Origin of the sequence: Flavobacterium proteolyticum, from assembly GCF_015223105.1 — a bacterium.
In the GTDB taxonomy this organism is placed as follows: domain Bacteria; phylum Bacteroidota; class Bacteroidia; order Flavobacteriales; family Flavobacteriaceae; genus Flavobacterium; species Flavobacterium proteolyticum.
On sequence record NZ_JADFTZ010000001.1, the window covers coordinates 1 to 57,671 of the forward strand.

A 57,671-nucleotide genomic window follows, 5' to 3' on the forward strand; every position below is an offset into this window, starting at 1 on the left:
AAGAAAAATGTTTTTTAAAATTTTTAGTAATCGATGAAATACATCTTTTTATTAAAAAGGGAGATAATCTTTCGACTATCTCCCTTACAAGTAATTACGCCCAAGTAATTTACTTATGAATATGACATAAAGAAAACAACTTTAATTCGTTTTTATTTAACAATGTAAAAATTGACACATAGTATGTAACAAACGGATTTTAAATCTTTAAATCAATTTTAATGCATTTAAAAATTTTATTTTAAATTTTAACAAAAACTGCAGAAATTCTACAGCAATATTTTTCTGAGTTCAAAGTAAATTTGAAAAAACAAAAAGAATATGAAAAATATTAATATAACTAAGAGAAAAAATCACATTTCTATTGAACTTAAAAAAGAATCATTTGATGTTAGTTTGAAGACTAAAATTAAACACCTCAACAATGTTAAAATATTTAATGTAATTATTTTATCTGATAAATTGAAATTATCAGTACATCCATACAAGCATAATGATTTAGATAGTTTAAAAATTGAATTGGAAAAAAAAATAATGAAAAACTAAATTTTTAAAATGCAAATCTATTTTTTAAATTTCCTTTGCTTAGTGTTTTAGAAAGATTTCTAACAATATTATGTCGTAAATTTAAATCAACATATTTTATATGAAATGTATTTTCTAAATAATTTAAAATATTATGGTTTTTAGTTGCTATTATTAAATTTTCAATATTTATTTTTTTTTCAAATAGTATATAAAAATCTTCCGGATCATATACAATAAAAAACAAATAATGTTTTTTAGATTTAATTTGAAAGTCTTTTGATTTTTTTAAATCATGAAAATTTAAATTAAAACAATAATTATCAGCCATTTCCTCAATACTATCAAAATATAAATCATATTTATCATAAACAAGGATTTTTGCGTTTTCCATATTTCAAATAATTTCTTTGTTAGTAATCTTTAAGTAATAGAGTAATTTTTGTTTCAAATTCATCATAGACATCGGTTTTAATTCTATTTAAATCTACTGTTATTAAATCTAAATTACCACACAAAAGATTTAATAAACTAATATTTTCTGAAGCAACAATAAGAGGCCTATCTGTTGAGAGCATATCAAATAAGTAGATAAGATCTAAATCTTCATAAACAACAAAAATTATTAAGGCTATATTTTGTGTTCTTAAATCTTTTATAAATCGACTTTTAGAATATTTAATAAAATTATAATCGAATCTAAATTTAAATTTTAAAAACCTAGACATATAATTTTTGCTATCACAAACCAAAATTGTTTTCAATACTATTAAATTTGATTATTCAACTAAATCATTAATGTTGTAATTCTGCCTTTAAACTATAAAAATCATTAACTGTTTTTCTTTAAAAACAAGTTAACTCAATTTTACATTCCTTAATTTCATCTTCTTTACAAATAATTATATTTTTTAAAGCATTCTTGTGAAATCTACTTATTGTTTTAATATTGTATATTTCATTACAAGTTACTACACCAAAATCAAATCTTCCAGTTCTATCAGTAAAAACAGTTTTTAATAATTTGTTATTTTCATTATAAAGATTAACCTGAACTTTACCAATTGGAGTTTGTGTAACTCCTTCTATGATTGCCCCAGATAATAAATGATTACATTTATGACCTGATTTAAAGTAATTAGCATAAAAATTACTCAAAGAAATGAAACAGAATATTTGATATAAAACTGAAAATAAAGTTGTATAAAATCTCATAAAATAATTATTATAAAAAATTTATATTTTAAGAATTATAAATTCACTTCTTCTATTTTTTTGATGTTGTTCTTCCGTACAATTAGATTGGTTAGTTGGTTCACAACCACAATCGTTTACTAATTCTGATTCACCGTAACCTTTACCTGTTAACCTATCTTTTGAGATACCATTTTTCACTAACCATGCGATGGTTGATTTAGCTCTTCTGTCTGATAATGCTTCGTTGTATTTAGCGGTTTGACGGCAATCGGTATGAGAACGAACATCGATGTGCATGTTTGGATATTGTTTCATTACTTCCACGATTTTTGCTAATTCTACCGCTGCATCTGGTCGAATATTTGATTTGTCTAAATCGAAGTAAATAATATCAATTCCTAAAGCATTTCTTAAATCGTCACCTGGTTTCATTGGTTTTTCGGTAAGTTCTAAGATGATTTTAGATTCTGTGATTCCTGGATTGTTTGGAATGATAGCGGTTATCTCATTTGTGTTGTAATTTGGTTTTTCTACCCTAATTTTTAATTTGGCATCACATTCTACGGTTCCAAAATCGTACTTTCCAATAGCATCAGAAGTAACAGTTTTAAGTTTATGTCCTCTAATGTCAAATAAAGTTACAGTTGCTGATACAATAGGTTCTTGAGAATCAAAATCTACAACAATTCCTTTTAAGAGTTGTTCACAATCTTTAGGGATTGCCGCAGTTTCTAAAAATTTGTAAATATCATCATAACCTAAATTATCATCTTTTCTGTTAGAGGATACAAACCCTCTTTTAGATTTAGTATCAATAATAAAAGCAAAATCATCCATCGAACTATTTACAGGTTCTCCAATATTTTTAATGCTTCCAACAGTTCCGTCATCTTTCAATTCGGTAACAAATACATCTAATCCGCCAAGCCCAGGATGTCCGTCTGAAGCAAAGTATAATTCGTTATTTTTTGAGATAAAAGGGAAGGTTTCTCTAGCTTCGGTATTGATTTTGTTTCCTAAATTCTCTGGTGTTCCAAAACTACCATCTGTATTAATACTTACTTTAAAAATATCAGAAGCGCCGAGAGTTCCTGGCATATCTGAAGCAAAGTATAACGTTTTTTCATCATCACTTAAAGCAGGATGTGCTACACTGTAGTTGTTATTGTTAAATGGAAGTTCTTCAATATTTGTCCATTTATCTCCTTCTCTTTTAGCTCGGTAAATTTTTAAAAGAATGGTTTGTTCTGCGTTTTTACCTTTTTTTCCATTAAGATAATTGTTTCGGGTAAAATACATAATATTGCCATCTTTTGTAAAAGCGGGAGTAGATTCATGATATTTTGAAGCTACACTTTTAGAAAATTTTTCAGGAGTTCCTAAATTGTTTTCTTCCGATTTAGAAGCGCTGTATAAATTAGTAAACGATTGATTGTTCCAATTGTGTTTTTTACTGACAATCCCTCCTGTATCTTTAGCAGATGTAAAAACAATTTCATTTTTATAAAAAGCTGCTCCATAATCCGAAAACTGTGAGTTAATACCTGCATTTTCGATTTCATAGCGTCCTGAATTTTTCTTTATCTCTTCTAAATAGTAAGTTTGCGATTTGGCTAATTTCCCTCTTAAATCGGTTCCGTTTTTGGCATTAAATTGCGCCATCATTTGATCTGCTTTTTTGTAATCGCCCACTGCTTTTAAAGTTTGTGCATATCTAAAATAGTATTCGGCATCTACAGGTTGATTCATTGCAAAAAGCTCTGTGTACCATTTGTTAGCATCTTCTAATTTTCCCTGAAAGTAATAGGAATTTCCTAATTTTTGAAAGAGTTCAACTGATTTATATCCTTTTTCAGCTACTTTTTCATAAGTTTCAATTGCATTTACATATGCATATTGTTCATAATTAGTATTTGCCTTTTTGATTTTACTTTCTTGCGCATCTACTAAAAAACCATTTAGTAAGAATGCCACTATAACTATTGCTTGTGTTTTCATATTATGTTTTTTTAGAAGAATCTTGGTGAAACAACTTTCTCTGATTTACCTTTAAACTCGTAACGTAAAAATATTTCATGTGAGCCTGAATTATAATTTACAAGTTTTGTTGTTTCAGCATCATAACTGTATCCTATAAACCAAGCGTCAGATATTTGAAAACCTACTAATCCACTAAAAGATGAATCCCATCTCCATGCTGCACCAAAAACAAACTTTTCATCAAACATAAAATTCCCCGTTAAATCTAATTGAAGTGGAGTTCCGGTTACAATTTTGGAAAGGAAAGCAGGTTTAAATTTAATCGAAGGGGACAAGTCAAAAACATATCCACCAATTAAATAATAATGCATTCTTTCTTTAGCGGAGACAGACGTATTATCATCAAAATGAGCTGTTTCTAAGAAGTTTGGAACCGATAAACCAGCGTATAACTTATCAGAATGAAAGTAAATACCTGCTCCAAAATTTGGAGAAAACTGATTATCTATATTATTTTGAAACTGAGGATCGGTTAAATCATATCGATCTAATTTTGTGTAATCAACATTAAGTAAGTTAGCAGTTCCTTTAATACCAAAGGATAACTTATAATTTTCAGATGTTGGAATAGAATAAGAAACATCCACCGAAATTGCATTTTCATCTGATGGTCCAATCCTATCATTTACAAAAGAAACACCTAACCCAAAGTTAGAACTACTTACAGGACTATTTATTGAAAAAGTATTATTAACTGGTGCCCCATCCAAACCAATCCATTGTGCTCTGTGCAAACCAAAAACACTCATAACTCCTCGGCTACCTGCATAAGCAGGGTTAACGTTTATGGTATTATACATATAATTAGTATACTGGGAATCTTGTTGAGCATTGACTTTTTGATTGTACATAAAAAGCAAGACTGAACAAATGATTATATTTTTAATTGACATTTTCATATTCTATTAATTATTTTGGATATATAGATATCCTGCTTTTTCAATATTTCGTCTTCCATTTATTCCATCGTAACTAAACTCGTATTTCAAAATATAAAAGTAGGTGCCTGTTGGTAATAGTTCGTTTCTTGAAATCGTTGATCTCCCATCTGAGTAACCTTTGAAAACATTATTTAAATTATCATAATTAGATGCTTCAAATACCTTTATCCCCCAACGATTATAAATTTCTACCGTGTTATTTGGATAACAATCCAGACCTTCTATAAAGAAAATATCATTGGAATTATCATTATTTGGTGAAACAGCATTCCATATTACAACATGACATGCTAATGTTAGGGTTTGTGTATGGACAGTAGAATTCCCACAATCATCCGTAGCAGTCCAAGTCCTAATTAATTCATATCTGTTAGAACAATTCCCATCAACTCTTTGCTCGTCAAATGCAACTATAACGCTTCCGCAATTATCAGTAGCTGTTAACATAGGTGCAGTTGAAATATTATCACAATCAGCAAAACCATCTTGTGGTAAATCTCCTGTAAAAACAGGTGGAGTTGTGTCCTGAATAGTAATTGTTTGAATATGAGTAGCTTCATTCCCACAAGTATCAGTAGCCACCCATGTTCTAGTTAATATATAATTACTTGGACATGAACCATTAGTTCTCACTTCATTGTAAACTACAGATGCAGAACTACAATTGTCAGTTGCTGTTAATATTGGAGCTGTTGGAACAACGTCAGAACACTCTAAAATTAAATCTGAAGGAAGGTTTTCCACAAATACTGGATTTGCATCATCAGTAACAGTAATAGTTTGTATTAAATTAGCTACGTTTCCTGCACAATCAGTTAAACTATAAGTTCTAGTAATAATATATGGACTACCTAAACATCCTGTTCCACCATTGTTCGTATCTGCTACCGTTACTGTAACTATCCCTGAACAATTATCAGCTTCATCGGTAATTGCATTTACATCAGCTAATGGTACATTTACAATACATTGGAATGTTAAGTTTGCTGGTGCTGTTGCAGTTGGAGCAATATTATCATCAATCGTATACGTGTAAACCCAATCATGTGTATTGCCTTCGCAATCTGTAAATGTATACGAATATGTTACATTACCCTCACATATTGGCATTGATGAAATTACTGGTGCACTTGGAGTTAATGTGTTTCCACAAGCATCCGTTACTGTTGGAACTGTTGGAGATACAACATCCGCTGGACAGGCAACTGTTGAGCTGGCATTGGCTGGCATTGTAAAATCTGATCTTTCAATCGTATACGTGTAAACCCAATCATGTGTATTACCTTCACAATCTGTAAATGTATACGTATATGTTACATTACCCTCACATGTTGGCATTGATGAAATTACTGGTGCACTTGCCGTTAATGTGTTTCCACAAGCATCCGTTACTGTTGGAACTGTTGGAGATACAACATCCGCTGGACAGGCAACTGTTGAGCTGCCATTGGCTGGCATTGTAAAATCTGATCTTTCAATCGTATACGTGTAAACCCAATCATGTGTATTACCTTCACAATCTGTAAATGAATACGAATATGTTACATTACCCTCACATATTGGCATTGATGAAATTACTGGTGCACTTGGAGTTAATGTGTTTCCACAAGCATCCGTTACTGTTGGAACTGTTGGAGATACAACATCCGCTGGACAGGCAACCGTTGAGCTGGCATTGGCTGGCATTGTAAAATCTAATCTTTCAATCGTATACGTGTAAACCCAATCATGTGTATTACCTTCACAATCTGTAAATGTATACGAATATGTTACATTACCCTCACATATTGGCATTGATGAAATTACTGGTGCACTTGGAGTTAATGTGTTTCCACAAGCATCCGTTACTGTTGGAACTGTTGGAGATACAACATCCGCTGGACAGGCAACCGTTGAGCTGGCATTGGCTGGCATTGTAAAATCTGATCTTTCGATAGTGAAGCTTTGTGTACAATCTTGACTATTTAAAATACTATCTTCACCTAAATCTCTAACATTATTATCATTAGGATCAGCATATTCAGTTATTGTATAAGTTCTTATAACGTTTCCTTCACAACCAGGATCTAATGTATTTGAAGCAATTATTTCGATTACACCACAAGGTGAATCTCCAATTACACCATCTGCATTACCAAGAGCTTCAAATTGCACCTCAGTAAGTAAAGTATCTGTTGGAATATCAGCATAACAGGCAACGATTGTTGCTGGAAATGTTGGACATATAACTTCAAACATACAACATGAAGGCGCTACTGCTGCCAAATTTATAGTGTTACATCCGTTAGTATCCTGAATATTTATATTATAATTCGAACCAGTCGGTATAGTACCTGAAGTCCATGTTGATGTTCCATTTCCATTATCTACCCAAGTTCCTGGCGCACCTGTTCCTGTGGCAACAAAAGGAGTTGCACCATTAAAAGTTGCAGAAACCGTGTATAACGTTCCTAAACTATTACATGAAGTTATTGTTGTGCCAACTTGTGAAATGTTTGGAAATACTTCTATAGTAGCTTGATTATCTAAATATGCTGCAGTACATAGATTACCGCTTACTTGAATTGTAAAAGTATTTGTTCCTATTATTAAATTAGATGCAGGTATTGTAATATTTAAATTACTTCCTGTACCAGTACTAGTTGCTATAATTGTTGCTAAATCAGATGATTCATAAACATTATAAACTGCTCCATTAACCGAATTAACTATTGTAATAACTCCATCAGAATTTATACAAACATCCGAAGTATTTAAAGCATTATTAGTTTGTAATGTTCCTGCAAAAAACAAGATTGTATCTGTGAGAACACCACTACAACCTGGATTACCATTTGAAGTAGTAACGGTATATTCTGTACCAATAGCCGGTAAATTTACTGCAGGAATTGTTAATATTAAATCTCCCCCATTTCCATTTCCTGTGATGGCAGGTACAAAAGAATTCCCATTTTCATCTAGCACTTCATATGTAAAACCTACTTGGGAATTACTGATGGTTACATTTTCAGGATTATTACCATTTAAACATAAATCTACATCAGATACTGCCAATGAAAAATCAGGGTCATCTGTTACTGTAACAGTAACACTACTTGAATAACTTTGTGGATTTACGCAGCCTATTGAAGGAGTTAATGTAGCGGTATAAGTTGTAGTTTGAGTTACTGTGACTGAAAGGGTAGTTCCTGAACCAACGGTGTTCCCAAAATTATCTGTCCAAATAATATTATACAAATTATCAGAAGAAGCAATACCGGTTAAAATAACATTGCTTCCTGGACAAACATAATTTTGGCTTGCCAAAGCTTGTGGCGCTTGTTGTGCCGAATCAATAGTAATATTTGACTCTGAAATGTAACATGATGATGACGTTCTTACAAAATAATCTCCCGATGATAAACCTGTAAATACTTGCTGCAACGCATTTGAATCTGATGCTGTATTTGCAGTAAATGTTTGCAACGGGGAACCAGGGTTTGAAACCTCAAAAATTTGCCAAGTAATTGGATAAACAGGTGTTCCATTTGTAATTTCCGCTAATACTACACCAGAACTTGGATTAGATGAGTCACAATAGGTACTTTCTAAATCTACAGAAATATCTTGATAATTTGAAACTGTTACAGGTATGTAAAATTCTTCGAAAATATCAGGGTCAAGATTACCAGTAGCTCCGTAGCCATTTATGTAATTAGGTGTTTGAAAATTGACAAACCTTAACACATAATTGCCTGATGGAATATTAGGTATTATTTGAGCTTTCCAAATGTTATGATTAGTTGTAGATGGCGGCTCTGTATAAACATCTCGAACAAAAGCTCCTGGCAAACCCAAACCATTATCTAAATGTAAATAAACTTGAGCATGAGTAAAAGTCCCTGAATCATTGGTAATTCCTGGCGAATTTAAATCATACTGAATACTATTAGAATTAGCACAATTTAGCAAAACATTAACCGTAGGATTATAGGTGGCTGACAAAGTAGTTTGTGTTCTGGTAATAGAATAACCACAAGCATCTGTAATTGTAATGGTATAGCTGGTATTACCAGGCAAATCTCTTATTATTTGATTACGATCTACAGAATTAATTATGTTTCTAACAATCGGAAAATTCACTGTAAAAGTACCTGCTAAATTATAAGGGTGAGCTGCTGTATATGTAATACTCGTATTGCCATTCGTAGGCATAATCGAATACGTTAATGGGTACGACAATTGATTTCCCAAGTTACCAAAACACCCAATGCATTGCCTAATTACTAACCCTCCTGTATTTTCTCTTACAGTATTAAATGTAGTAAAACCAACAAGATCTAAAGGTTTAGTCGCAGGCTCTAAAACAGTTACAAAACGTATTGTAGAATGACAACCATCATCATAGGTAACCCTATAATAACCAGCAGAAGGCACTTGTATAACTCTATTATTTGAAAAACCAGATAGAAAAGGTGAACCTACTATCGGGTTAAATGTACCAGACATTAAAGGATCTTCTAATTCAATTGTTATTTGAAAATTAACACACCAATCTTTTATATCCCAAACTGAACGTATGAAATACTGATTCACACAGTCATTTGTTGGTATAGTTACTTGTTGAGCGATCATTTGGTTTACTGGAGTTGGTATTATGCCGTTTGCAGTTGAAAAATCGCAACCGTCAGTAAAAGTAGCACTCCAAGTATCTCCTGCTTGTAATATTGGAGATTCAAAACCAAAACCGACATAACTAACAGGACTAAGAGCCACCACCATAGGTACAGCAGGTGCCCCATTAATAGATATCATGGCTCTATTAGGATCGGGATTATTTTGAATTCTTTCTCTCCAAGTTTGATGATTTGGAATTGTGTTACTAGAAAAAAAATATAGCCTAAGTGTATTACACGTGGTAGGGCATCCTACTTTAATTATTTCGGGCACAGTAGTTGCTGGTAATCTTATTGTAGTATTTGTCGGTATAACCCTTGTTTGTAATACCGTAACCTCACAACCACTAACTCCTGGCTGGTCTGTAACACTAAAATTGTATGAACTAGCCATTAATCCTGTAAAGGTATAAGTTCTAGACATTGTAGGCGCAGATGGCGAATTAGTTGCCCCAGCGCAAGTATATACAAATGGCCCCGTACCTGTGCCTGCCGCAACGTTTACAGTCAAAGTAGCATTGTTCGTATAATTTGCACTAGCTGGATTACAAGTAGTAATGGCATGCGAAGATGTTACAACTGGAGAAACATAACTTGTTGTAATAGAAATAGGATTATTACTAGCCTGCACAGTAGATAAACCATCTGTTAACCTAACACTATAGCTACCTGCTTGCAATGAGTTAAATACAACTGGCCCACCATTTGCAGGTATAGAAAGTTGTTGTTCAGAACCCGATGGAGGTGTTAAAATAGCCACCCAGTTAGTACAATTTACAGCACCAGGAACTTGAACAGAAATACTTGCATTTGCAAAGCAAGTACCATTTGTAGGAGTTGCAGTAAATGAAGCAACGTCACATTGTGCATTAGCTGAATAAGATAATACAAGAAAAAAAAACAAAAATATGTTTTTTATATTCTTAGGAATCATAGGTTTCATTTGTCTTTAAGTTTAGAGGATTAATAAGACTACTTTGTTATAATTTAGATATAGTTTCAAGGATTATTTAAGATGATTAAAACCACTTTTTAGTTTCTGGTTTAAAAAAGTTGGAATAATCGAATCGCTACAAATAAATTAACCAAATCTATTACTGCAACTCCAAAATAGTTATATCCATGATAAATATGACTACAATCATGTAATATGCGTTAACTTTGAGTGATTAAAAATTATAGACAAATAAAAAAGAGAGTTTTTCAACTCTCTTTCTGGAATTAATTGCGCCCAAGCAATTAACTACACTATGAATTTCTTCCAAATTTAATTAGTTCTCAAATCATTAAAACCATAATTGTAATAATTGAGATAAAATGTGTAATATTTGTAATTGGCATAAATATTTTAAAAAATCTCAAAATTGATTCAAATGAAAAATAAATGGTCTCTTTGAAACAATCAAAACGAAAAACTAATGTTAAATACATATATTCCTATTAAAAATTATTTCAATAATAATAACTTATAAAAATAACCAAATCACTCTTTAATAATTTTTTTAATAGTATTTTCTCCTTCATTATCATAAATTTTAATAAAATAAATTCCATTCATTAAATCACCAAGATCAACATTAAAATTATTTAAATTCTCTATAATTTTTAATTGTTTTATAAATTTTCCATTCACATTAAATAACTCTATTTTACTTATCTGATATTCACTCATAATCGTTAAATAATCATTAACTGGATTAGGAAATATTATAACTTCAATTGAATTATCAAAATCTAAACTTGTTAATGTTTCATTTGAAGAACATCTAGTTAATTGATTATTCAAATAGCGTTGCTTACTTTCATTTAAATAATTGTTATAATTTGAAGCATTCCCAATTGGCGGCCAGATTGAATTTGATAAATAATAGGTTAACATATTATTCAAATAATAGGAATTTGGCGTAAGTGCTGTTGTTCCACTTGGTAAAATTGTACCGTTTTTATTATTATTATACTGATAATGACCGGAACCACTTAAAGTGTAATTCCCTAACAAAAAACCTGTATTAGTAATCTCGTTTGATGAAAAATTTTGATTATTACTAGCTGGGTTATTGTTCATAAAAATTCCGTATAACTCAGCTCTATTTCTATGAAATGTATTATAAGGACCATTACTACCGTGAGAATCATCGATAACAACATTTTGCACAATATTACCCTCAAAAAGATTTGCATATGGATAATTTCCGTGTAATACTAAATCTCCTGCGGAGTTAGAAGGCAACGAAACACCTGTCCAATAAGGATCTCTCGAATAATTATAACTAATTACATTACCATTACTACCTGCTTGAAGTAAAACAGAATGCCTTAAATGGGAAAAAATATTGTTGTAGATTAAGCATTCACCTGATGTATTTTGTAAAACTACACCATATGCTTTTCCATCATTTCCATAATCTAATCCATCTTGAAAATAAGAGCCCTCAACTACCACGTTTGTAGCATTATCAACTGAAACATGTGCGAAATTTGTTTTTATACTCTTTACACAACTTACCTTAACATCAAAAGCTCTATTAATATTTATATTAGACGTTTGCGAGGCTGTAGCATCTAATCTCTCTATTGATAAATTTTCCACTCCTACATTTTTAAGCATGTTCAGTTTTGTTACCTTGGGTAAATTTACAATGAGATAATCTCTCCTTAATGGACTTGAAAAAGTAATTTGATTTGAATTAATTGAACTAATCTTTAAAATTTGCCCGGTTGAACCAATTGCCCAAGTGGATGTAACTTTAGCTGTATCATCATCACTTAACTTTACAAAATCACCAACTTGAAATAAAGAGGAATTTGTAACTTGAATTGAATTTGTCGCAATTGATGCGGTTTGCGTTAAACTTGTTTCTGTTGAAGTTTGGGTACCTTGAATTTGAATAGCGTTATTAACACCCCCTAGATCAAATTTTAAAAATGTAGTATTAGCCGACTCACCTCTTAAAATAACATTCGTTTTTAAAATAATTCTTTGATTAAAAAGATAGGTGCCAGCAGGAAAGTAAATAATTGCTCCTGAATTACCGATACTACTTAATATTGTTGACATTGCAGCATCACTATTTGTAGCTCCTGTATTATCACCTCCACTCATTTGAAAATTAATAATAGTTGATGGTTCAACAAAACTCTTGTTACCTGCTAATGTCCAATCTACTCTTCTTGCTGTAGAAATTGTTTGAGCAAAAGATAACTGGATTGCTAAAAGAATGAAAATTACATTTTTATTCATATCTAATAATTTTATTAAAGAGAAAGAAAAAAAAATAAAATTCAACACGCTTTGTAATAAACTTAATTACTCATGTAATATTTGCAAAAAAACAATTAAATTAAAAAGAAACACCATCATAAATATCATGATAAATTTAGATAAGAACGACTGTATTTTTTATGAAATATGTTAAAAAATCATATTTTGAAACTGATAATTATTATTTTTTTAAAATGTTCGCTTTTTAAAAATTATTAACAAACAATCTTTAAAAAAACAAATAAATTATAAACCATCAAGCCATTTTTAAATCATTTATTGCATAATATAAATCGAATATTACTTCTATTGATATTTGAAACTAAAAAAACATTTCTTTGGCGAAATAAAGAAAACACATTTTGGGTTTAGCTTATATAAATTCAAATCAAACTAATTTTAATGAGAAAAGATTTATTACAAATTAATACTTCTAAAGCAATTCATTTTTTTGATGTAAATAAAATTTTCTTTTGTAAATCAAGAGGAAAGGTTACAGAATTTCATTTAAACGAAAGTATTTATTTATCAAACAAAAATCTTGGAGAACATGAAAAAGATTTAGAGATTTTCAACACTTTTGTTAGAATACATCATTCATACATTATTAACATTAATTATTTATTAACCGTCGACAAATCTAAGTTTAATTGTACTTTGATTAACAATGCAAACATACCTATATCAAGAAGAAAATTAAAAAAATTAATTCATTTTTTAAGCAATAATAAATAATTGAAATATTTTTAAAAAATCTCTAAATGAATTAATTGATTTATCAAATTTTTTAAGGTTTTTGATTTACCGAATATTAACTATATTTTACCGAATATTACACCCCTTTTTTGTTGCAGAAATTTTAATTGTAAATTTATATAGTAATTTTTTTTTCATAATCAGTTTGGGGAAACGAATGATTATTCAAAGGTTAGGCGAGAAACATTTCTCGCCTAATTCTTTTAAAATTGATAGCCCTCTAAACATACTAAAAAAGTGATTTCATTTTATTAAAATATTAATATTTATTAAAAAATAAAACTACTTTTGTTCTAAGTAATTATTGTTCTATTCCTGAACACGAAATTGAACACGATTTTATAAAAAACTAGTAAATTTTGGTCTCGGAAGCCCAGTAAACAGGTTAAATTTTACTGATTGCCGAATTCATAACCCTGAGGTCACGGGTTCAACTCCCGTCTTCGCTACGAAAACCCGAAATTTTACTCTATTGTAAATTTCGGGTTTTATTTTTTTAACCTAATCCGTTGATAATGAAATTAAAACAACTTTACATAGCTCTTTTCATACTTTCTAGCGCCTTTGGGTTTTCCCAATTAAAAACTATAACGAACAAAACAACATATCCATTTTGGATTAATGTTCCTGAAAAAGAAAGTACTGAAAAACAACCCGTTTTGATTTTTCTGCATGGAAAAAGTCTTTCTGGAACTGATTTAAATCGTGTGAGACGTTATGGTGTTTTACGAGCAATGGATAAAGGAAGAAAAATCCCCGCTATTGTAGTGGCACCTCAACTAGCAAAAGGAAGTTGGAATCCAGATAATGTATTAGAAGTATTAGAATATGTAAAGAAAAACTACAATGTAGACGAATCTAGAATTTACGTTTGTGGCATGAGTTTAGGCGGTTATGGTACATTACACTTTGCTGGAAAATACGCCGATAAAATCACCGCAGCAGTTGCTATTTGTGGTGGCGGAAATGTTAAAGATGGATGTAAATTAGCCACAATTCCACTATGGATTCAACATGGTGATATAGATTATATTGTACCAATGTCAGAATCAAAAAAAGTGGTAGATGCCATAAAAAAATGCGACGAAAAGGCAGATGTTACTTTAACCATAATCAAAGGTGGAAATCATGGCAATGTGGAACGTCTCTTTCACGAAGACGCAATGTATGATTGGTTATTTAAACAGAAAAGAGAGTAATCCGCTACTTTCGCTTATCTTTGCCGAATGAGTATCACATTATTATCTTCCCCTTTACAAGGATTTACCGATTTTAGATTCCGAAACGCTTTTCACAAACACTTTGGTGGCATTGACACTTTCTATTCGCCTTACATCAAACTGAATGGAAAATTGGTGGTAAAAGGTTCGTACGAACGTGATATTCTTCCCAAAAACAACAACACTTTAGAAGTTATTCCGCAAATTATAACGAATGATGCCGAAGAATTTTTATTCGTTGCAAAATACGTTCAGCAATTTGGATACAAAGAATTGAATTGGAACTTAGGCTGTCCGTATCCAATGGTGGCTAAGTGTGGAATGGGTTCGGGATTAATTAGTAATACTTCGCAAATTGAACATATCTTAAAACGAGTTCACAACGAAACCGACATTATCGTTTCAATGAAAATGCGAATGGGTTATGAAAATCCGACCGAAATTTTAGATGTTTTCCCTATTTTAGAACAATATCCAATTAAAAACATTGCTATTCATGCCCGAATTGGCAAACAACTATACAAAGGTGGCGTTGATTTAGATTCGTTTCAGAAATGTTTAGATACTTCGAAACAGAAGATTTATTACAATGGAGATATTACTTCGGTAGCCAAATTCAAAGAATTACAAGAACGTTTTCCTTCAATTGATCATTTTATGATAGGACGAGGCTTAATTGCCGATCCTTTTTTACCATCTATGATAAAAAACAACTCTACAGAGTATCCAAAAAATAGATTCGAAATTTTCGAAGCTTTTCACGATGAAATTTATCAACAATATGATGCGTATTTACAAGGTCCAACGCCTATTCGCATGAAAATGTTAGGCTTTTGGGAATACTTTTCAGAATCGTTTTCGAATCCACAAAAGACTTTTAAAAAGATTAAAAAAGCAGGAAATAGTAAAAACTATGAAGCTGCTGTGAAAGAGATTTTTAAAAATGGGTAAATAAAAATCCATAATACAAATACAATCAATTTATTACCAGTTATTAAAAAAATAATACCACTTATTACTTCACTCCTATTTCACAAATAGAATTTCCTAACATTTGCTCGATAAATAAAAGCCAAACACCTTGTTTACAGCATTTTATATTTATTGATTGTTTATTTAAAAAACAAATGTGTTATGGAAAGAAAAATTACCCAAAAATTCCATAAAGAATTGATAGTACTATACTGTCTCTTCTTTTTTAGCATTGCAAAGGCTCAAACCCGAATTTCTTATCAAGGATTTGACAGCAAACCAGAAGATACTTGGAGTTATACTTCAACGTTAAATTCTGGAACCATCCAAACCAACACAAGTACTTTTGTTTCTAGTCCAAACTCGTTACGATTTGGAGGTTCAAACAGTTCTACGCCTGATGATCCTAATATTAGTTTTACTAATGTTGACATCAGTAGTTTCTCTAATGTTTATGTATCTCTTCATTTTTCATCTAACGGATCTCCGGATGATAATGATGATTTGTATTTAGATGTTTCATACAACAACGGAGCTTCATATACAACTTCAGTAAAACTAATTGATGGAAAAAACAGTACAACATCAGACGTTTACGCATTTAATCATGTGGCAAGTGCAGGTAATACTGTAGGCTCTCCTTACACTTTTGCTATTCCAAATGGCAATACACAAGTAAAAATCAGAATTCGATTTGATGAATTAAACGGTACAAGTAATACTTCTGATTACTATTTTATAGACAATGTTAGTTTGTATGGAAATCAAGCAGGAAATCATCTAGAAGTTCTTGGATTAAACAATACAAATATTGCTCATAATTCATCTGCTTCCTCAATTAATGGAACTGATTTTGGAGAAACTCAAATTGTTTCAGATCCTGTAATTAGAACGTTCACAATAAAAAATATCGGAACTAACACCATCAACTTAACTGGAACTCCTTTGGTTCAAATCATCGGAAGTTCAGATTTTACAGTTATTCAAAATCCTAGCAGTTCCATCAATACGAATAACTCAAGTACTTTTAAAATAAAATTTAATCCAAGTTCTATTGGAACTAAAACAGCACAAGTATCCGTTGCAAGTAATAGTGATGATGTGAGTCCGTTTTTATTTGACATAACTGGAAAAGGAATTCAAACTTTTTACGATAGTGACAACGATGGAATTTTTGACAATGTAGACATAGACGATGACAATGACGGAATTAGAGATGATATTGAAGAATCTAATTGTAATTCTTTAAACGGAAATAAAGTAAATTATAAATTCCTTAACGAAACTTTTGGTGCTGGGGGTCGTACAACCATCAACACTACCTATGATGCGTATACCTCATATTGTTATGAAGACGGATCTGCAGGTGTAAACACCCCAGAATGTCCCGATTTAAGTACAACCGACTTAAATGACGGGAAATATACCATTGGTCCAACACCTGATGGCACTGCTTCTTGGGTTAATACGTATTGGTACAAGGGTGGTGATCATACTGGAAATCCAAACGGAAGAATGGCAATTTTTAATGCATCTTATACACCAGGTATTTTTTACACTGCTTCTATTACAGGCGCACTTCCAAACATTCCTATTACCTACAGTTTTTGGGTTTTAAATATAGATAGAACAGATGCTGCTGGAATTGCAACTCGATTAAGACCTGATGTGCGAGTAGAATTTCGCGATATGAGTAATAACCTAATTACTTACATTGAAACTGGAGACATTCCTCCTACTTCACCAGCAGGTGATTGGCAACATTTTACTGCAGATATTAACTTAAATGTAAGTGCATTCCAAGTAATTTTTATTAATAATGAAACAGGAGGAATGGGAAATGATTTGGCCTTAGATGACATCTTAATTACTCAAACTTTATGTGATTTAGATGGAGATAATATTGCCGATGTATTTGATTTAGATTCCGATAACGACGGAATTCCAGATGTAGTTGAAGTTGGCTTAGGCAATTTATCAGATGGAAAAGCTTATTTGTACCAATGGGTAGACGTAAACCAAAATGGTATGCATGATGTAGCGGAATCTCACATTGTTCCTGATAATGATGGCGATGGCGCTCCTAATTACTTAGATTTAGACAGTGATAACGATAGTGTTTTTGACGTAGATGAATCTTGGGCTGGAAACATAAATGCTTATGCTGGTTATGAAAATGGAGATGGCGACATTAATGGAGATGGCGCAGGAGATGGTCCAGAATCTGAAACTTTTAGAAATAAAGACACGAATGGAGATGGTAATTTAGAAGGCTTTGGCGACGGAATCTTAGATATTTATGATTATGCTTTTAATATTTATGGAAATGACAACCAAGGTACAAATGTAGCCCCTTTTTCATATTACGTTAAAGATACCGATGGAGATGGAATTCCAGACTATCTAGATGTAATGTCAAACGGTGTAACTTTTGACATTTCGCACACTCTTTACGCTAGTTTGGACGCTAACAACGATGGAATTATTGACGGAACTACCGATTCAGATGGTGACGGAATTTTAGACGCTTTTGATACAAATAACGCTGTTTTTGGTTCTCCAAGAGATTTAGAACGAAAACTATTCATCTCTTTTGATGGCAGAAACGATTATGCAACTGACAACAACATTATAACCAATTGGTCAAATGCTTCTCTGATGGCTTGGATTAATATTAACCCTGCATTTTCTTCTGAAGGAATTGTGGTGGGTCAAGATAAATTTTACATAAAAATTAATAATTCAAAAGAAGTAGAAGTAGTTGCTAACGGAACAACTTTAAGTAACAATTTGGCACTAAATTCGGCACAATGGATACATGTTGGAGCGGTTTATGATGGTTCAAACGAACTACTGAAATTATTCGTAAATGGCGAAATGATTGCAAGTACTTCTGTTTCCGGAACTATTTCGGATACTTCCCTTTTTACCATTGGAAAAAATTCAATTACAAATACCCAGTTTTTCAAAGGAAAAATTGATGAAGTGCGCTTGTTTAATGTTGCGTTAACGGATTCGCAATTCCAAAAAATGGTATATCAAGAAATTCAAGACAATAGTAGCCAAACGCGTGGAGCCATTATTCCAAAGGACATTCCAAGTTTACCATGGATTAATCTTGTTCGCTACTACAGAATGGACAATTATAAAGATGATGTAATTGATAATCACACTACCTCAACAATTGATACAGCTCCAGGAGCTAGAATCTATAATGTAAAAACGATTGCCGTTCAAGAAGCGCCAATGCCATTTGTAACAGAGCAAACTGGCGATTTTCCAACAGCTGTAAACTCAATTCAGAAAGAAATTCGCGGATTAGATATTGCCGATTACGATTGGTCAATTGTTCATGTAAAACATAACATTAATTCAAACATAAATCATATTGATTTAGGAATGATTGTCGATTCAAATGTATTAATTGATGTTGTAAATGACACCAAACTGCAAAATGATTGGTATTTAAAATTAGATGGAAAAATCGATTTACATGATTATTCACAGTTGCTACAAACTACAGACAGTGATTTAGATCCTACAAGTATTGGTACCATAGAAAAAGATCAAAAAGGAACCGGAAATTTATACAATTATAATTATTGGTCATCTCCAGTAAGTTCAGTTGCTAGTTCTACAAATAACAACACTGGTTTTACAGTTGGTAGTGTGCTTCGCGATGGAACAAATGCAGCAAATCCACAAAACATTTCATGGACAACAGGATTAAATGGCGTTGCAAATCCACTCAGATTAGCAAGATATTGGCTGTACAAGTTTACTAATTTAACATCAGAATATGCCAATTGGCAACAAATCAACGAAAACACAGTACTTCAATCTGGGCAAGCTTACACCATGAAAGGAAGCGGAATTGTTGCTCCGCCAAACATTCAACTACAAAATTATGTTTTTACCGGAAAACCAAATAATGGTTTAATCAATCATAACGGAATTCAAATCGGGATTAATAACATTAACTTAGTTGGAAATCCTTATCCATCTGCGTTAGATGCTAATGAATTCATCGGTGATAATTTAAATTCAATTACAGGGACTTTATATTTTTGGGAACATTATGCATCAAACAATACTCATGTTTTATCTGGTTATCAAGGTGGTTACGCAGCTCGCAATTTAGTGGGTGGCGTTCCACCAGTTTCACCAGCATTGATTAGCGGCTTAGGTTCCAGCACTAGAATTCCAGGCAGATATATTCCTGTAGCACAAGGATATTTTGTTAAAGGAAATTCGAATGGAGGACAAATAACTTTTCAAAACAGTCAAAGAAAATTTGTGAAAGAAACCAGTACATCTTCAAATGAAATGTTCAGAAATAATAATGAGAAAACAAATCCACAAAATAGTAACGAAGAAGAAATTCCTGATAATTATACAAGATTGAGATTAGGCTATACAGGAAGTACTAATTTTCATCGCCAACTTTTGATTGGTTTTATGAATGAAAATGCTAATGATGAATACAATTTAGGATATGATGGCGAAATCATAGATCTTCAACCTGATGATGTTTATTTTCAAACTGGAAACTACAAATTAGTGATACAAGGTGTTGGCTACTTTTATTCTAATGCTATTTATCCATTGACTGTAAAATCAAGTCAATCAGGAACCGTAACTTTCATGATTGATGGATTGGAAAATTTTGATTTAAATCAACCTATTTACATTCATGACAATACAAATGATAGCTACAATGACATTCGAACATCAAATTTTACTGTAGTTCTTCCTGCAGGTGAAATTAATGATAGATTTTCATTGCGATTTTCAAATCAAACATTATCAAACAATGAATTTGAAAACAGTCAAAATATGGTATTCTTTAATTCTGAAAGCCATCAATTAGAAATCATAAACCCAAAAAATACTGAAATTGAAGAAGCTACTTTATTTTCAATTTTAGGACAAAAAATCAATAATTGGAAAGTAAATAGTTCAGAAAACAATATCAAATTATCAGTTAAAAATGTTGCTAACGGAATTTATATTGTGAAAATAAAAACTAATGATAATAAATACTTAAGTCAAAAAATTATCATTAGGTAGTGAACAACTACATTTTTTTCTACTCTTAAAACGGGTGCTTTCAAATTTGAAAGTATCCGTTTACTTATTATTATAAACAATTAAACTTTAAAATAATCTCCAAGTTTCTTTCCAATCCAATAAGCCATCCCAATTCCTAAAATCAAAATCCAAAGATTCATAAAAATATAAAACGTGTAAACAATTGGATATTCAGTTGAATTAAAGCAGTAATTATCAATCAAAAAACAAAATTGAGTAGTTTCTTTAGAAAATAACGACAACGCAAAACTCATTAAAAAAGTAATTCCCAAAGCCGACAAAATATAAACCACGTTTTTATTCATCGGTTTTTTGCCTGTTGGAGCAAACACATTTCTTTCCGCTTCAGTACGTTTGTTGTTCTGAAGTGACCAAATTACTTTTTTAGCTTCGTCGTCTACATTCATATTTTATTTAACCGCAAAGTCGCAAAGTTTTTCGCAAGGTTCGCAAAGTTATTTTTAAGATTATTCTAATTTCTCAAATCTGCGTTCCTTATCCAGATTTGAGAAATTTTCTATACAAAGTTCGGTGTTTAATTATTGTAATAACGTAACTAATGTTGCAAAGTCCACTTTTTGTTGTTCACCAGTAACTAAGTTTTTTAAACCAAATTCTTCACGTTCCATTTCCGATTCCCCTACAATTACTGCAAATGGGATTCCCCTTCTATCAGCGTGTTTAAATTGTTTGTCAATTTTTGCTTTATCCGGATATAACTCAACCTTGATTCCTTTTTGACGTAATTTTCCGATGGCTTTCATCGCATACAAGGCTTCTTTATCTCCGAAATTTAAGAACAACGCTTTTGATGTAGCTAAAACAGCTTCTGGAAACAAACCAACTTCTTCCATTACCAAAGCAATTCGGTCTAAACCAAATGAAATTCCTACACCTGACATATTTTTCAATCCAAAAATTCCAGTCAAGTCATCATAACGACCACCGCCACCAATTGAACCCATTGCTACTCCTTTTGGAGCTGCAACTTCAAAAATGGCTCCTGTGTAATAATTTAAACCACGTGCTAACGTCACATCTAAATCCAAAAAAGCGGTTTGCAAACCTAAAGTCGTAACGTTATCACAAATAAATTGCAACTCGTTAACGCCTTTCATTCCTTCTTCAGAATTCGCTAATAATTGTGCTAATTTTTCTATTTTCTCATTAATCGTTCCCGTAAAATTGAACAACGGTTGTACTTTCTCAATAGCCGTTTCCGAAATGCCTTTTTCTAACATTTCTTTTTTCACGCCGTCCTCGCCTATTTTGTCTAATTTATCTAACGCTACCGTAAAATCAATCAATTTATCCGAAGCACCAATTACCTCAGCTATTCCAGATAATATTTTGCGATTGTTAATTTTAATGGTAACGCCACCTAAACCTAACTGACTAAAAACCGAGTCATACAATTGCACCAACTCCACTTCTTGCCAAAGTGAATTCGAACCCACCACATCAGCATCACATTGATAAAACTCTCTAAAACGTCCTTTTTGAGGTCTATCGGCACGCCAAACGGGTTGAATTTGGTAACGCTTAAATGGAAACTCAATTTCATTTTGGTGTTGTACCACATAACGCGCAAAAGGAACAGTTAAATCGTAGCGAAGCGCTTTTTCGGAGATATGACTTGTTAATTTCAAACTATCTCTATTTTCTAATAAAGTAGCATCCGCTTTAGCCAAGTAATCCCCCGAATTCAAAATCTTAAAAATCAGTCGATCGCCTTCTTCACCATATTTCCCCATTAAGGTTTCGGAATTTTCAAACGAAGGCGTTTCAATAGGTTGAAAGCCAAATTTCTCAAAATTGGTTTTTATCGTACTGAAAATATAATTGCGTTTCGCCACTTCTGCTGGTGAAAAATCTCGGGTTCCTTTTGGTATGCTTGGTTTTTGTGCCATTTTTGTAATGTGTCAATTTGAAAATGTGTCAATAAGACGTTTCTAATTTTTGTAGTGCAAATATCGGATATATTCGGCAGTATAAAAAATCTATTTTTGGTTTTAAACACATAGACACATAGTTTAAATTTAAACTAAAAAGGCATTATATTTCACATCAAAACACATAGCCTTTGTGAGCTATGAAAAGTGAAACACCTAAAATTATACACAATCCAAATCTAATGTGTCTATGTGTTTAAAAAAATCACGACAATATTGTAACATTTTACGCTTACTTAAGTCTTATAGTCATGGTAGGATTATTTAAGGAAAATACAAAAATTGCGCTTGATTCCATTAGAAGTCAGGCTTTGCGTACTTCATTAACAGTAATGATTATTGCTATTGGAATTTGGGCTTTAGTGGGTGTATTAACATTGGTAAATGCCCTTGAAAATTCTTTACTAAGCAATTTTGCTTCTATGGGAGCCAATACTTTTTCTATAAGTCAATATGATTATTCGTCTGAGATTAATCAAAATGATGCAGAACAAAAAATCAATCCGATTATCAGTTATCCAGAAGCAAAATCGTTTCAAAACAAATATGATTTTCCGTTTACCAATACTTCATTGTCATTTACTGCAGGTTCCGCTATTGAAGTAAAATATGGCGAAAAGAAAACAGATCCTGAGATTAATGTAGTTGGAATAGATGAAAATTTCTGCCCAATTAAAGGTCTAGAAGTAGTAAAAGGTCGAAATTTTAATTCGTTTGACATTGAAAACAATCATTATGTATGCATTTTAGGTTCAGATTTTGAAAAAGGTCTATTTGCTAATTTAAATCCTATCGACAAAACTATTTCCATCCGTGGGGCAAAATTTAAAGTCATTGGAGTTTTAAAAGAAAAAGGATCTACCTTTGGAAATAGTCAAGATTTGAGAGTTCTAATTCCTATACAAGTGGCGCGCTCCTTATTTTCGGCACCTAACATCAACTATAATTTAGATATTATTGTAGACAATGAAGCCTTATTAGATGAAGCGGTTGATGACGCGATTATCACCATGCGAAGCGTTAGAAAACTAAATCCAATAGAAAAAGAAAACTTTGGAATTGAAAGAAGTGATGATTTAAGACGTACTTTACTTGAAGAAGTAGAATTTTTGAGTTGGATGGCATGGATTATAGGACTTTTAACCGTGTTTGGATCTACAATAGCCTTAACAAATATCATGCTTGTTTCGGTAACAGAACGTACTAGAGAAATTGGGGTTCGAAAATCTTTAGGAGCCAAAAGATCAACAATTGGATGGCAATTCTTAACTGAAACTTTTGTAATCAGTCAAATGGGAGGTTTCTTTGGATTGATTTTAGGAATTGTTACGGGATATATGATCGCTTCGTTTTTTAAATTTCCATTTAGCACTCCTTGGTTAGCTATCATTGCTACTGTAGTAACTACTATTTTGGTGACGATTATATCTGGATTAGTTCCAGCACTTAAAGCTGCTAAATTAGATCCTGTGGAAGCGTTGCGATACGAATAAATTTAAACGCAAAGACGCTAAGTTTTTTCGCAAAGTTCGTTAAGAAAATTGTGTGATTAATGTTAAATCGAACACTTAATCATTCTATTATTTCCATACATATCTTTTTTCAATTCGATATTTTTGAAACCTAGATTTTGTAATAACTCAACCGTTTCTTTTCCTAAATATTGATTGATTTCGAAGAATAACAATCCGTTTGGAGACAAGTTTTTCAAAGCCAATTGTGCAATTTTTCTATAAAAAAGTAAGGCATCGGTATCTTCTACAAATAGCGCTAAATGCGGTTCGTAGTCTAATACGTTTTTCTTGATTTCTTCTTTTTCCAAATTACGAACATAAGGCGGATTGGAAACGATGATATTGTAGGATGATGGGTGATGTATGACGGATGATGGAAGTTGAGATAAATCTTCCACTTCTAAAATGTTAGTTTGAATGAAATTCACCTCAACCTTATTTAATTCCGCATTTCTTTTAGCAACTTCTAACGCTTTTTCGGAAACATCAATAGCTGAAACGTTTGCTTCTGGTAAATTAGTTTTTAATGAAATAGGAATACATCCAGTTCCTGTTCCAATGTCGAGAATATTGATGGGTGATGGATGATGGATGATGGATGAATTTAAAATCCATTCTACTAACTCTTCTGTTTCTGGTCTTGGAATTAAAGTGTTTTCATTGACTTCAAATTGCAAACCGTAAAACCAAGCTTCACCTGTTATGTACTGAATGGGTTTCTCTTGTTGTAAATCCGCTAAAATTGTATTCCACTTTTTAACTTCTTCTTCTGAAAGTTCAAAATTCGGATTTAAAGCTACATCTATGCGTTTTAAATTATGCAAATATTCAGTTAAGATGAAAAAGAAACTTTCGATTTCTTGTTCGTCTTGACTATTTTTTAATGAATCGAAAAAGTGGGTTTTAAAATCTTTTAAAAGCATTACATTCCGTATTTTTTTCTTAGAAGTTGGCGAATATCTTTTTCTAATTGCCATGGTGGTAAACCAACAGCTATTCTTCGCTTATCTAAATTTTCAAAATCGTCTATTTTATCTTCCTTTATATTACTATAAATTCCATATTGAAAAATTCCATTAACTCTCAAATTACTATCTATTAAATTACCATATATATCTGCTGGAGCTCTTCCTCTTTTTATCAAATCGAGAAAAATTGGTTTCCAATATTCTGATCTTTTAGTATTAATATGGAAAACTAAAACTGATATATCTGGGTCAAACTCATCGACATCATAATTCCCAGATAAATTCAAAGAATAATTAGGATAGCAATCACACTCTGCGACAATTTTTTTCAACTTCTCATTATTAATACTATCAACAATTTTAGCTCCTTCAGCATCAAATCCGTTAGTTCTTACCCTTTGATCTTCCTTCTTCATGAAGTTTAACTCTTTTCGTAAATCAAAATCAACTCTTTTCGTGTAATCTTGAAAATATTTGTTAGCTTTTTCCTTGATTTTCTTCCATCTTTTAAAAGATTTTAATTCGGTCAAATTCTCATTATTTTCAAGGTAAGTAAACTTTGTTCCAAATCCTTTTAAAGTAAACTCAATATAATCAAATGCTTCTTTATGTTTTCCTAATTTAGTAGCACATTCTGCTAAAATTGTTGGTTCATAAATTCCCATTTGATTCAATAATGGACAATTCTTTTCAGCAGTTTTTAATAAATCATAGGCTTTTTGATAATTCTCCTTCAAATATTCATATTGTGCTTGATAAACAAATTGATAATAATTATTGATATAATCATACTCTTCATTGATTTTCTTCTTTTGCGAAAAACCAACTACAGAAACTAATAATAAAAGTAAAATCTTAATTTTCATAAACTTAATCTTGATATTATAACTTCTTCGTCATCCAAACTTCACAACTATTATGACCCGTATTTCCCATTGGACCACAAATATTTTCAAAACCTATTCGTTTGTATAATTTTTGAGCCGCCGTCATGAAAGATAAGGTTTCTAAATAACAGATTTCAAATCCTTGTGCTTTGGCAAATTCCAAACATTTTTCAATGATTTTCTCCGCATAACCAGTTCCTCTGATTTCGGGAGCAAAATACATTTTTTGCAATTCACATACTGATGCAGCCGCATTTTCTAAAGGAGCAATACCGCAACCACCAACCACTTTCCCATCTTTTTCCACAATATAATAAACAGAACGCGGTTCTTGATATACTTCGTATAACGTATCTAAAATTGGATCGGCATATGCTGTTCCGACTTTTGGTGCATCTAATTCATGAAAAATATCACGAATTACTTTAGCAATCGACTCATTATCTTTTTGTTGTATTTCTCTAATTAACATAGCATTTTTATTGTTGGGTAAAATTACATAAATTAACTTGAGATTGTTTTAAACATATAAGTCATTTAAGTTTTTTTTTACATTTTGGAAAGATTTAAAAAGCTCACAAAAGAAAATTAAAAGCTTATACAAACTTGTTAATTAACTTCTTAAACATTTTCAAACTTATATGACTTATATGTTTATTTTTTACTCTTAAAAATACTACTTTTGTATTATGACGACGCACGAATTTTACATGAAACGCTGTATTGAACTCGCCAAAAATGGTTTGGGAACGACGTATCCGAATCCGTTGGTAGGAAGTGTGATTGTGCATGACGGTAAGATTATTGGCGAAGGTTGGCACAAAAAAGCAGGCGAACCTCATGCGGAAGTCAATGCAGTGAATTCGGTAAAAAACAAATCGTTGTTGAAAGAAGCTACTATTTACGTGAGTTTAGAACCGTGTAGTCACTTCGGAAAAACGCCTCCGTGTTGCGATTTAATTATTGCGAATGAAATTCCGAATGTAGTTGTTGGAACCGTTGACCCTTTTGCAAAAGTGGCTGGAAATGGCATCAAAAAACTAGTTGAAAGTGGCAAAAATGTAACCGTTGGTATTTTAGAAGACGAATGCAACGAACTCAACAAACGCTTTTTTACCTTTCATCAAAAACAAAGACCTTATATTATTTTGAAATGGGCGGAAACAGCTGATGGCTTTATTGCTCCAATTTCAAAAGAAGAAAAAAGTCCTGTTTGGATTACAAATCAATACTCAAGACAATTGGTTCACAAATGGCGTACGGAAGAACAAGCGATTTTAGTTGGAACGAATACCGTTTTAGACGATAATCCGAAATTAGATGCCCGAGATTTTTCAGGAAATAATCCAGTTCGAATTGTGTTGGATAAATCAGGAAAAATTTCTGAAAACTATCACGTTAAAAATAATTCCCAAAAAACAATTTTTATTACGGAAAGCGAAAATTTCATTTCAACTGAAAATTGTATCTATGAAAATGCTATCTTTGATATTCACCTAATTTCTTCAATTTGCGATATTTTGTATAAAAACGACATACAATCCGTTATAATTGAAGGAGGAAGTAAAACGCTGCAATCCTTTATAGATGCGAATTTATGGGATGAAGCACGTGTTTTCAAAGGAGACACAACATTTCAAAACGGCATATTAGCCCCAAATATTTCCGGAAATCCGGTTGCTGGTTTTGACATAATGAATGATGAACTTAAAATTTTCAAGAATTATGATTGAAGCAATTATTTTTGATTTTGGCGATGTATTTATCGATTTGAACAAACAAGCAATTGATTCTGAATTTAGAAAACTAGGCTTAACCGCTTGGCATGATGATTTAGACACTTTGAATAAAAAGTACGAAATTGGAAAAATTGACGAACTTGAATTTATACAAGGTTTTCAAAAACATCTACCAAATGCTGATTTAACAGAAATTAGAGCCGCTTGGAATTCTATTTTAGGTGATTTTCCACTAAAACGTTTGGAGTTTTTGCAAATGATTGCTTCTAAATATCGCTTGTTTCTTTTAAGCAATACCGATCATACTCACATTGAGAAATTTGAACATAAAGAAGGACAAACGTTTGCTCGCGATTTTTATAGTTGTTTTGAAAAAGTTTACTTTTCATACGAAATTGGAATTCGCAAACCAGATGAAAATGCGTTTCGATATATTATTAACAACCATAATTTAAACCCAAAAAAAACATTATTCATCGACGACAAAAAAGAAAATACAGATGTTGCTGAAAAATTAGGGTTTAAGATTTGGAACATTCAACCCGGAGTTGAAGATGTCACCCAACTATTCGATAAAAAAATAATTTAAACCATTGTGATTTATTTACTACTTAGCATTTTATTTAACGCTGTCCTATTTGTTATTATTAAGTTATTCGCCAAATTCAATATTGATGTCTTACAAGCTTTAGTAGTAAATTATTTTGTTGCGTTTTTGGTTGGACTTTTCTTTTTAGATTCGAGTATTGTTCCAACAGAAATTATTACCGAAAACTGGTTTAAAGGAAGTATTTTTTTAGGTTTTGTTTTCATTTCAACTTTTTATGCTACCACGCTAACTTCGCAACGCAACGGACTTTCGGTGGCTTCGGTAGCTTCTAAAATGTCGGTTATAATTCCTATTTCGTTAGGTGTTATTTTATATAATGAAAATCTCAGTTTTATTAAAATTATTGGAATTTTATTAGCCTTGGTTGCTGTTTATTTTACTTCCAAAAAAGAAACTGGAGAAGTGCAACAAGCTTCTAACCTACTCTATCCTATTCTAGTATTCATTGGTGCCGGTACCATTGATGCGAGTTTAAAGTACCTGCAAACTTTTCATGTTCCTTCAAATAAAATTGGTTTGTTTTCGTCTGTAACTTTTTTTTGCGCTTTTAGTGTGGGAATTCTGACTATTTTATTTTTAACTTTTAGAGGAAAAATCCAATTTTCGGGAAGAAATATTTTGGGAGGAATTGTTTTGGGCTTACCCAATTATTTTTCATTGTACTTTTTAGTCAAAATGTTAGAAGCAAAAGCGTTTGAAAGTGCTACTTTATTCACGATTCACAACATTGCTATTGTAATTGTTTCTACCTTTGCAGGCATCCTTTTCTTTAAAGAAAGAATTTCCATGCGAAATGCTTTCGGAATTGGATTAGCACTATTTGCCTTATTTTTAGTTACCTATTAAAATGGATTTTCCAGAAAAAGACACGTATAAAACCATTGCCTCCGCTTCAGAAGAAGTGCTATATAAAGAAAAGAATAGCAAATTCTTTGGCTACGCTTTTCCTGTAACTACTGAAGAAGAAATCAAAGAAATTTTAGAGCGATTGCGAAAAGAACATTTTTCGGCACGTCACTGGTGTTATGCGTATCAAATTGGAACTGAGAAAATTCAATACCGTGCCAATGACGATGGAGAGCCAAATAATAGTGCCGGAATGCCTATTTACGGCCAAATTCAGTCGTTTGAAGTTACGAATGTATTAGTTGTAGTGGTTCGTTATTTTGGCGGCGTAAAACTAGGCGTTGGTGGATTGATTTCCGCTTACAAGATTGCAGCCCAAATGGCATTGGAAAATTCTGAAATTGTAGAGCGAACCATTGACAAACATTTTATTATTTCTTTTGGATATGCCAACATGAATAAAGTGATGCGCATCATCAAAGAAAAAAATCTGCAAATCGTTTCTCAAAAAATGGAAATGGATTGCGAAATCGAAATTGCTACCCGAAAAAAAAATGTCCAAAATCTATTGGACACTTTTGAAAATTTATACGAAATAAAATTAACTGAAATTTAAACTTCTAGAAACGAATTTATCTTCTCCGAAACATAACTTGGAGGCAGCATTGGACGCCCCGTTTTCATATCTACAAATACTAACATTGAGTAACCCGTTGTTAATAACTCATTTGCTTCATTATAGATTTCGTAGTCAAATTCTATCTTCACAGAGGTCTGACTTTTTAATATTGTCTTAACAGTCAACAAGTCGTCGTAACGAGCTGGTTTTTTGTAATTCATTGTTAATGAAACCACAGGAAGCATAACACCGTTTTCTTCCATCCATTTATAAGAAACCCCCAAGTTTCTGAGCCATTCCACGCGTCCCATCTCAAAATACTGTGCATAATTTCCGTGATAAACGACTCCCATTTGGTCTGTTTCCGCATAACGCACACGAACTTGAAATTGATATTCTCTCATATTAAACTACTATTAAATTAATCTTAAAAAATTACTCACAAGGCTTACAATATTTTTTTTTAAAAATCAAGCCTAAAAAAATTTTTTTTACAAAAAATTGTTCACATATTTGCTAACCCAAATCACAAGAACAAAATATCCTTTTGTTCATTTTTGTAACCTATACAAAACTAAAAACAAACTAGTAATAATTAATTGAATTTATGACAAAAACTGCGCAATCGGTATGGAATAACTGTCTGTCTTTCATAAAAGACAATATTCAAGATCAAGCTTACAAGACTTGGTTTGAACCTATACAGTCAGTTGAGCTAAACGATAATGCGTTGTCTATTCAGGTACCTAGTAAATTCTTCTACGAATGGTTAGAGGAACACTATGTGAAATTATTAAAAGTTGCCTTGACTAAAGAGTTAGGACCAGGCGCAAAGTTATTGTATAAAATTAAAATGGAAAACACTTATGGCAACAAACTTCCATTTACTGAGCAAATTCCGAGTTACAACAGAACCGCGGTAAAACCTCAGGAAGTAGATGTGCCAATTGTGAATAAAAATCCAGAATTAAAAAACCCGTTCATCATTCCTGGAATTCGAAATTTAAAAATCGAATCGCAATTAAATGCTAATTATAGTTTTGATAATTTCCTTGAAGGAGATTCAAACCGTTTAGCAAGAAGTGCCGGTATGGCAGTTGCCAACAAACCAGGCGGAACTTCCTTCAACCCATTATTAATTTTTGGTGGTGTTGGATTAGGAAAAACACACTTAGCTCACGCTATTGGAGTTGAAATCAAAGACAAATATCCAGAAAAAACCGTGTTGTATATTTCAGCTGAAATATTCACACAACAATATATCGATTCTGTTAAGAAAAATACTCGTAACGATTTCATTCACTTCTATCAATTAATTGATGTTTTGATTATCGATGACGTTCAATTCTTATCGGGTAAATCAGGAACGCAAGATGTATTTTTCCACATCTTCAACCACTTACACCAAAACGGAAAACAAGTAATTTTGACTTCTGACAAAGCACCAGTAGACATGCAAGATATTGAGCAACGCTTACTATCGCGTTTCAAATGGGGATTATCAGCAGAATTACACCAACCTGACTACGAAACGCGTATTTCAATTTTGAAAAACATTTTATTCCGTGATGGTGTTGAAATGCCAGAAGAAATTATCGAATACGTTGCTAAGAATATCAAATCTAACGTTCGTGAATTAGAAGGTGCTATCATTTCGTTAATTGCTCAATCTTCTTTTAACAAGCGTGAAGTTACTATTGATTTAGCGAAGCAAGTGGTTGAGAAATTCGTTAAAAACGTAAAACGTGAAATTTCAATTGATTATATCCAGAAAATTGTTTCGGATTATTTCCAATTAGATGTTGAAACGTTACAGTCTAAAACTAGAAAACGTCACGTGGTACAAGCTAGACAATTAGCGATGTTCTTTGCTAAGAAATTTACAAAAGCTTCTTTGGCAAATATTGGTTCGCAAATTGGAGACAGAGACCACGCAACGGTTCTTCATGCTTGTAAAACAGTTGATAACTTAGTTACTACTGACAAACAATTCCGTAAATTCGTTGACGATATCAACAAGAAGTTATCGCTATAATTCATGGCTACAAAAATCTTAATGGTTTGCTTAGGAAATATTTGCCGTTCTCCTTTGGCAGAAGGTATTATGCGCTCTAAACTTTCCGAAGATTTTATTGTAGATTCGGCAGGAACTGGTGGTTGGCACGCAGGCGAATTACCTGACAAACGTTCGATTTCAACTGCAAAAAAAAGAGGTTTAGACATCACCAATCAAAGAGCAAGACAATTTAAAAGAATTGATTTTGAGATTTTTGATCATATCTTTGTAATGGATAATTCCAACTACAAAGATGTTTTGGCTTTGGCTCCAAATGAAGAAGCAAAACTGAAAGTCAAGCTGATTTTAAACGAAATTTTCCCAAATGAAAACGTCGATGTTCCCGACCCATATTACGGAGGTCAAGACGGTTTTGAAAACGTTTTTGATATGTTAGACCAAGCTTGTGAGGAAATCGTAAGAAAACTTAAGCAATAATATCATGAAATCAAACACTTTAGGCAAACTGTATTTAATTCCAATTACACTTTCTAATCCTGGAGAAACTACGGTAGTTCCTGAAGATGTTTTGCCTCAAACTATTAAGAGAACTATTGATTTTATAGATTATTACATTGTTGAAAACGAGAAAACCGCTCGAAAGTTCATCAAAAGTATTCATCCCGAAAAAAAACAACCCGATTTAAAGATTTCGGTTCTAAATAAACATACAGATTTTGCTGAACACAATGAATTCATCCAACCTTTATTAAGAGGCGAAAACATTGGATTAATGAGTGAATCCGGTTGCCCTGGTGTTGCTGACCCTGGCGCTGTTATTGTGAAATTGGCACATGAAAAAGGAATACAAGTAGTGCCATTAGTGGGACCAAGTTCTATTTTATTGGCGTTGATGGCGAGTGGCATGAACGGACAAAGTTTTGCTTTTAATGGCTATTTGCCTATCGATAAAAACGATAAAAAACAAGCGTTGAAAAATTTCGAACGTTTATCGCAAGATAAAAATCAATCGCAATTGTTTATTGAAACGCCTTATCGCAATAATAAATTGATGGAGGATTTGTTGCAAATTCTACAACCGAGTACGCTTTTATGTGTGGCTTGTGATATTACGTTACCAACAGAATTCATCAAAACCAAAACTGTGAATCAATGGAAAAAAGAAAAGGCCGATTTACATAATCGACCTTGTATTTTTATTATTCACAAAATGTAAAATTACTCTAAATCTACTTTAGCATTTGCATCTGCTTCGATGTGTGAAATATCGTAATTTGAAAATTTTCTGATGTAGCTTGATAACGATGTTCCAAAACCATCTTTGAAACCATTGCGTCCATTACTTCTTAAATATTTTTTTACCGAACCAGCTCCGCCTAAATGCGCTGCCGCAATTAAACCTGATTCTGTAATTTCTACACCATTGATTACTCTACCAGAATATTTTTGAATTTCTTTACGTAATTCCCACTTGTTTCTAGCGATTAAAGCTTTAAAAGCTTCATCTTGCCATTCAGCGTTACGTAAAAACTCTTGAAAATCATAAATACCCACAGTGCGTAGTGTACTTCTTCCGAATTGGTATTTACCCATGTATCCATATGGATTCACTAAATGTAACATACCTCTTGACTCTTTGTAAGCCATCTTTTGAGCAAAACCAGTAAATGATTTACCAACATTTGGCACTTTAACTGGGATAATTACTTCTTCGTTCTCGTATTCATTTGGAACATGGTATTTAATACCTTCATAGTTCGACAAATGAAATCCTTCCAATTTTTCTTCCTTAAAGGTTATAAAACCTGAAGAAACGACTAAGACTAGGAGTGTCAATCCTATAAAATACGACCTTTTTTTTATCATGAATTGTTATTTCTCAGCGTCTGTCACCCATCTGAAATTACCGATGCAAATATACAAAAAAAATTACAATATTGATTTACAGCATGTTAATAATTCCTAAAAGTAGATGAAATGCGCTTTAAGTCCGTTATACTCATCGTATTGCAAAGTAGGTGCGGGAATTTTTATTGTGTTAAAAACCGAGAAAAGTGTCTTTAAAAAATGGGATTTTGTAGTAATTTTCGTTAAGTCAACATCTAAACTCAGGTAAAATTGACGATATGGATTTTGAATTATTCCATTTTCGATTGCTTCGGCATCTTTTCCGTAAAGCATTCCTTCTCCTCCATAACCAATTGCGACATTTAACCATTTTGGCGTAAAGCTATCTTTTGTAAACGAATGAACGTTAAACGACAACCAATACGTTTGACCGTTGTAATCTTTTAAAATTTCTTCGTTAAAGGATGCTCCCAGAGTTTCAGAACGTTGTGAAGCGAATTTGGTTTGATGAAATGAAAACTTCGGTGTGATACGCTGTTCTTTCCAAAGTAATTCTTGAGAAACATACAGCGCCGTTCCCGAAACATTTGCAATAATATCACCTGATGATGCTCCCCATTCTTGTGAAAAACCATCAAAAACCTCAACTACCGTTAAAAATCCTAATCCAAGAGTAGATCCATAAATTAATTGTTCTTTTTTGGTCGCACCACTCCATTGCAACATTTCGGCACCTACTCTACCTAAATGATAGGTTGAATACATATGGCCCAGTTTATCCATTTGTAACCACTGATTGTTATCGTTGATGAAGTGGAAACTAGATTTTGGGTAATCTTTATACCAAAGTTGGTTCAAACCAATTAAAGTAGCACCTAAAGCCACTGATTCACCCACATAAACACCCGTTCTTCTCGGTTTATTTAATGTATCCGATGGTTTTAAGAAAGTATTGATACTTGATTGCGCCTGAGAAAAAATAGACACAAACAAAAAAATGAATAGCCAACTAGCCCTGATTGTAGTGGAAATCCTTTTATAAAACCCTAAAGTTTTATAAAAGATTGCAACGGAAAGCAGGAATATGGAAACCAAGAGAGCCCAAGCCATTCGCTTCTAAAAATTAACGATCAATTCCTAACTTCGTTACCCAATCTGCATATTTTTTAGCATTTACTTGGTGTGCTTCGTAACTTGATGCAAAAGCATGATAGCCCGGTTTGTCTGGATTGGCACAGAAATAAATATAATCGTGTTTTTCTGCATTTAAAACCGCATCTATAGCCGAAACATCTGGCATAGCAATAGGTCCAGGAGGTAATCCTTTATTAATATAAGTATTATAAGGCGATTGAATTCGTAAATCGTTATAAAAAACACGTTTAATTTCTTGATCAAAATCGCCTGAACGCTTTTTAATTGCAAAAATTACCGTTGGATCAGCTTGCAATGGCATATCTTGTTTTAAACGGTTTAAATAAACACCAGCCACTGTTGGTCTTTCATCTACTTTAGCTGTTTCTTTATGTACAATTGAAGCTAAGGTATAGACTTGAATTGGAGTTAATCCTAGCGCTTTAGCTTTTTCTGAACGCTCATTATTCCAGAAAATACGGTATTCTTTTGCTAATTTTTGAGCAATTTTGTCCGCTGGTGTATTCCAATAGAACTCGTATGTATTTGGAATAAAAAGTGCCAAGATAGTTTCTTCTGTTAATCCGTTTTCTTCTAAAAATGGCGTATTAGTAAATGCTACTTCTAATTTTAAACTATCAGGTTCTAATTGTGTTGCTAAACGTTGTACCAACTTTCCTAACGTTTCTTGATTGTTGAAAGCCACTTTAACTGGAACATTTAAACGCAAACTTCTAACCATATCAAAACTGGTCATGTCTTTTTTGAAAAGAAATTTTCCGGCTTTTACATTCGTACTGTAATTTCTTGATGTAGCTACGAAATCAAATTTTTCAAAATCTTTTACAAGCGGTTTTACAATTTCCACTACTTGTTCATAAGTCGAATTTGTAGGAATGTAAACATAAACTTCATCTTGTGAAAATTGAGTATTAGGTGTAAAAGCTTTGAAATAGACATAAACACCTACTGCAGTTGCAACTACAATTCCGGCAACGGCAATTATTGAAATTATTTTTTTTACGTTCAAGGGATAGTTTTTTAAATATGATTGATTAATTGATATAACATTTCATCTTCGTATTGATTGTTGATTTTATTCCAATCTTTTTTTACTCCGATTTTTTGAAAGCCAAATTTAGTAAAAAGGGAAATACTAATTTCATTATTTGAACCAATATTTACATATAATTGATGCAATTGCAATTGATTGAATGCGTAATTGATAACAAGTTGCAAAGCCTCTGAACCCATTCCTGAATTTCGATTCGCTTCACTTGAGATTACAATCCCAACACCTGCTCTATTATTTTTAGGATCAAAATCAAACAAATCGATTAAACCTAATGCTTCAAAAGTATTGTTTAAGCAAATAGCCAAGCGCAATTGTTTGGCTTCATAAATATCTTGATGCGCATTTTCCAAGTACTGACGAATCAAAAATCGACTGTACGGCGTTTGCGTATTGCTTACTTCCCAAACCGATTCGTTGTTTTCTATTTTGTAGATAAACTCTAAATCTTCGGGTTCTAGTGCGCGTAGATAAATGTTGTTTCCTTTAAGTGTAGTCAAAATATTTAAAATTGATTATTGGTTGATTTCAATTTTCCCTTCAAAAACAAAAGTTGCGGGTCCAATTAAGAAAACGTTTGTATATTTTCCGTTATCTACATCGAATTGTACTTTTAATTTTCCGCCTTCTACATTCAAATCTATGATCTTGTTGTTTGTTTTTCCAGTTTGATGCATTGCAATAGCAACTGCTGTTACGCCTGTTCCACACGACAAAGTTTCATCTTCAACACCGCGTTCGTAAGTGCGAACTGCAAAAATGTCATTTTCTAATTGATGTACAAAATTGACATTACTTCCTGCATTTCCATACAAATCGGAATAACGAATTTTAGCACCTTCCGTCTTAATGTCTAAGTCTACCAAATTATCTACCAATTGCACATGATGAGGCGAACCTGTATTTAAAAAAGTATAATTTTCTTGTTGATTTACTGTATCAACATCTTTCATTTTAAGCGCTACAATTCCGTCCGTATCAATCGTTGCATAATGATAACCATCCACTGCTTCGAACTCGGCTTTATTTTCGATAACGCCCATTTGTTTGGCAAAAGCGACAAGACATCTTCCACCATTTCCACACATCGAACTTTCGTTACCGTCGGAATTATAATAGACCATTTTAAAGTCATATTGGGGATGATTTTCTAACAGTATCAAACCGTCAGCACCTATACCAAATCTTCTATCACATAATTGTTCGATGAGTTTGGTGTTATTTTTTGGAAAAAAATCTGTACGATTGTCAATCATAACAAAATCGTTTCCTGTTCCTTGATATTTATAAAAAGTAAGTTGCATTGTGTAAATAATTTATACAAAAGTACGAATTATTAATAAGATGTTAAACATTGTTAATCGAGCGTTAAAGTGATTTTTTGGAATATTTTTTGTTATAATTTTGAGTGAACAAAAATTAAAAAAATATGAAAAAATTTGGAAGTTTATTCGCGGTTTCTTTATTAAGTGGTGCCGTTACATTAGGTGCTTACAAATTCTTTTTAGAACCGAATAATGCAAGTAAAATTACACTTGCATCACCTAATTACGCTAAAAATGTAAATTTAGGAGCAGAAAATATTGATTTTACAGCTGCTGCCGAAAACACGGTTCATGCCGTAGTTCACGTTAAAAATGTGAGTGTTTCAAAAGTTCCTAGCAATCCATTAATGGAGTTTTTCTATGGTTATCAAGGACAAAGAGAACAAACGCAAATTGGAACAGGTTCTGGAGTTATCATTACCGAAGATGGTTATATTGTGACTAATAATCACGTTATCCAAGATGCTACGGAATTAGAAGTTACGCTTAACAACAATAAATCGTACAAAGCCAAATTGGTTGGAACCGATTCAAAAATGGACATTGCGCTTTTAAAAGTAGAAGCCGATGAAAAATTACCTTATGTAGTTTTTGGAGATTCTGATGCAATTAAAGTTGGAGAATGGGTTTTGGCGGTTGGAAATCCGTACAACTTGAATTCTACCGTTACTGCTGGAATTGTTTCAGCAAAAGCCAGAAATTTATCTAACAACGGTATTCAATCTTTCATTCAAACCGATGCAGCGGTGAATCCTGGAAACAGTGGAGGTGCCTTGGTAAACACTCGCGGGGAATTGGTTGGAATTAACACGATGATTTCTTCTCCAACAGGAAGTTATGCTGGTTATTCGTTTGCTGTTCCATCGAATTTAACTCGAAAAATCATTGAAGATTTAATGCAATTTGGAAATGTTCAAAGAGGTGTTTTAGGTGTTGAAGGTGGCGAATTGAATTCGAACTACGCAAAAGAATTAGGTATTAAAGAAACACAAGGCTTCTACATTAATAAGGTAACTAAAAATTCAGGCGCAGAAAAAGCTGGATTGACTAAAGGTGATATTATTGTACAATTAGATGATAAAAAAATCAATGGTTTTGCCGAATTATCTGCTTACATTAATACAAAACGTCCAAACGATGTTATTCAAGTAAGCGTGTTACGCGACGGAAAACAAAAAACACTTCCGGTGAAGTTGACCAAAAAAGAAATTCTGAATTACGAATTCAACGGAATTGAATTTGAAGATTTGGATGCTGCCGACAAAAAACAATTCAATGTAAAAGAAGGTATTAAGATTAAAAAAGTTAACAATCCTGAATACTCAGAATACAGTGATATTTTAGATGGCGCGGTAATTTTAAGTATTGATGGCTTAAAAGCAAAAGACATGGAAACCGTTTCAAGCTATTTGGCTAAAAAAGAAAATCAGAAAGCAAGATACCAAATCATTTCCAAAAACGGTCAAATGTATAGCATTATCATGTAAAACAACCCAAACCGATAAGTTTTAAAACCAGACAAAAATAATGTCTGGTTTTTTTATTAAAAAAATTTTACGAAAACGTTTGAAATCTATACTTTTGCACCACAAAACAACACATTTATTTTCATGAGCAATATCTCTTTATACGAAAAAGAATTAGCTTTTCAGGCAGACAGAAGAAAAGCTGGTGTAGAATTCATTAAAATCATTAGTGATTTATGGTATGACAAATCAATAGAATTGGTTTTATTCCGCAATCAATTAATCGATAAAAACGTTAGCGAAATCATCAATTTACATGAGTATGCTGGTGCTTTCGTTGGAAAACCTATCAACGTTTTTGATTCAGTTGAAATTGCAAGCGCTATTGTTGATTTAGATTTACCACCATCAAGAATTGATATTGGAAAATTAACTTACGAATATCATTTAGAAGACGACAAATACAACGATGCTAAAGCATTCGTAATCGACAAATTAAAGAATGCTAAAAACTTCCAAGAAATTAAACCAAAAGATGTCGTTTTATACGGATTTGGTAGAATTGGTCGTTTATTAGCTCGTGAATTAATGTCGAAAATTGGAAAAGGACAACAATTACGTTTAAGAGCGATTGTAACAAGAGATAAAAACGATGCTGTTTTATTAGAAAAAAGAGCTTCTTTATTACGTTACGATTCAGTTCATGGTGATTTTCATGGTTCGGTAATTGCAGACCCAGAAAACAATGCTTTATTGATTAACGGAACAACAGTTCACATCATTACAGCGAACACACCAGAAGAAATTGATTACACCGCTTACGGAATTGAAGATGCATTAGTTATCGACAACACCGGAGCTTTCACAACTGAAGAAGCTTTAAAACGTCATTTAACCTCAAAAGGAGCTGACAAAGTTTTATTAACAGCACCTGGAAAAGGAGTTCCAAATATCGTTTATGGAGTAAATCATGAAGATTACAATCCAGACGAAGTAAATATTTTCTCGGCTGCTTCTTGTACAACCAACGCAATTACTCCAGTTTTAAAAGCAGTTGAAGATACTTTAGGTGTAGTTAAAGGACACTTAGAAACCATTCACGCATATACAAATGACCAAAACTTAGTAGACAACATGCACAAAAAATACCGTAGAGGTCGTGCAGCTGCTTTAAACATGGTTATTACTGAAACGGGTGCTGGAAGTGCTGTTGCAAAAGCTTTACCTGCATTAGCTGGAAAATTAACTTCAAACGCTATTCGTGTACCAGTTCCAAACGGTTCATTAGTAGTATTGAATTTAGAAGTTGGAAAAAACACTTCTATTGAAGAAGTAAATAACATTATGAAAAAATACGCTTTAGAAGGTGATCTTGTAGAGCAAATTAAATACTCTTTAAACAACGAGTTAGTATCTTCAGACATCGTAGGAACTTCTGCTCCTGCAATTTTTGACAGTAACGCAACTATTGTTTCTGGAGACGGAAAAAACATTGTAATGTACGTTTGGTACGATAACGAATACGGTTATAGTCACCAAGTTATCCGTTTAGCGAAATACATTGCTAAAGTTAGAAGATATAGCTACTATTAGTAGATAGTTTGAAAACAAAAAAGCTCCTATTTTTCAACAGGAGCTTTTTTATTTGTATTTAATATAATTACTCTTTCGCCGCTAAATAACGTTCCGCATCTAAAGCCGCCATACAACCAGTTCCCGCAGCTGTAATTGCTTGACGATACACATGATCAGCCGCATCACCCGCAACAAATACTCCCTGTACATTTGTTTTAGAACTTCCTGGTACATTTACGATGTAACCTGTCTCGTCTAACGTAATGTAATCCGCAAAAATATCTGTGTTTGGTTTGTGACCAATCGCTACGAAAAATCCAGTTGCTGGAATTTCTTTTGTTTCTCCGGTAGCTCTGTTTTTAACTTTTACTCCAGTAACTACTTGTCCGTCACCTAAAACTTCTTCCGTTTCGGTATGCATTAAAATTTCAATGTTCTCTGTTTTCTGTACACGCTCTGCCATAATTTTAGAAGCTCTAAATTTATCGCTACGTACTAACATCGTTACTTTTTTACATAATTTAGATAAGTAATGTGCTTCTTCACAAGCGCTATCTCCTGCTCCAACGATTACTACTTCTTGATTTCTATAGAAAAATCCGTCACAAACCGCACAGGCAGAAACCCCTCCACCTAATTTTAAATAATGTTGTTCCGATTCTAATCCTAAATATTTAGCCGAAGCTCCAGTAGAAATTATTACTGTTTCTGCATGAATTTCAATCGTATCATTAATCCAAACTTTATGTACATCTCCGGAGAAATCTACTTTTGTAGCCCAACCATCACGAATATCTGAACCAAAACGTTTTGCTTGCTCTTGCAACTGCACCATCATTTCTGGTCCGGTTACACCTTCAGGATATCCTGGAAAGTTTTCTACTTCATTGGTTGTTGTTAACTGACCTCCTGGTTGTTGTCCTTGGTATAAAACTGGATTCATATTTGCTCTAGCCGCATAAATAGCTGCAGTATAACCTGCTGGACCAGAACCTATAATTAAACATTTTACTTTTTCGATTGTATCTGACATAACTTTATTCTTTTAAGAGTAGCAAATGTAAGTTTTTAATTAAAATTATTTCTTAAAATTGAATTAGTTTTAATTATGAATGTATAATTTTTGACAATAAAAAAAACCTTCCTGAAGTTTCAAGAAGGTTTTGTCGGGGTGGCAGGATTCGAACCTGCGGCCTCCTGCTCCCAAAGCAGGCGCGATAACCGGGCTACGCTACACCCCGAATTTGTGAGTGCAAATATATAACTAATTTCTATTGTTCCAAACAAATCAATTCTTTTTTTAAAATAAATTTTCACTCCTATTTAACCTATATTTTTTTAGCACTAATTACCTAAACTTTCTAACCAAAAACAAAAAACACTTAGAATATTATTTCTATTTTTGCTAAAATTAAACAAGACAACCTTTTATATGCTAATTATTGGAATTGCCGGAGGAACCGGAAGTGGAAAAACAACAGTTGTTCATCAGATTATGAATGAGTTACCTTCTTCTGAAGTAGGTATCATTTCTCAAGACTCCTACTATAAAGAAACGCATCATTTAAGTTATGAAGAGCGTACTAAAATCAATTTTGATCATCCAAGAGCGATTGACTTTGAATTGTTAGTAGCACATCTTAAAGATTTGAAAGCTGGAAAAACCATTGAACAACCAGTTTATTCTTTCGTAACTCACGATAGAACAGATGACAAGATTTTAACCCATCCAAGAAAAGTAATGATTGTTGAAGGTATCTTAATTCTAACAAATCCAGAATTAAGAGACATGTTTGACATTAAAGTGTACGTTCATGCGGATTCTGATGAGCGTTTAATTCGTCGTTTAAAACGTGACATTGCAGAACGTGGTCGCGATATGGAAGAAGTGTTGAATCGTTATCAAACCACTTTAAAACCAATGCACGAGCAATTCATCGAACCTACAAAAGCGTTTGCTGATATTATTATTCCTAACGATAAATACAATACGGTAGCTATTGATGTAGTGCGTGCCGTAATTAATCAAAGAATCGCATAATGAACAAAATTAAGAATTTAATTGCCAAATATCCGTTTTTAGCATTCGTTATGAATCGCTACGTTTTGGTGTTAATTCTTTTTTCTGTTTGGATGCTTTTTTTCGACAATTATTCCTATTTAGAGCACCGTGTTTTGGATAAGGAAATTGAAGAAATTGAAGATAATATTCAGTATTATAAAACTGAAATTAAAAAAGACAGCACAAAAATTAAAGAGTTGAAAAATGACAATCGAGTAGAAAAATATGCGCGCGAAAAATATTATATGAAACGCGATAACGAAGACATCTACATCATCGAATTTGAAGACGAAAAGAAAGCAGCTGCCGAAAAAACAACTAGTAACAATTAAATACATAATTCGTGGCTAACAACAATTTATTTTCCGATTTTGAAGCCGTTTCTTCTAAACAATGGAAGCAACAAATTCAATACGAGCTAAAAGGTGCTGATTACAACGAAACTTTAGTTTGGGAAAGTCCGGAAGGCATTAAAGTGAAACCGTTTTATCATAATGATGAAACCGAAGTTAATCTTGATGCAATCACTCCTTCTAAACCTTTTGCAATAGTTCAAAATATTTTTGTTCACGATGTAAAAAAATCGAATGCTCGTGCGTTAGAAACATTACAAAGAGGAGCAGAAAGTGTTCGTTTTACTTTAGAAAATGATGCAGTTTCAATTGAAGAATTGATGCAAAACCTTCCGTTAGAAAACGTAAATTATTATTTCAGTTTACCATTTCTTTCTGTAGAATTTTCAAATAAAATAAACGAGTTTACTTCAAAAAATAAAGTTAACATCTTTATACAAAATGACCCAATTGGACAATTAGCAAAAGATGGCAATTGGTTTGAAAACCTTGAAAAAGATTTTGAAAAACTTAATACAATTGCTTCAAAAACAACTGTTCCGTTTTTAACTATTTCAAGCGGAATTTATCAAAACGCTGGTGCGAATATCGTACAACAATTGGCTTACACTTTAGCGCAAGCAAACGAATATTTCAATAGAATTCCAGCCATAAACCAACCGATTACGATTGAAGTTGCGGTTGGAACAAATTACTTTTTCGAAATTGCGAAACTAAGAGCATTACGTCTTTTATTCAATACATTAGCATCAGAATACAATCATAATTTTGATTGCCATATCATCGCAACACCAACAAAACGGAACAAAACATTATACGATTATAACGTAAATATGTTGCGTACGACTACGGAATGTATGTCGGCTATTTTAGGTGGAGCTGATGCGGTTGCCAATTTAGCTTACGATGCCATTTATCACAAAGACAACGAGTTTGGCGATAGAATTTCGAGAAATCAATTGTTAGTTTTAAAACACGAAAGTTATTTCGACAAAGTAAATAATCCTGCTGATGGTGCTTATTACATTGAAATGTTAACAGAACAATTAGCCGAAAAAGCCTTGGAATTATTTAAAGACATCGAGAAAAATGGCGGATTGATTTCGCAATTAATCGATGGAACGATTCAAAGAAAAATCAACGAAAGCGCACAAAAAGAACAAGAACTTTTCGATTCAGGGAAAGAAGTTTTATTAGGAACTAACAAGTATCCAAACAAAAACGACCAAATGAAAAACGATTTGGAATTGTATCCTTTCGTGAAACAAAACGCCAGAAAAACATTAATCACACCGATTATTGAAAAACGTTTGGCTGAAAAATTAGAACAAGAACGATTATCTCAAGAGCAATAATCATGAGAAAAGACATACAACATTTAAAGTTAGAAGTTAAAAGTCAGAAATCAGAAGTTTCTGAAAAACAAGACTTCACAACTGCAGAAGGAATTGAAGTTAAACCAACCTATTCTAAAGAAGATATTTCCGATTTAGAACATCTTGGTTTTGGAGCTGGTTTTGCACCCAATTTACGCGGACCATACGCAACTATGTACGTTCGCCGTCCTTGGACAATCCGTCAATATGCGGGATTTTCTACTGCTGAAGAAAGTAATGCTTTTTACAGAAGAAATCTTGCAGCTGGACAAAAAGGTCTTTCTGTTGCCTTCGATTTAGCAACACACCGCGGTTACGATTCTGACCACGAACGAGTAGTTGGTGATGTTGGAAAAGCTGGAGTTGCGATTGACTCGGTGGAAGATATGAAAGTCCTTTTCGACCAAATTCCGTTAGGTGAAATGTCGGTTTCGATGACGATGAATGGTGCGGTTTTACCTATCATGGCATTTTATATCGTGGCTGCGGAAGAACAAGGCGTTGCTCCTAACCTATTGTCGGGAACAATTCAGAATGATATTTTGAAGGAATTCATGGTACGAAATACCTATATTTATCCACCAACGCCTTCGATGAAAATTATTGCGGATATTTTCGAATATACGAGTAAAAATATGCCAAAATTCAACTCGATTTCGATTTCGGGTTACCACATGCAAGAAGCGGGAGCTACTGCAGATATTGAATTAGCCTACACTTTAGCAGATGGTTTGGAGTACATTCGCACTGGTTTAGCAGCTGGAATGGATATTGATACCTTTGCTCCTCGCCTTTCGTTTTTCTGGGCGATTGGAATGAATCATTTTATGGAAATTGCAAAAATGCGTGCCAGTCGTATGCTTTGGGCAAAACTATTGAAACAATTCAACCCAAAAGACGAAAAATCACTGGCTTTAAGAACGCATTGCCAAACTTCGGGTTGGAGTTTAACGGAGCAAGATCCTTTTAATAACGTAGCCCGAACTGCTATTGAAGCAGCCGCAGCAGCCTTTGGAGGAACGCAATCGTTACACACCAATGCTTTAGACGAAGCGATTGCTTTACCAACCGATTTCTCAGCTCGAATTGCTCGTAATACCCAAATCTTTTTACAGGAAGAAACTAAAATTTGCAAAACGGTGGATCCTTGGGCGGGAAGTTATTATGTAGAAAGTTTAACGGCTGAAATTGCTGAAAAAGCTTGGGCTTTAATTGAAGAAGTAGAAGCACTTGGCGGAATGACAAAAGCGATTGAAGCTGGAATTCCAAAATTAAGAATTGAAGAAGCTGCAGCGCGCAAACAAGCACGTATTGATAGCAGTCAAGATATTATTGTTGGAGTGAATAAATACCGTTTGGAAAAAGAAGATCCGTTACATATTTTGGATGTGGATAACCAAATGGTGCGCAAACAACAAATTGAACGTTTAGAACAAATTAAAGCCACTCGCGATAACGCTAAAGTTGCCGAATGTTTAGCAAAATTAACCGAAAGCGCTAAAAATGGTGGTGAAAATTTACTATCTTTAGCCGTAGAAGCAGCACGAAACAGAGCTACATTAGGCGAGATTAGTGATGCTTTAGAAGTAGTTTTCGGAAGATATAAAGCACAAATTAGAAGTTTTAGCGGCGTGTATAGTAAAGAAATTAAAAACGACGAAAGTTTTGAAAAAGCAAAACAATTAGCCGATGCTTTCGCGAAGAAAGAAGGGCGTCGTCCTCGTATTATGATTGCGAAAATGGGACAAGACGGTCACGATCGTGGTGCCAAAGTAGTAGCAACAGGTTATGCCGACGTAGGTTTTGACGTTGACATTGGTCCTTTATTCCAAACGCCACAAGAAGCTGCGAAACAAGCTGTTGAAAACGACGTGCATATTTTAGGTGTTTCTTCATTAGCAGCGGGACACAAAACTTTAGTACCACAAGTGATTGAAGAACTAAAAAAATACGGAAGAGAAGATATTATGGTAATTGTAGGTGGAGTAATCCCAGCGCAAGACTACCAATTCTTATTCGACGCCGGAGCTGTAGCAGTTTTTGGCCCTGGAACTAAAATTAGCGATGCCGCGATTACGATTTTAGAGGTTTTATTGGAGGAGTAAATAAAGACTTGTCATGCTGAACTCGTTTCAGCAACTAAAAATAAAAAACACCAGCAGAAATGTTGGTGTTTTTTATTTAATCCCATCCACCGCCATCACACCTTCCAAAAAATCAATACTTTTCACTTCTTCAAAAAAGTCGATTTCGGTTTCGTGAGGTAAAAAATCGGAGATGATGCGCACGATAAAATCTTGTGGTTTCTTTAAATATTTAAACGTGTAATCTTCCATATTTACAACCGTTTTTTCGGCTAAATCGGTTGTTCTTACAAACTTATCAGAAGTTAAGGAAGACAAACAAGGTAAATTTAGCTTTGGGTTTTCGGTGATAATGGGTTTTCCGTTTTCAAACAAGCCACCTTCGTAACCGTATAGCGAAGCATTGGTAATTTCGATAGGTTTTCCTAAGTGCAAATAATCAGGTAAATGGGCTTCTTTTCCTACCACAGCTGCAAAACCCATTAACACACAAATATCGTGTGGCGGCATTTGCATCATCGCCTTAGCCGTACTTTCACGACCAATTCCAGAAACAATTACTTCGTACGTATGATTCAAATTCGGAATTCGAGCTAAAGCGTTTAAGACTTTCTCTCGCTCAATTTCCATCGGTGTTAGTATTACAATCTTCAAAATCTCAGAATTAAATCACAAAATAAAGTAATTTGAAGAAATTAGAGCGTGTATATTTTTTATATTTTTGTGTCATGTCAAAACTACCTAACATCACTACCAGTATTTTCTCTGTAATGTCGCAATTAGCGAATGAGCACGGCGCTATTAATTTATCACAAGGATTTCCCAATTTCCCTGAAGACGAACGTTTGTTACAAATTTCGGAGCGCTTAATTCGTTCGAATATTCACCAATACACACCGATGGCAGGTTTGCCTTCACTATTGGAGAAAATTGCGAATCAAACCTTAAAACAATACGGTAGAAAAGTCAATACTGCATCCGAAATATTGATTACTGCTGGCGCTACACAAGGCGTTTTTACAGCGATTAACACATTTGTAAATCAGGGAGATGAAGTGTTGATTTTAGATCCAAGTTATGACAGTTACGAACCTTCGGTTTTAGTTGCTGGTGGAAAACCAGTTCGTGTTTCATTAAACGATGATTACACACCCAATTTCAACCGAATTGAAAGCGCAATTTCTACTAAAACCAAAATGATTGTCATCAATAATCCGCACAATCCTACTGGGAGAATTTGGACAGAACAAGATTTTGAAGCTTTAGAAACCATTTTAGAAAAACATCCTCAAATTCTTATTTTAGGTGACGAAGTGTACGAATATATTACGTTTTCGCAACCGCATATTTCGTTTAACACACGTCCAAAATTAGTAGAGCGAACCATTATCGCTTCTTCTTTTGGAAAATCGTTGCATGTTACGGGTTGGAAAGTGGGTTATTTAATTGCACCTGAACATCTAATGTTCGAAATGAAGAAAGTACATCAATTTTTAGTGTTTAGTGTGAATAGTTTTTCGCAACACGCTATTTCAGAATACTTGGATGTGGTTGATTTTAGCGAAGTTTCTAAAATGTACCAACGCAAACGCGATTTGTTTCAAAACTTAATTAAAAACAGCCGTTTTGAGTTAATGCCTTGCGATGGAACGTATTTTCAAGTGGTGAATTATAACCAAATTTCGAATAAAAACGATGTGGATTTTGCTAAGGAATTAATCGTAAATCATGGAGTGGCTTCCATTCCGATTTCAGTTTTTTATAATGATGCTACGGATAGACACATGCTTCGTTTTTGTTTTGCCAAAACGGATGAAACTTTGATAGCGGCGACTGAAAAACTAAATCAAATTTAAATCCTTCAAATTGGTTTTATTTTGAAGTATTAAGTCATTTTAAAATAAAAAAACAAGCTAACATTCAGCCAAATAACACTTTAACCCATTGTTAACAAAATTGCCTTGAAAAAACCATAAATAATTGTATTTTTACGGCTTAAAATTTTCAATAATCAAATGGGTAAAATCATTGCAATTGCCAATCAAAAAGGTGGTGTAGGAAAAACAACTACATCTGTTAACTTAGCAGCTTCTCTTGGTGTTTTAGAAAAAAAAGTACTTTTAATCGATGCTGACCCGCAAGCTAATGCGAGTTCGGGCTTAGGAATCGATGTAGAAAGTGTGGAAATTGGTTCGTACCAAGTTCTAGAGCATAGTGCTACTCCAGAAGAAGCAACCGTTTCTTGTTCGGCACCAAATGTTTCGGTGATTCCAGCTCATATTGACTTGGTGGCTATCGAAATTGAATTAGTTGACAAAGAAAATCGCGAGTACATGCTAAAAACAGCATTAGAAAGTGTAAAAGACAAATACGATTATATTTTAATTGATTGTGCTCCTTCATTAGGTTTATTAACTTTGAATGCTTTAACCGCTGCAGATAGCGTGGTTATTCCAATTCAGTGCGAATATTTTGCCTTAGAAGGTTTAGGAAAATTATTGAACACGATTAAAAGTGTTCAAAAAATCCACAATCCAAACTTAGATATTGAAGGATTGTTATTAACCATGTACGATTCTCGTTTGCGTTTATCGAACCAAGTGGTGGAAGAAGTTCAAAAGCATTTTAACGACATGGTTTTTGAAACAGTAATTCAAAGAAATATTAAATTGAGTGAAGCTCCAAGTTTTGGAGAAAGTATCATTAATTACGACGCTACCAGTAAAGGCGCTTCTAATTATTTGAACTTGGCAGAAGAAATTATTAAGAAAAATCAATAATAGAGTAAGATGACAAAAGCGGTAAAAAAACAAGCCTTAGGAAGAGGATTATCGGCTTTATTGAAAGATCCAGAAAACGATATTAAATCGGTTGAGGACAAAAACGCAGATAAAGTTGTAGGAAATATTATTGAGCTTGATATCGAATCGATTGAAATTAATCCGTTTCAACCGAGAACGAATTTCAACGAAGAAACGTTACAAGAATTAGCCAAATCGATTAAAGAATTAGGCGTAATTCAACCTATTACAGTTAGAAAATTAGATTTCAATAACTACCAATTAATTTCGGGAGAACGTCGTTTGCGTGCTTCTAAATTAATCGGATTAAAAACGATTCCGGCTTACATTCGTTTGGCTAATGATAACGAATCCTTGGTTATGGCATTGGTGGAAAACATCCAACGTCATGATTTAGATCCAATCGAGGTTGCGATTTCGTATCAAAGATTAATCGAAGAAATCAATTTAACGCAAGAAGAATTGAGTGAGCGCGTGGGTAAAAAACGTTCTACGATTACCAATTATTTACGTTTATTGAAATTAGATCCAATCATTCAAACTGGAATGCGTGACGGTTTTATTTCGATGGGACACGGAAGAGCTTTGATTAATATTGACAACCAAGATGTTCAGAGCGACATTTATCATAAAGTCGTAACACAAAATCTATCGGTTAGAGAAACAGAAGCTTTGGTAAAAAATTATCAAGATAGCTTAAAACCAAAAACAGCTAAACCTGCAAAAGGAAACTCATTTGACATCAACGAAGAAGAGAAAAAAGCATTTGCTAACTATTTTGGAACTAAAGTTGATGTAAAAGTAGCAGGTAACGGAAAAGGAAAAATCACCATTCCATTTCACTCTGAAGAAGACTTTAATCGCATTTTAAAATTAATCAACTCTTAGTGAGAAAGCTGCATTACATATTTATTTTTACTTGTCTTTTTCTAAGTTTTAAAGGAAGAGCACAAGAGGAAATGACATTAAAAACGCAAGATACAGTGAAAGCTGTTATTGACCCTAATCGTCCTGCTAGAGCGGCTTTTTATTCGGCTTTAGTTCCTGGACTTGGACAAGCTTACAACAAAAAATATTGGAAAGTTCCTATTGTTTATATTGGACTAGGTGTCGGAATTTATTCTTACACTTGGAATCAGAAAAAATACCAAGGATTTAGAGATGAATACAAAAGGAGATTAGATGGAACTTCAGATCCTAATCATCCTATTTATGGTGGATTAGATAACGACAGATTAATTCGTGGACAAAAATTTCATCAAAGAAATAGAGATTTATCTGCTTTAATTACTGCTGGAATTTACATTTTAAATATCGTTGACGCTAATATTGACGCACATCTTATGCAGTTTAATGTCAACGATAATTTGTCTTTAAAACCCGATATGAATCAAAATCAAATTGATTACAAGTTCAATTACGGAATGACGCTTACTTATAGTTTTTAACAAAATATTAGGTAACAGTTCGATTAATACAACTACTAACTACTATGAAAATTGCACTTTTAGGATACGGAAAAATGGGAAAAGTTATTGAAAGAATAGCTTTAGAACGAGGACATGAAATCGTATTAAAAAAAGATCACGATAATACATTTGAAGGTTTATTAAATGCCGATGTTGCTATCGATTTTAGTGTTCCTGATAGTGCCGTAGGAAATATTTCTGAATGTTTAAATAATGGAATTCCCGTAATTTCAGGAACTACAGGTTGGTTAACCGATTATCCGAAAATGGCACAATTGTGTGAAGAAAAAAATGGAAGTTTTATTTATGCTTCTAATTTTAGTTTAGGTGTAAACGTGTTTTTTGAATTGAACGAATATTTAGCCAAAATGATGGCCAACTTGAAACAATACAAAGTTTCAATGGAAGAAATTCATCACACTCAAAAGTTAGATGCACCGAGCGGAACAGCAATTACATTAGCCGAAGGAGTTATCAAACATACCGATTATGCCAATTGGACATTAGAAACTCCAATTAGTAATGACTCGAGCAATAGCGAACAGGCGAAGCAAATTCATATTGAAGCAAAACGTATTGAAAACGTACCTGGAACACACAGTATTTTTTATGACAGCGAAGTGGACCAAATCGAAATCAAGCACACGGCACACAGCAGAGAAGGTTTTGCCTTAGGAGCTGTTGTTGCAGCCGAGTGGTTAGTTGGAAAAAAAGGGGTTTTCACTATGAAAGATGTTTTAGGTTTATCTTCAAAATAAACAATTATACAATTTAACAAATAAACGATATTAAAAATGGAAATATCAGGTTGGTTAGTATTTATCTTATTAGTTCAAGTAATTCACGGAATTGGAACTTGGAAATTATATGTAAAAGCAGGTAGAAAAGCATGGGAAGCATTTGTTCCGGTGTATAACGGAATTGTCTTAATGCAAATCATCAACCGCCCAAAATGGTGGATTTTATTGCTTTTTATTCCCGTTATTAACTTGTTTTTATTTCCAATTATTTGGATTGAAACTCTAAGGACTTTTGGTAAAAAATCAACGGTTGATATGGTTTTAGGTGTGGTTACCTTAGGTTTTTACATCGCTTATGTAAATTACACACAAGAAACAACTTATCATGCTGATCGTGATTTAAAAGCGCCTAACAAAACTATGGATACATTAGGTTCATTATCGTTTGCTGTTGTTGTAGCAACTTTAGTTCACACGTATTTCATCCAACCGTACACAATTCCAACCTCATCATTAGAAAAATCGTTATTGATTGGCGACTTTTTATTTGTAAGTAAATTTCATTACGGAGCCAGAACTCCAATGACGCCTATTGCTGCGCCAATGGTTCATGATACTTTACCAATTATTAAAACAAAATCATATTTAGCAAAACCTTCATTACCTTATTTCCGTTTTCCTGCATTACAAAAAATTGAGCGTAATGATATTGTGGTTTTTAACTGGCCTGCAGATACTTTGTTTCACATGTACAAAGCAGCAGATAAAAGATATGATAAACCTATCGATAAAAAAACCAATTACGTAAAACGTTGCACCGCTATCCCTGGTGATAAAATAGAAATTAGAGATGGCATCATTTTTATTAACGGAAAAGAATCGATTCTTCCTGAAAGAGCAAAACCGCAGTATTCATATAAAGTAGCTTGGGATGGGAAAACTCCAGTTGATTTAGATTACATTAAAAAAGAACTTAATATAACGGACGCTTTTGGTCAAATTGCAAAAGACACTTTAATTTTTAGTGCTTTACCCCGAGCTTCTGTTGACAGATTAAAAAATATTCCGGGACTTACCAAAGTAGAACGCATCATTCATAAAGAAACGGATAAATCTATTTTCCCAGGAACTAAAGATTGGAACGTAGATAACTTAGGACCAATTTACATTCCTGAGGCTGGAAAATCAGTAGAATTAAACAAAGAAACACTGCCTTTTTATAAAAAAGTAATTGGCGAGTACGAAGGAAACGACTTGAAAGTAAACGGAGATGAAATTCGTATTAACGGTCAAGTTGCAACATCATATACTTTTAAACAAGATTATTATTGGATGATGGGAGACAACCGTCATAATTCATTAGACTCTCGTTATTGGGGATTTGTTCCAGCAGATCACATAGTTGGAAAACCAATTTTCATTTGGATGAGTATTGATGGTATTAACGATGGTATCAGAAATTGGAGCATTCGTTGGGACAGATTATTCACAACCGTTAGCGGAGATGGGCAACCAAAATCGTATTTCCAATATTTCTTAATTGCTTTAGCTGCTTACTTTGCTTTTGATTACTTTAGAAAGAAAAAGAAAAAGAAAGAAGAAGCATAATATAATTTTAAACGAATTTCACTAATTAGCACGAATCAATTTGTGATAATTAGTGAAATTCGTGTTTTTAAAACAATATTTTATCATGAACAATATTCTTATACATCCAACTTATTTCCCATCGATTAGTCATTATGTAGCAATGCTTCAAGCGGATTCAGTTACGTTTGAAATGGAAGATAATTTTCAAAAACAAACTAATAGAAATAGGATGTACATTTATAGTCCAAATGGAGTTCAAATGTTGAATATCCCAATCAAACATTCAAAAGACAAGCACCAAAAATATAAAGATGTCCGCATTGAAAACGATTTTGGATGGCAAAAAAATCACTTTAAATCCTTAGAAGCGGCTTATCGAACTTCGCCTTTTTTTGAATATTTTGAAGATGATTTTAGACCGTTATTTGAGAAAAAACATGAGTTTTTAATGGATTTAAATTTAGAAATTTTCGAATTGGTAAACGATTCTTTGGGAATTAATATACAACCAGAAAAGACTACAGAATTCTTCCATGAAGTTTCTGATTATAATGATTTCAGACCTTTAGTAAACGGAAAAAAAGACACCACTCAATTAGAAGAATACACTCAGGTTTTTAATGAAAAACATGGATTTCTCAATAATTTAAGCATTTTAGACTTGCTATTTAACGAAGGAAGATATGCGGTTGATTATTTAAAAAATCAAAAATTATAATGCTACTTATCTTCTTCTTTTATAATTTTTAAACGTGTAATTTGAGGAAAATGATCGCTTTGTAAAAAAGTATCCATTGATGTAAATTGTTTTACTTCAATATTATTTTCTACAAAAATGTAATCAATTCGGGCTGGATAGTATTTGTAATTGTATGATTTTCCAAAACCAGTACCTGCTTGTTCAAAAACATCATTCATATCGCCTTTTATAGTACGATATACATAAGAAAAAGCACTATTATTCAAATCGCCACATACAATTTTAGAAAAATTACAACCTTCAAAATGCGCTCTAATTAATTCCGCTTGATGTTGTTGTAATGTGAAAGCTTCACTTAAGCGTTTGAAAATAAATTTTGATTTTGCTTCATCTATTTCTTCATGAATATCGGTACTGATTTTTATCGATTGCAAGTGCATACTATAAACACGAATCGTATCATTTTCTTTAACAATATCAGCAAAAATTACGTTGTTACTTGAATTAGGAAACTCAATTTCTCCCTCATCAATAATTTTATATTTTGAATAGATAGCTTGACCATATTTATTTTTTCCTCCGTATAACTTAATATAACTAAATGGAAACATTTTGGTATTAACTCGGTCACTCGGAGAAAATTCTTGTAAACACAAAATATCTGGTTTCTGTTCCTCAATTAACTTAGAAATTTGCTCTGGAACATCATTTTGTGGAAGCCATTCGTACAAATTAAAAAGACGTACGTTGTAGCTCATCAAAGTAAAATCGCTCTCTTCTTTAGGTAAATTCGTTTCCGAAAATTTATAAAAACGATTAATAAATGTTATTCCTAAAAGCAAAACCAATCCCGATAGTAACATGTATCGCTTTAATTGCAACAGCCAATACACAAAAAAGAAAAAATTCAGGATTAAAAACAAAGGCAAAATAAGCGACAAAACACTCAAAAAAGGAAAGGCTTTTGGAGCTAAAAAAGGTAATGAATAAGCAAGGAAAGTTAATACAGCGAGTACTATATTAAAAAAGAACATTATTTTGCTTAACCATGACTGTCTCTGCATTTATTTTCCAGCTTTGAAGAGAAACTCTTTTTCCTCTTTAGTTAGACTATCATAACCCGATTTACTAATCTTATCTAAAATATCATCAATCTGCTTTTGCGTGATATCTTTCTCTGTAAACGAATTTACTACTTTTTTTGTTGCATTGCGATGTACCTTTTTAAATGGTGTTTTCTTTTTCGGTTTGAATACGTTTACAAAAAAGTCTAAAATCATTGAAATACCTTTACTTAAATCAATTCCTGATTGTAACAACTTAATGTAAATAAATCCAAAAAGTGCACCTCCTAAATGGGCAATATGTCCGCCAGTATTATCTAATGGCAACTGAATTAAATCAACTAATAAAATTACAAAAGTAACATGCCAAAGTTTTACAATTCCAACCAAAGGAATACGCAATAACATAAAAGGAGCATAAGTTGTAGCACTTAGTAGAATAGCCATAATAGCTCCGCTAGCACCAACTAACAAACCTGATTTTCCAATGACAATATAAGAAAGCACAAAGGTTAGTCCAGAGAAAATTCCGCCTAAAATATAAACTCCTAATAATTGTTTATCGGTAAAATAAGTTGAAAACAATCTTCCCGAAAAATGGAGCACCATCAGATTAAAAATCAAATGCAAAAATCCAGCATGAAAGAAATTAAACGTGATTAATGTCCATGGAGTACGAATAAAAGTCCCAAAATCAGACGATAAAGCAATCCATGTTGGAATTTGAAAACTTCCAACAGAAAAACTATAAAAAAATACCAACGAAAACAAGAAGAAACCAATGTTCCAAAAGATTAACTTTTGCACCATCCCTCCTGTTTTGTATTGTAGTTTTAAATCGTCTAAAATGTTCATCTTTTTTCTTTGTTCTTTTTTCTTTGTTCTTTTTTCTATCTTCTAAAAAACTATCTATCCCAACGGTTTTGATTGAACTGATTTTTCTTCCAATACCACATCATAATAAAACCAATTAATGCACCACCCACGTGGGCAAAATGGGCAATGTTTCCACCAAAAATACTATAACCTGTTACTCCTGAAAACAAATCTAACAAGACAATTACAGGAACAAAATATTTAGCTTTAATAGGAACGGGAATAAACATCATCATTAACTCCGCATTTGGAAACATAAAGGCAAAAGCTACCAATAAACCATAAATAGCTCCAGAGGCTCCAACTGCAGGTGTGTTGTATACATCACCCATTTGATTCACATAATTTTGAATCAAAGTAGTATCAGCGACATTTATATTTACACTTCCTCCATTTAATAACGTTTTAATATCTGCAACAGAAATACCATTTTGTAATAACATATTTTGTGCATCATGAAAATGGTAATAATTTACTCCTGAATGAATTAAAGCAGCACCCAATCCACAAGAAAAATAGAAAAACAAAAACTTTTTTGCTCCCCAAAAATGTTCTAAAGCACTTCCAAAAGAAATCAAAGCAAACATATTAAAGAAAATATGCATTAAACTTCCGTGCATGAACATATATGATATAGGCTGCCAAAATTTAAAACTATCGTTTTCAAAATAATGAAGCGCTAATAGTCCATTGGCCTGTGGCACAACAAAACTTCCTATAAAAAATAAAACGTTAATAATTAATAACTGTTTTACGGTGTCGGTCATATTATTCATTATAAGGCAAATCTTTTATCTAAATCTTCTACCGTTAACGTGATAAAAGTAGGTTTTTGAAAAGGCGAAACATTCGGATCTTTACAAGCAAATAACGAATTTACTAAATTTTCTTGCTCCTTTTCGGTTAAATAAGTTCCCGTTTTTACAGCCATACTTTTTGCCATCGATTTGGCAATACTATCACTTTGTGAAAAACTACTTTCTGGAATTTCATTTTGTAGATTTCCAATCAATTCTTCTAAAACAATAGAAACTTCACTTTCTGCCATTCCAATAGGTAATCCAGAAATTTGAACAGAATCAGCATTGAAAGCATCAAAAACAAATCCAGTATTTTCCAGTGACGATTGTAATTCTTTCAATAAAATCATTTCATCAGAAGAAAAATACAATTCCAATGGAAATAACAATTGTTGGCTCGAAGCTTTTTGAACCGTAATATTAGTCAGAAATTGTTCGTATAACACACGTTGGTGCGCTCTACCTTGATCAATTACCAACATTCCCGATTTTATTGCACTAACAATATACTTTTTATGAATTTGATAGGTAGAAGTAGTTTTAGTTTCTATCACATCATCATCAAATAATTTACTCGTAACTTCTTCGCTTTCAAAAGAAAAAGCCTCAATTTCTTGTGTGTCTTGTTTTAACCCAACATACAAACTTTCCCAACTTGCGGTAGCCGTTTCCTTTTTATAACTTCCAAAAGAAGATAACGGTTTCGAACTCGGTTTCTCAGTCGCAAACGGATTAAAATTCGAATCCACTTGAATGGTTGGAAAATCAGCTTCTCTATTTTTGTATTCGTAAGGTGTATCTAAATTGGCATCGCGTTCAAAATCTAAAACGGGAGCCACATTAAACTGCCCTAAACTATGTTTTACTGCCGAACGCAAAATTGCATATAACGAATGTTCGTCGTCGAACTTAATTTCGGTTTTCGTTGGATGAATGTTAATATCGATAGTATGCGGCGGAACTTGCAAATACAAGAAATAACTTGGTTGATTGCCTTCTTTCAATAATCCTTCATAAGCACTCATAATCGCATGATGCAAATACGCACTTTTGATATATCTATCGTTCACAAAGAAAAACTGTTCGCCTCTACTCTTTTTAGCGAATTCGGGTTTTCCCACAAATCCAGAAATGGTAATTAATTCGGTTTCTTCAGAAACTGGCACTAATTTTTCATTGGTTTTTCCTCCGAAAATATTAACGATGCGTTGACGGTAATTCGAACTTGGTAAATTATACAATTCACTTCCATTATGCATCAAAGTAAACGAAATCGAAGGATGCGCCATCGCAACTCGTTGGAATTCATCCATTACATGACGAAATTCTACCGTTTCCGATTTCAAGAAATTTCTTCTGGCTGGAATATTGAAAAACAAATTCTTAACCGCAAACGAAGTTCCTTTTGGTAAAACAGCTACGTCTTGGGTTACCAATTTACTTCCTTCAATAATGATATGAGTTCCAAGTTCTTCTTGGTCCTGTTTTGTTTTTAATTCCACGTGGGCAATCGCAGCAATAGAAG

General features: G+C 32.9%; 50 protein-coding genes and 1 tRNA gene (1 of these 51 running past the window's edge). 26 read left to right on the forward strand and 25 right to left on the reverse strand.

What is annotated here, in order from left to right; translation table 11 throughout:
• Positions 1 to 321 precede the first annotated feature (321 nt).
• Positions 322 to 546: a hypothetical protein gene (locus tag IM755_RS00005; protein ID WP_194093051.1), complete on the forward strand. Its 225-nt coding sequence runs from the start codon at positions 322 to 324 to the stop codon at positions 544 to 546.
• A 4-nt stretch (positions 547 to 550) separates the two neighbouring features.
• Here IM755_RS00005 and IM755_RS00010 read toward each other — a convergent pair whose 3' ends face one another.
• The 7 genes from IM755_RS00010 to IM755_RS00040 form a co-directional block, all read right to left on the reverse strand.
• Positions 551 to 919, reverse strand: coding sequence for a hypothetical protein (locus IM755_RS00010; RefSeq protein WP_194093052.1), 369 nt, complete (start codon positions 917 to 919; stop codon positions 551 to 553).
• 19 nt (positions 920 to 938) lie between these two features.
• Positions 939 to 1,289, reverse strand: a complete 351-nt coding sequence (locus IM755_RS00015) for a hypothetical protein (protein ID WP_194093053.1) — start codon at positions 1,287 to 1,289, stop codon at positions 939 to 941.
• A gap of 82 nt (positions 1,290 to 1,371) precedes the next feature.
• Entirely contained in the window at positions 1,372 to 1,740 is a 369-nt protein-coding gene (locus tag IM755_RS00020) for a hypothetical protein (RefSeq protein WP_194093054.1), read from the reverse strand.
• A 21-nt stretch (positions 1,741 to 1,761) separates the two neighbouring features.
• On the reverse strand, positions 1,762 to 3,720 hold the full coding sequence (locus tag IM755_RS00025; protein ID WP_194093055.1) for an OmpA family protein: 1,959 nt from the start codon (positions 3,718 to 3,720) through the stop codon (positions 1,762 to 1,764).
• 11 nt (positions 3,721 to 3,731) lie between these two features.
• Complete coding sequence (locus tag IM755_RS00030; RefSeq protein WP_394368295.1) at positions 3,732 to 4,661, reverse strand: PorP/SprF family type IX secretion system membrane protein; 930 nt, start codon at positions 4,659 to 4,661, stop codon at positions 3,732 to 3,734.
• 6 nt (positions 4,662 to 4,667) lie between these two features.
• Entirely contained in the window at positions 4,668 to 10,262 is a 5,595-nt protein-coding gene (locus IM755_RS00035) for a gliding motility-associated C-terminal domain-containing protein (protein WP_194093057.1), read from the reverse strand.
• A gap of 579 nt (positions 10,263 to 10,841) precedes the next feature.
• Positions 10,842 to 12,599, reverse strand: coding sequence for a T9SS type A sorting domain-containing protein (locus IM755_RS00040; protein ID WP_194093058.1), 1,758 nt, complete (start codon positions 12,597 to 12,599; stop codon positions 10,842 to 10,844).
• A gap of 423 nt (positions 12,600 to 13,022) precedes the next feature.
• Between IM755_RS00040 and IM755_RS00045 the strand changes: the two genes are divergently transcribed.
• The 4 genes from IM755_RS00045 to IM755_RS00060 all read left to right on the forward strand — a co-directional run bounded on the left by IM755_RS00045 (position 13,023) and on the right by IM755_RS00060 (position 20,638).
• Positions 13,023 to 13,355 (forward strand): LytR/AlgR family response regulator transcription factor, encoded by a 333-nt coding sequence (locus tag IM755_RS00045; protein ID WP_194093059.1) that lies wholly within the window; start codon positions 13,023 to 13,025, stop codon positions 13,353 to 13,355.
• Positions 13,356 to 13,891: 536 nt separating this feature from the next.
• Positions 13,892 to 14,575: a carboxylesterase family protein gene (locus IM755_RS00050; protein ID WP_194093060.1), complete on the forward strand. Its 684-nt coding sequence runs from the start codon at positions 13,892 to 13,894 to the stop codon at positions 14,573 to 14,575.
• 27 nt (positions 14,576 to 14,602) lie between these two features.
• On the forward strand, positions 14,603 to 15,547 hold the full coding sequence (locus IM755_RS00055) for a tRNA dihydrouridine synthase (protein WP_194093061.1): 945 nt from the start codon (positions 14,603 to 14,605) through the stop codon (positions 15,545 to 15,547).
• Between the two features lie 183 nt (positions 15,548 to 15,730).
• A complete protein-coding gene (locus IM755_RS00060) occupies positions 15,731 to 20,638 on the forward strand; it encodes a LamG-like jellyroll fold domain-containing protein (RefSeq protein ID WP_194093062.1) in 4,908 nt (1,635 codons plus the stop codon).
• 80 nt (positions 20,639 to 20,718) lie between these two features.
• Here the strand turns inward: IM755_RS00060 and IM755_RS00065 are convergent, their stop codons facing one another.
• A complete protein-coding gene (locus IM755_RS00065) occupies positions 20,719 to 21,066 on the reverse strand; it encodes a hypothetical protein (protein ID WP_194093063.1) in 348 nt (115 codons plus the stop codon).
• A gap of 132 nt (positions 21,067 to 21,198) precedes the next feature.
• On the reverse strand, positions 21,199 to 22,569 hold the full coding sequence (hisS, locus tag IM755_RS00070; RefSeq protein ID WP_194093064.1) for a histidine--tRNA ligase: 1,371 nt from the start codon (positions 22,567 to 22,569) through the stop codon (positions 21,199 to 21,201).
• Between the two features lie 293 nt (positions 22,570 to 22,862).
• Between hisS and IM755_RS00075 the strand changes: the two genes are divergently transcribed.
• The gene (locus IM755_RS00075; protein ID WP_194093065.1) at positions 22,863 to 24,104 is read left to right on the forward strand and encodes an ABC transporter permease; all 1,242 of its coding nucleotides are present in this window, start codon (positions 22,863 to 22,865) and stop codon (positions 24,102 to 24,104) included.
• 62 nt (positions 24,105 to 24,166) lie between these two features.
• Here the strand turns inward: IM755_RS00075 and prmC are convergent, their stop codons facing one another.
• Genes prmC through IM755_RS00090 form a run of 3 tightly spaced genes read right to left on the reverse strand, consistent with a single transcriptional unit; the run spans position 24,167 to position 26,452 of the window.
• Complete coding sequence (gene prmC / locus IM755_RS00080; protein WP_194094411.1) at positions 24,167 to 25,048, reverse strand: peptide chain release factor N(5)-glutamine methyltransferase; 882 nt, start codon at positions 25,046 to 25,048, stop codon at positions 24,167 to 24,169.
• Positions 25,048 to 25,959: a hypothetical protein gene (locus IM755_RS00085; protein WP_194093066.1), complete on the reverse strand. Its 912-nt coding sequence runs from the start codon at positions 25,957 to 25,959 to the stop codon at positions 25,048 to 25,050. Before IM755_RS00085 ends, prmC begins: the two co-directional genes overlap by 1 nt.
• A 16-nt stretch (positions 25,960 to 25,975) precedes the next feature.
• Complete coding sequence (locus tag IM755_RS00090) at positions 25,976 to 26,452, reverse strand: GNAT family N-acetyltransferase (RefSeq protein ID WP_194093067.1); 477 nt, start codon at positions 26,450 to 26,452, stop codon at positions 25,976 to 25,978.
• 217 nt (positions 26,453 to 26,669) lie between these two features.
• On the opposite strand from IM755_RS00090, the gene ribD reads away from it, so the two are divergent.
• The 4 genes from ribD to IM755_RS00110 are packed head-to-tail and all read left to right on the forward strand — an operon-like array spanning position 26,670 to position 29,791.
• A complete protein-coding gene (gene ribD / locus IM755_RS00095; RefSeq protein ID WP_026724811.1) occupies positions 26,670 to 27,713 on the forward strand; it encodes a bifunctional diaminohydroxyphosphoribosylaminopyrimidine deaminase/5-amino-6-(5-phosphoribosylamino)uracil reductase RibD in 1,044 nt (347 codons plus the stop codon).
• Positions 27,706 to 28,308, forward strand: coding sequence for an HAD family hydrolase (locus IM755_RS00100; RefSeq protein ID WP_026724812.1), 603 nt, complete (start codon positions 27,706 to 27,708; stop codon positions 28,306 to 28,308). Before ribD ends, IM755_RS00100 begins: the two co-directional genes overlap by 8 nt.
• A 6-nt stretch (positions 28,309 to 28,314) precedes the next feature.
• Entirely contained in the window at positions 28,315 to 29,175 is an 861-nt protein-coding gene (locus IM755_RS00105; RefSeq protein WP_194093068.1) for an EamA family transporter, read from the forward strand.
• Position 29,176: 1 nt separating this feature from the next.
• Positions 29,177 to 29,791, forward strand: a complete 615-nt coding sequence (locus IM755_RS00110; protein ID WP_194093069.1) for an IMPACT family protein — start codon at positions 29,177 to 29,179, stop codon at positions 29,789 to 29,791.
• Here the strand turns inward: IM755_RS00110 and IM755_RS00115 are convergent.
• Complete coding sequence (locus IM755_RS00115) at positions 29,788 to 30,198, reverse strand: acyl-CoA thioesterase (protein ID WP_194093070.1); 411 nt, start codon at positions 30,196 to 30,198, stop codon at positions 29,788 to 29,790. The two genes, IM755_RS00110 and IM755_RS00115, sit on opposite strands and share 4 nt — an antisense overlap.
• A gap of 203 nt (positions 30,199 to 30,401) precedes the next feature.
• Between IM755_RS00115 and dnaA the strand changes: the two genes are divergently transcribed.
• Genes dnaA through IM755_RS00130 form a run of 3 tightly spaced genes read left to right on the forward strand, consistent with a single transcriptional unit; the run spans position 30,402 to position 33,027 of the window.
• Positions 30,402 to 31,829, forward strand: coding sequence for a chromosomal replication initiator protein DnaA (dnaA, locus tag IM755_RS00120; RefSeq protein ID WP_026724816.1), 1,428 nt, complete (start codon positions 30,402 to 30,404; stop codon positions 31,827 to 31,829).
• A 3-nt stretch (positions 31,830 to 31,832) separates the two neighbouring features.
• The gene (locus IM755_RS00125; RefSeq protein ID WP_194093071.1) at positions 31,833 to 32,288 is read left to right on the forward strand and encodes a low molecular weight protein-tyrosine-phosphatase; all 456 of its coding nucleotides are present in this window, start codon (positions 31,833 to 31,835) and stop codon (positions 32,286 to 32,288) included.
• 4 nt (positions 32,289 to 32,292) lie between these two features.
• Positions 32,293 to 33,027, forward strand: a complete 735-nt coding sequence (locus IM755_RS00130; protein WP_194093072.1) for an SAM-dependent methyltransferase — start codon at positions 32,293 to 32,295, stop codon at positions 33,025 to 33,027.
• Positions 33,028 to 33,029: 2 nt separating this feature from the next.
• Here the strand turns inward: IM755_RS00130 and IM755_RS00135 are convergent, their stop codons facing one another.
• From IM755_RS00135 to dapF, 5 genes are all read right to left on the reverse strand, one after another.
• Positions 33,030 to 33,677 (reverse strand): peptidoglycan-binding protein LysM, encoded by a 648-nt coding sequence (locus IM755_RS00135; protein ID WP_194093073.1) that lies wholly within the window; start codon positions 33,675 to 33,677, stop codon positions 33,030 to 33,032.
• A gap of 96 nt (positions 33,678 to 33,773) precedes the next feature.
• Entirely contained in the window at positions 33,774 to 34,646 is an 873-nt protein-coding gene (locus tag IM755_RS00140) for a DUF2279 domain-containing protein (RefSeq protein ID WP_317172415.1), read from the reverse strand.
• 136 nt (positions 34,647 to 34,782) lie between these two features.
• Positions 34,783 to 35,823, reverse strand: coding sequence for an endolytic transglycosylase MltG (mltG, locus tag IM755_RS00145; RefSeq protein WP_194093075.1), 1,041 nt, complete (start codon positions 35,821 to 35,823; stop codon positions 34,783 to 34,785).
• Between the two features lie 11 nt (positions 35,824 to 35,834).
• Entirely contained in the window at positions 35,835 to 36,365 is a 531-nt protein-coding gene (locus IM755_RS00150; protein WP_194093076.1) for a GNAT family N-acetyltransferase, read from the reverse strand.
• Between the two features lie 15 nt (positions 36,366 to 36,380).
• Entirely contained in the window at positions 36,381 to 37,169 is a 789-nt protein-coding gene (gene dapF, locus IM755_RS00155; protein WP_194093077.1) for a diaminopimelate epimerase, read from the reverse strand.
• A gap of 125 nt (positions 37,170 to 37,294) precedes the next feature.
• Here dapF and IM755_RS00160 point away from each other — a divergent pair, with 125 nt between their 5' ends.
• Positions 37,295 to 38,677, forward strand: coding sequence for a Do family serine endopeptidase (locus tag IM755_RS00160; RefSeq protein WP_194093078.1), 1,383 nt, complete (start codon positions 37,295 to 37,297; stop codon positions 38,675 to 38,677).
• 123 nt (positions 38,678 to 38,800) lie between these two features.
• Positions 38,801 to 40,249: a glyceraldehyde-3-phosphate dehydrogenase gene (locus tag IM755_RS00165; RefSeq protein ID WP_194093079.1), complete on the forward strand. Its 1,449-nt coding sequence runs from the start codon at positions 38,801 to 38,803 to the stop codon at positions 40,247 to 40,249.
• 67 nt (positions 40,250 to 40,316) lie between these two features.
• Here the strand turns inward: IM755_RS00165 and trxB are convergent, their stop codons facing one another.
• Positions 40,317 to 41,264: a thioredoxin-disulfide reductase gene (trxB, locus tag IM755_RS00170; RefSeq protein WP_194093081.1), complete on the reverse strand. Its 948-nt coding sequence runs from the start codon at positions 41,262 to 41,264 to the stop codon at positions 40,317 to 40,319.
• 133 nt (positions 41,265 to 41,397) lie between these two features.
• A tRNA-Pro gene (locus tag IM755_RS00175) sits at positions 41,398 to 41,472 on the reverse strand.
• Between the two features lie 191 nt (positions 41,473 to 41,663).
• Between IM755_RS00175 and udk the strand changes: the two genes are divergently transcribed.
• Genes udk through scpA form a run of 4 tightly spaced genes read left to right on the forward strand, consistent with a single transcriptional unit; the run spans position 41,664 to position 46,127 of the window.
• The gene (gene udk, locus IM755_RS00180) at positions 41,664 to 42,272 is read left to right on the forward strand and encodes a uridine kinase (protein ID WP_194093082.1); all 609 of its coding nucleotides are present in this window, start codon (positions 41,664 to 41,666) and stop codon (positions 42,270 to 42,272) included.
• Positions 42,272 to 42,625, forward strand: a complete 354-nt coding sequence (locus IM755_RS00185) for an FtsB family cell division protein (RefSeq protein WP_194093083.1) — start codon at positions 42,272 to 42,274, stop codon at positions 42,623 to 42,625. Before udk ends, IM755_RS00185 begins: the two co-directional genes overlap by 1 nt.
• Before the next feature lie 11 nt (positions 42,626 to 42,636).
• Positions 42,637 to 44,001, forward strand: a complete 1,365-nt coding sequence (locus IM755_RS00190; RefSeq protein ID WP_194093084.1) for a methylmalonyl-CoA mutase subunit beta — start codon at positions 42,637 to 42,639, stop codon at positions 43,999 to 44,001.
• A complete protein-coding gene (scpA, locus tag IM755_RS00195; protein WP_194094414.1) occupies positions 44,001 to 46,127 on the forward strand; it encodes a methylmalonyl-CoA mutase in 2,127 nt (708 codons plus the stop codon). The genes IM755_RS00190 and scpA overlap by 1 nt, the downstream gene beginning before the upstream one ends.
• A 72-nt stretch (positions 46,128 to 46,199) precedes the next feature.
• Here scpA and IM755_RS00200 read toward each other — a convergent pair whose 3' ends face one another.
• Complete coding sequence (locus IM755_RS00200; RefSeq protein ID WP_194093085.1) at positions 46,200 to 46,736, reverse strand: hypothetical protein; 537 nt, start codon at positions 46,734 to 46,736, stop codon at positions 46,200 to 46,202.
• Between the two features lie 98 nt (positions 46,737 to 46,834).
• Here IM755_RS00200 and IM755_RS00205 point away from each other — a divergent pair, with 98 nt between their 5' ends.
• The 7 genes from IM755_RS00205 (at position 46,835) to IM755_RS00235 (ending at position 53,424) form a co-directional block, all read left to right on the forward strand.
• On the forward strand, positions 46,835 to 47,962 hold the full coding sequence (locus IM755_RS00205; RefSeq protein ID WP_194093086.1) for a methionine aminotransferase: 1,128 nt from the start codon (positions 46,835 to 46,837) through the stop codon (positions 47,960 to 47,962).
• Between the two features lie 159 nt (positions 47,963 to 48,121).
• Entirely contained in the window at positions 48,122 to 48,886 is a 765-nt protein-coding gene (locus IM755_RS00210; protein WP_111567688.1) for a ParA family protein, read from the forward strand.
• A gap of 9 nt (positions 48,887 to 48,895) precedes the next feature.
• Positions 48,896 to 49,795 (forward strand): ParB/RepB/Spo0J family partition protein, encoded by a 900-nt coding sequence (locus IM755_RS00215; protein ID WP_194093087.1) that lies wholly within the window; start codon positions 48,896 to 48,898, stop codon positions 49,793 to 49,795.
• Positions 49,795 to 50,355: a DUF5683 domain-containing protein gene (locus IM755_RS00220; protein WP_194093088.1), complete on the forward strand. Its 561-nt coding sequence runs from the start codon at positions 49,795 to 49,797 to the stop codon at positions 50,353 to 50,355. Before IM755_RS00215 ends, IM755_RS00220 begins: the two co-directional genes overlap by 1 nt.
• 44 nt (positions 50,356 to 50,399) lie before the next feature.
• The gene (gene dapB / locus IM755_RS00225) at positions 50,400 to 51,134 is read left to right on the forward strand and encodes a 4-hydroxy-tetrahydrodipicolinate reductase (protein ID WP_194093089.1); all 735 of its coding nucleotides are present in this window, start codon (positions 50,400 to 50,402) and stop codon (positions 51,132 to 51,134) included.
• A gap of 36 nt (positions 51,135 to 51,170) precedes the next feature.
• Positions 51,171 to 52,724 (forward strand): signal peptidase I, encoded by a 1,554-nt coding sequence (lepB, locus tag IM755_RS00230; RefSeq protein ID WP_194093090.1) that lies wholly within the window; start codon positions 51,171 to 51,173, stop codon positions 52,722 to 52,724.
• A gap of 85 nt (positions 52,725 to 52,809) precedes the next feature.
• Positions 52,810 to 53,424: a WbqC family protein gene (locus IM755_RS00235; protein ID WP_194093091.1), complete on the forward strand. Its 615-nt coding sequence runs from the start codon at positions 52,810 to 52,812 to the stop codon at positions 53,422 to 53,424.
• A gap of 2 nt (positions 53,425 to 53,426) precedes the next feature.
• Here IM755_RS00235 and IM755_RS00240 read toward each other — a convergent pair whose 3' ends face one another.
• The 4 genes in view from IM755_RS00240 to mutL are tightly spaced (at most 50 nt apart) and all read right to left on the reverse strand, a layout consistent with a single transcriptional unit that may run on beyond the window.
• Positions 53,427 to 54,470: an endonuclease/exonuclease/phosphatase family protein gene (locus IM755_RS00240; RefSeq protein ID WP_194093092.1), complete on the reverse strand. Its 1,044-nt coding sequence runs from the start codon at positions 54,468 to 54,470 to the stop codon at positions 53,427 to 53,429.
• Positions 54,471 to 55,325: a rhomboid family intramembrane serine protease gene (locus IM755_RS00245; RefSeq protein WP_194093093.1), complete on the reverse strand. Its 855-nt coding sequence runs from the start codon at positions 55,323 to 55,325 to the stop codon at positions 54,471 to 54,473.
• A 50-nt stretch (positions 55,326 to 55,375) separates the two neighbouring features.
• Positions 55,376 to 56,122, reverse strand: a complete 747-nt coding sequence (locus IM755_RS00250; protein WP_194093094.1) for a rhomboid family intramembrane serine protease — start codon at positions 56,120 to 56,122, stop codon at positions 55,376 to 55,378.
• Positions 56,122 to 57,671, reverse strand: partial view of a DNA mismatch repair endonuclease MutL gene (gene mutL, locus IM755_RS00255; protein ID WP_194093095.1) — the 3' portion only. The gene runs 307 nt beyond the window's last position; only the last 1,550 of its 1,857 coding nucleotides appear in the window; its start codon lies off the right edge, out of view; its stop codon occupies positions 56,122 to 56,124. Before mutL ends, IM755_RS00250 begins: the two co-directional genes overlap by 1 nt.

Bases quoted from the DNA above. Each gene is read 5' to 3' on its own strand.
- IM755_RS00005 (WP_194093051.1), top strand. From the start codon at position 322: ATGAAAAATATTAATATAACTAAGAGAAAAAATCACATTTCTATTGAA.
- IM755_RS00010 (WP_194093052.1), bottom strand. From the start codon at position 919: ATGGAAAACGCAAAAATCCTTGTTTATGATAAATATGATTTATATTTT.
- IM755_RS00020 (WP_194093054.1), bottom strand. From the start codon at position 1,740: ATGAGATTTTATACAACTTTATTTTCAGTTTTATATCAAATATTCTGT.
- IM755_RS00025 (WP_194093055.1), bottom strand. From the start codon at position 3,720: ATGAAAACACAAGCAATAGTTATAGTGGCATTCTTACTAAATGGTTTT.
- IM755_RS00030 (WP_394368295.1), bottom strand. From the start codon at position 4,661: ATGAAAATGTCAATTAAAAATATAATCATTTGTTCAGTCTTGCTTTTT.
- IM755_RS00040 (WP_194093058.1), bottom strand. From the start codon at position 12,599: ATGAATAAAAATGTAATTTTCATTCTTTTAGCAATCCAGTTATCTTTT.
- IM755_RS00045 (WP_194093059.1), top strand. From the start codon at position 13,023: ATGAGAAAAGATTTATTACAAATTAATACTTCTAAAGCAATTCATTTT.
- IM755_RS00050 (WP_194093060.1), top strand. From the start codon at position 13,892: ATGAAATTAAAACAACTTTACATAGCTCTTTTCATACTTTCTAGCGCC.
- IM755_RS00055 (WP_194093061.1), top strand. From the start codon at position 14,603: ATGAGTATCACATTATTATCTTCCCCTTTACAAGGATTTACCGATTTT.
- IM755_RS00060 (WP_194093062.1), top strand. From the start codon at position 15,731: ATGGAAAGAAAAATTACCCAAAAATTCCATAAAGAATTGATAGTACTA.
- IM755_RS00065 (WP_194093063.1), bottom strand. From the start codon at position 21,066: ATGAATGTAGACGACGAAGCTAAAAAAGTAATTTGGTCACTTCAGAAC.
- hisS (WP_194093064.1), bottom strand. From the start codon at position 22,569: ATGGCACAAAAACCAAGCATACCAAAAGGAACCCGAGATTTTTCACCA.
- IM755_RS00075 (WP_194093065.1), top strand. From the start codon at position 22,863: ATGGTAGGATTATTTAAGGAAAATACAAAAATTGCGCTTGATTCCATT.
- prmC (WP_194094411.1), bottom strand. From the start codon at position 25,048: ATGCTTTTAAAAGATTTTAAAACCCACTTTTTCGATTCATTAAAAAAT.
- IM755_RS00085 (WP_194093066.1), bottom strand. From the start codon at position 25,959: ATGAAAATTAAGATTTTACTTTTATTATTAGTTTCTGTAGTTGGTTTT.
- IM755_RS00090 (WP_194093067.1), bottom strand. From the start codon at position 26,452: ATGTTAATTAGAGAAATACAACAAAAAGATAATGAGTCGATTGCTAAA.
- ribD (WP_026724811.1), top strand. From the start codon at position 26,670: ATGACGACGCACGAATTTTACATGAAACGCTGTATTGAACTCGCCAAA.
- IM755_RS00100 (WP_026724812.1), top strand. From the start codon at position 27,706: ATGATTGAAGCAATTATTTTTGATTTTGGCGATGTATTTATCGATTTG.
- IM755_RS00110 (WP_194093069.1), top strand. From the start codon at position 29,177: ATGGATTTTCCAGAAAAAGACACGTATAAAACCATTGCCTCCGCTTCA.
- IM755_RS00115 (WP_194093070.1), bottom strand. From the start codon at position 30,198: ATGAGAGAATATCAATTTCAAGTTCGTGTGCGTTATGCGGAAACAGAC.
- dnaA (WP_026724816.1), top strand. From the start codon at position 30,402: ATGACAAAAACTGCGCAATCGGTATGGAATAACTGTCTGTCTTTCATA.
- IM755_RS00125 (WP_194093071.1), top strand. From the start codon at position 31,833: ATGGCTACAAAAATCTTAATGGTTTGCTTAGGAAATATTTGCCGTTCT.
- IM755_RS00130 (WP_194093072.1), top strand. From the start codon at position 32,293: ATGAAATCAAACACTTTAGGCAAACTGTATTTAATTCCAATTACACTT.
- IM755_RS00135 (WP_194093073.1), bottom strand. From the start codon at position 33,677: ATGATAAAAAAAAGGTCGTATTTTATAGGATTGACACTCCTAGTCTTA.
- dapF (WP_194093077.1), bottom strand. From the start codon at position 37,169: ATGCAACTTACTTTTTATAAATATCAAGGAACAGGAAACGATTTTGTT.
- IM755_RS00160 (WP_194093078.1), top strand. From the start codon at position 37,295: ATGAAAAAATTTGGAAGTTTATTCGCGGTTTCTTTATTAAGTGGTGCC.
- IM755_RS00165 (WP_194093079.1), top strand. From the start codon at position 38,801: ATGAGCAATATCTCTTTATACGAAAAAGAATTAGCTTTTCAGGCAGAC.
- trxB (WP_194093081.1), bottom strand. From the start codon at position 41,264: ATGTCAGATACAATCGAAAAAGTAAAATGTTTAATTATAGGTTCTGGT.
- udk (WP_194093082.1), top strand. From the start codon at position 41,664: ATGCTAATTATTGGAATTGCCGGAGGAACCGGAAGTGGAAAAACAACA.
- IM755_RS00185 (WP_194093083.1), top strand. From the start codon at position 42,272: ATGAACAAAATTAAGAATTTAATTGCCAAATATCCGTTTTTAGCATTC.
- IM755_RS00200 (WP_194093085.1), bottom strand. From the start codon at position 46,736: ATGGAAATTGAGCGAGAGAAAGTCTTAAACGCTTTAGCTCGAATTCCG.
- IM755_RS00205 (WP_194093086.1), top strand. From the start codon at position 46,835: ATGTCAAAACTACCTAACATCACTACCAGTATTTTCTCTGTAATGTCG.
- IM755_RS00210 (WP_111567688.1), top strand. From the start codon at position 48,122: ATGGGTAAAATCATTGCAATTGCCAATCAAAAAGGTGGTGTAGGAAAA.
- IM755_RS00215 (WP_194093087.1), top strand. From the start codon at position 48,896: ATGACAAAAGCGGTAAAAAAACAAGCCTTAGGAAGAGGATTATCGGCT.
- dapB (WP_194093089.1), top strand. From the start codon at position 50,400: ATGAAAATTGCACTTTTAGGATACGGAAAAATGGGAAAAGTTATTGAA.
- lepB (WP_194093090.1), top strand. From the start codon at position 51,171: ATGGAAATATCAGGTTGGTTAGTATTTATCTTATTAGTTCAAGTAATT.
- IM755_RS00235 (WP_194093091.1), top strand. From the start codon at position 52,810: ATGAACAATATTCTTATACATCCAACTTATTTCCCATCGATTAGTCAT.
- IM755_RS00240 (WP_194093092.1), bottom strand. From the start codon at position 54,470: ATGCAGAGACAGTCATGGTTAAGCAAAATAATGTTCTTTTTTAATATA.
- IM755_RS00245 (WP_194093093.1), bottom strand. From the start codon at position 55,325: ATGAACATTTTAGACGATTTAAAACTACAATACAAAACAGGAGGGATG.
- IM755_RS00250 (WP_194093094.1), bottom strand. From the start codon at position 56,122: ATGAATAATATGACCGACACCGTAAAACAGTTATTAATTATTAACGTT.